This window comes from Streptomyces sp. TP-A0874 (assembly GCF_001748085.1).
Lineage (GTDB): Bacteria > Actinomycetota > Actinomycetes > Streptomycetales > Streptomycetaceae > Streptomyces.
Genome location: NZ_BBZK01000009.1, coordinates 115,343 through 172,294 on the forward strand (window position 1 = coordinate 115,343; position 56,952 = coordinate 172,294).

General features: G+C 72.0%; 46 protein-coding genes, 2 tRNA genes and 1 pseudogene. 18 read left to right on the forward strand and 31 right to left on the reverse strand.

Annotated elements, in window-relative coordinates:
* The first annotated feature begins 31 nt into the window (after positions 1-31).
* Positions 32-289, forward strand: a complete 258-nt coding sequence (locus tag BGP73_RS16455) for a WhiB family transcriptional regulator (protein ID WP_003983230.1) — start codon at positions 32-34, stop codon at positions 287-289.
* A gap of 412 nt (positions 290-701) precedes the next feature.
* Here the strand turns inward: BGP73_RS16455 and BGP73_RS16460 are convergent, their stop codons facing one another.
* From BGP73_RS16460 to BGP73_RS16485, 6 genes are all read right to left on the reverse strand, one after another.
* Positions 702-2,216, reverse strand: a complete 1,515-nt coding sequence (locus BGP73_RS16460) for a PAS domain-containing sensor histidine kinase (RefSeq protein ID WP_069815580.1) — start codon at positions 2,214-2,216, stop codon at positions 702-704.
* 330 nt (positions 2,217-2,546) lie between these two features.
* Positions 2,547-3,626, reverse strand: a complete 1,080-nt coding sequence (locus BGP73_RS16465; protein ID WP_069815582.1) for an SIS domain-containing protein — start codon at positions 3,624-3,626, stop codon at positions 2,547-2,549.
* A 41-nt stretch (positions 3,627-3,667) separates the two neighbouring features.
* Entirely contained in the window at positions 3,668-5,230 is a 1,563-nt protein-coding gene (locus BGP73_RS16470) for a glycoside hydrolase family 3 protein (RefSeq protein WP_244501235.1), read from the reverse strand.
* A gap of 6 nt (positions 5,231-5,236) precedes the next feature.
* On the reverse strand, positions 5,237-6,067 hold the full coding sequence (locus BGP73_RS16475; protein ID WP_069815584.1) for a carbohydrate ABC transporter permease: 831 nt from the start codon (positions 6,065-6,067) through the stop codon (positions 5,237-5,239).
* The gene (locus BGP73_RS16480) at positions 6,064-7,098 is read right to left on the reverse strand and encodes a carbohydrate ABC transporter permease (RefSeq protein ID WP_079127589.1); all 1,035 of its coding nucleotides are present in this window, start codon (positions 7,096-7,098) and stop codon (positions 6,064-6,066) included. Before BGP73_RS16480 ends, BGP73_RS16475 begins: the two co-directional genes overlap by 4 nt.
* Before the next feature lie 189 nt (positions 7,099-7,287).
* Positions 7,288-8,553: an extracellular solute-binding protein gene (locus tag BGP73_RS16485; protein ID WP_069815586.1), complete on the reverse strand. Its 1,266-nt coding sequence runs from the start codon at positions 8,551-8,553 to the stop codon at positions 7,288-7,290.
* Between the two features lie 355 nt (positions 8,554-8,908).
* Here BGP73_RS16485 and BGP73_RS16490 point away from each other — a divergent pair, with 355 nt between their 5' ends.
* The 5 genes from BGP73_RS16490 (at position 8,909) to BGP73_RS16510 (ending at position 16,544) form a co-directional block, all read left to right on the forward strand.
* On the forward strand, positions 8,909-9,682 hold the full coding sequence (locus tag BGP73_RS16490) for a GntR family transcriptional regulator (protein WP_069815588.1): 774 nt from the start codon (positions 8,909-8,911) through the stop codon (positions 9,680-9,682).
* Positions 9,683-10,021: 339 nt separating this feature from the next.
* Positions 10,022-12,262, forward strand: a complete 2,241-nt coding sequence (locus BGP73_RS16495; protein WP_069815591.1) for a carbon starvation CstA family protein — start codon at positions 10,022-10,024, stop codon at positions 12,260-12,262.
* Positions 12,259-12,462 carry a CstA-like transporter-associated (seleno)protein gene (locus BGP73_RS16500; RefSeq protein ID WP_069815593.1) on the forward strand — a complete coding sequence of 68 codons (204 nt, stop codon included), beginning with the start codon at positions 12,259-12,261 and terminating at the stop codon, positions 12,460-12,462. Before BGP73_RS16495 ends, BGP73_RS16500 begins: the two co-directional genes overlap by 4 nt.
* A 615-nt stretch (positions 12,463-13,077) precedes the next feature.
* Positions 13,078-15,519, forward strand: coding sequence for a ribonucleoside-diphosphate reductase subunit alpha (locus BGP73_RS16505; protein WP_069815594.1), 2,442 nt, complete (start codon positions 13,078-13,080; stop codon positions 15,517-15,519).
* The gene (locus tag BGP73_RS16510; RefSeq protein ID WP_069815596.1) at positions 15,519-16,544 is read left to right on the forward strand and encodes a ribonucleotide-diphosphate reductase subunit beta; all 1,026 of its coding nucleotides are present in this window, start codon (positions 15,519-15,521) and stop codon (positions 16,542-16,544) included. The genes BGP73_RS16505 and BGP73_RS16510 overlap by 1 nt, the downstream gene beginning before the upstream one ends.
* 152 nt (positions 16,545-16,696) lie before the next feature.
* Here BGP73_RS16510 and BGP73_RS16515 read toward each other — a convergent pair whose 3' ends face one another.
* The 7 genes from BGP73_RS16515 to BGP73_RS16540 all read right to left on the reverse strand — a co-directional run bounded on the left by BGP73_RS16515 (position 16,697) and on the right by BGP73_RS16540 (position 22,035).
* On the reverse strand, positions 16,697-17,434 hold the full coding sequence (locus BGP73_RS16515; protein WP_244501236.1) for a D-Ala-D-Ala carboxypeptidase family metallohydrolase: 738 nt from the start codon (positions 17,432-17,434) through the stop codon (positions 16,697-16,699).
* Between the two features lie 193 nt (positions 17,435-17,627).
* On the reverse strand, positions 17,628-18,269 hold the full coding sequence (def, locus tag BGP73_RS16520; RefSeq protein ID WP_069815599.1) for a peptide deformylase: 642 nt from the start codon (positions 18,267-18,269) through the stop codon (positions 17,628-17,630).
* A 71-nt stretch (positions 18,270-18,340) separates the two neighbouring features.
* Positions 18,341-19,321: a tetratricopeptide repeat protein gene (locus tag BGP73_RS16525; protein WP_069815602.1), complete on the reverse strand. Its 981-nt coding sequence runs from the start codon at positions 19,319-19,321 to the stop codon at positions 18,341-18,343.
* Positions 19,322-19,361: 40 nt separating this feature from the next.
* Entirely contained in the window at positions 19,362-19,514 is a 153-nt protein-coding gene (locus tag BGP73_RS23155; RefSeq protein ID WP_170837854.1) for a hypothetical protein, read from the reverse strand.
* 216 nt (positions 19,515-19,730) lie between these two features.
* Positions 19,731-20,180 carry a mycothiol system anti-sigma-R factor gene (rsrA, locus tag BGP73_RS16530; protein ID WP_069815604.1) on the reverse strand — a complete coding sequence of 150 codons (450 nt, stop codon included), beginning with the start codon at positions 20,178-20,180 and terminating at the stop codon, positions 19,731-19,733.
* Complete coding sequence (locus BGP73_RS16535) at positions 20,177-20,866, reverse strand: sigma-70 family RNA polymerase sigma factor (RefSeq protein ID WP_069815605.1); 690 nt, start codon at positions 20,864-20,866, stop codon at positions 20,177-20,179. The genes rsrA and BGP73_RS16535 overlap by 4 nt, the downstream gene beginning before the upstream one ends.
* Positions 20,867-21,213: 347 nt before the next feature.
* Positions 21,214-22,035, reverse strand: coding sequence for an SOS response-associated peptidase (locus BGP73_RS16540; RefSeq protein ID WP_069815606.1), 822 nt, complete (start codon positions 22,033-22,035; stop codon positions 21,214-21,216).
* A gap of 72 nt (positions 22,036-22,107) precedes the next feature.
* Here BGP73_RS16540 and BGP73_RS16545 point away from each other — a divergent pair, with 72 nt between their 5' ends.
* The 4 genes from BGP73_RS16545 to BGP73_RS16560 all read left to right on the forward strand — a co-directional run bounded on the left by BGP73_RS16545 (position 22,108) and on the right by BGP73_RS16560 (position 25,933).
* Positions 22,108-22,824 carry a M50 family metallopeptidase gene (locus tag BGP73_RS16545; RefSeq protein ID WP_069815607.1) on the forward strand — a complete coding sequence of 239 codons (717 nt, stop codon included), beginning with the start codon at positions 22,108-22,110 and terminating at the stop codon, positions 22,822-22,824.
* Positions 22,825-22,956: 132 nt separating this feature from the next.
* Positions 22,957-24,330, forward strand: coding sequence for a 3-phosphoshikimate 1-carboxyvinyltransferase (gene aroA, locus BGP73_RS16550; RefSeq protein WP_069815608.1), 1,374 nt, complete (start codon positions 22,957-22,959; stop codon positions 24,328-24,330).
* An 11-nt stretch (positions 24,331-24,341) separates the two neighbouring features.
* Positions 24,342-25,352 (forward strand): ribosome small subunit-dependent GTPase A, encoded by a 1,011-nt coding sequence (rsgA, locus tag BGP73_RS16555; protein ID WP_069815899.1) that lies wholly within the window; start codon positions 24,342-24,344, stop codon positions 25,350-25,352.
* Positions 25,353-25,609: 257 nt separating this feature from the next.
* On the forward strand, positions 25,610-25,933 hold the full coding sequence (locus BGP73_RS16560) for a DMT family transporter (protein ID WP_069815609.1): 324 nt from the start codon (positions 25,610-25,612) through the stop codon (positions 25,931-25,933).
* Positions 25,934-25,990: 57 nt separating this feature from the next.
* On the opposite strand, the gene BGP73_RS16565 is transcribed toward BGP73_RS16560, so the two are convergent.
* Positions 25,991-26,647 carry a TetR/AcrR family transcriptional regulator gene (locus BGP73_RS16565; protein ID WP_069815610.1) on the reverse strand — a complete coding sequence of 219 codons (657 nt, stop codon included), beginning with the start codon at positions 26,645-26,647 and terminating at the stop codon, positions 25,991-25,993.
* Between the two features lie 151 nt (positions 26,648-26,798).
* On the opposite strand from BGP73_RS16565, the gene hisN reads away from it, so the two are divergent.
* A complete protein-coding gene (gene hisN, locus BGP73_RS16570) occupies positions 26,799-27,599 on the forward strand; it encodes a histidinol-phosphatase (protein WP_069815612.1) in 801 nt (266 codons plus the stop codon).
* A gap of 284 nt (positions 27,600-27,883) precedes the next feature.
* Positions 27,884-28,327 carry a Fur family transcriptional regulator gene (locus tag BGP73_RS16575; protein ID WP_069815614.1) on the forward strand — a complete coding sequence of 148 codons (444 nt, stop codon included), beginning with the start codon at positions 27,884-27,886 and terminating at the stop codon, positions 28,325-28,327.
* Positions 28,328-28,487: 160 nt separating this feature from the next.
* Here the strand turns inward: BGP73_RS16575 and BGP73_RS16580 are convergent.
* From BGP73_RS16580 to BGP73_RS16595, 4 genes are all read right to left on the reverse strand, one after another.
* Positions 28,488-28,561: transfer RNA gene (locus BGP73_RS16580), tRNA-Met, on the reverse strand.
* A 76-nt stretch (positions 28,562-28,637) separates the two neighbouring features.
* The gene (locus BGP73_RS16585) at positions 28,638-30,500 is read right to left on the reverse strand and encodes a tetratricopeptide repeat protein (protein ID WP_079127591.1); all 1,863 of its coding nucleotides are present in this window, start codon (positions 30,498-30,500) and stop codon (positions 28,638-28,640) included.
* A 169-nt stretch (positions 30,501-30,669) separates the two neighbouring features.
* Positions 30,670-30,743: transfer RNA gene (locus BGP73_RS16590), tRNA-Met, on the reverse strand.
* Between the two features lie 58 nt (positions 30,744-30,801).
* On the reverse strand, positions 30,802-33,702 hold the full coding sequence (locus tag BGP73_RS16595; protein ID WP_069815616.1) for a UPF0182 family membrane protein: 2,901 nt from the start codon (positions 33,700-33,702) through the stop codon (positions 30,802-30,804).
* Between the two features lie 127 nt (positions 33,703-33,829).
* Here BGP73_RS16595 and BGP73_RS16600 point away from each other — a divergent pair, with 127 nt between their 5' ends.
* Entirely contained in the window at positions 33,830-34,417 is a 588-nt protein-coding gene (locus BGP73_RS16600) for a PPA1309 family protein (protein WP_170837855.1), read from the forward strand.
* 46 nt (positions 34,418-34,463) lie between these two features.
* Here BGP73_RS16600 and BGP73_RS16605 read toward each other — a convergent pair whose 3' ends face one another.
* The 4 genes from BGP73_RS16605 to BGP73_RS16615 all read right to left on the reverse strand — a co-directional run bounded on the left by BGP73_RS16605 (position 34,464) and on the right by BGP73_RS16615 (position 37,615).
* Positions 34,464-35,555 carry a YlbL family protein gene (locus BGP73_RS16605; RefSeq protein ID WP_069815620.1) on the reverse strand — a complete coding sequence of 364 codons (1,092 nt, stop codon included), beginning with the start codon at positions 35,553-35,555 and terminating at the stop codon, positions 34,464-34,466.
* Between the two features lie 99 nt (positions 35,556-35,654).
* Positions 35,655-35,825, reverse strand: coding sequence for a hypothetical protein (locus BGP73_RS23160; protein ID WP_170837856.1), 171 nt, complete (start codon positions 35,823-35,825; stop codon positions 35,655-35,657).
* Positions 35,826-35,991: 166 nt separating this feature from the next.
* Positions 35,992-36,450: a molybdenum cofactor biosynthesis protein MoaE gene (locus BGP73_RS16610; RefSeq protein WP_374701154.1), complete on the reverse strand. Its 459-nt coding sequence runs from the start codon at positions 36,448-36,450 to the stop codon at positions 35,992-35,994.
* A 55-nt stretch (positions 36,451-36,505) separates the two neighbouring features.
* A complete protein-coding gene (locus tag BGP73_RS16615; RefSeq protein ID WP_069815624.1) occupies positions 36,506-37,615 on the reverse strand; it encodes an SDR family oxidoreductase in 1,110 nt (369 codons plus the stop codon).
* Between the two features lie 368 nt (positions 37,616-37,983).
* Between BGP73_RS16615 and BGP73_RS16620 the strand changes: the two genes are divergently transcribed.
* From BGP73_RS16620 to BGP73_RS16630, 3 genes are all read left to right on the forward strand, one after another.
* Positions 37,984-39,438: a zinc-dependent metalloprotease gene (locus BGP73_RS16620; protein WP_069815625.1), complete on the forward strand. Its 1,455-nt coding sequence runs from the start codon at positions 37,984-37,986 to the stop codon at positions 39,436-39,438.
* Positions 39,435-39,974 (forward strand): NUDIX hydrolase, encoded by a 540-nt coding sequence (locus tag BGP73_RS16625; RefSeq protein ID WP_069815627.1) that lies wholly within the window; start codon positions 39,435-39,437, stop codon positions 39,972-39,974. The genes BGP73_RS16620 and BGP73_RS16625 overlap by 4 nt, the downstream gene beginning before the upstream one ends.
* A 151-nt stretch (positions 39,975-40,125) precedes the next feature.
* Complete coding sequence (locus BGP73_RS16630) at positions 40,126-41,295, forward strand: ThiF family adenylyltransferase (protein ID WP_069815629.1); 1,170 nt, start codon at positions 40,126-40,128, stop codon at positions 41,293-41,295.
* 106 nt (positions 41,296-41,401) lie between these two features.
* Here BGP73_RS16630 and BGP73_RS16635 read toward each other — a convergent pair whose 3' ends face one another.
* From BGP73_RS16635 to BGP73_RS16650, 4 genes are all read right to left on the reverse strand, one after another.
* Positions 41,402-41,764: a hypothetical protein gene (locus BGP73_RS16635; RefSeq protein WP_069815631.1), complete on the reverse strand. Its 363-nt coding sequence runs from the start codon at positions 41,762-41,764 to the stop codon at positions 41,402-41,404.
* Positions 41,761-42,135: a WhiB family transcriptional regulator gene (locus tag BGP73_RS16640; RefSeq protein ID WP_069815633.1), complete on the reverse strand. Its 375-nt coding sequence runs from the start codon at positions 42,133-42,135 to the stop codon at positions 41,761-41,763. Before BGP73_RS16640 ends, BGP73_RS16635 begins: the two co-directional genes overlap by 4 nt.
* 157 nt (positions 42,136-42,292) lie before the next feature.
* Positions 42,293-42,610, reverse strand: a complete 318-nt coding sequence (locus BGP73_RS16645; RefSeq protein WP_069815635.1) for a hypothetical protein — start codon at positions 42,608-42,610, stop codon at positions 42,293-42,295.
* 191 nt (positions 42,611-42,801) lie between these two features.
* Entirely contained in the window at positions 42,802-45,024 is a 2,223-nt protein-coding gene (locus tag BGP73_RS16650) for an ATP-dependent DNA helicase UvrD2 (RefSeq protein WP_069815637.1), read from the reverse strand.
* A gap of 240 nt (positions 45,025-45,264) precedes the next feature.
* On the opposite strand from BGP73_RS16650, the gene BGP73_RS16655 reads away from it, so the two are divergent.
* The gene (locus BGP73_RS16655) at positions 45,265-45,522 is read left to right on the forward strand and encodes a mycoredoxin (protein WP_069815639.1); all 258 of its coding nucleotides are present in this window, start codon (positions 45,265-45,267) and stop codon (positions 45,520-45,522) included.
* Between the two features lie 60 nt (positions 45,523-45,582).
* Here BGP73_RS16655 and BGP73_RS16660 read toward each other — a convergent pair whose 3' ends face one another.
* The 4 genes from BGP73_RS16660 to BGP73_RS16675 all read right to left on the reverse strand — a co-directional run bounded on the left by BGP73_RS16660 (position 45,583) and on the right by BGP73_RS16675 (position 52,151).
* Complete coding sequence (locus BGP73_RS16660) at positions 45,583-46,230, reverse strand: pentapeptide repeat-containing protein (RefSeq protein WP_069815641.1); 648 nt, start codon at positions 46,228-46,230, stop codon at positions 45,583-45,585.
* A 65-nt stretch (positions 46,231-46,295) separates the two neighbouring features.
* Complete coding sequence (nudC, locus tag BGP73_RS16665; RefSeq protein WP_069815643.1) at positions 46,296-47,237, reverse strand: NAD(+) diphosphatase; 942 nt, start codon at positions 47,235-47,237, stop codon at positions 46,296-46,298.
* A gap of 117 nt (positions 47,238-47,354) precedes the next feature.
* On the reverse strand, positions 47,355-48,761 hold the full coding sequence (locus BGP73_RS16670) for a M20/M25/M40 family metallo-hydrolase (RefSeq protein WP_069815645.1): 1,407 nt from the start codon (positions 48,759-48,761) through the stop codon (positions 47,355-47,357).
* Positions 48,762-48,791: 30 nt separating this feature from the next.
* Positions 48,792-52,151 carry an ATP-dependent DNA helicase gene (locus BGP73_RS16675; protein WP_069815647.1) on the reverse strand — a complete coding sequence of 1,120 codons (3,360 nt, stop codon included), beginning with the start codon at positions 52,149-52,151 and terminating at the stop codon, positions 48,792-48,794.
* Between the two features lie 337 nt (positions 52,152-52,488).
* On the opposite strand from BGP73_RS16675, the pseudogene BGP73_RS16680 reads away from it, so the two are divergent.
* Positions 52,489-53,112: pseudogene (locus tag BGP73_RS16680) on the forward strand (hypothetical protein); the annotation flags it as partial.
* Between the two features lie 95 nt (positions 53,113-53,207).
* Here BGP73_RS16680 and BGP73_RS16685 read toward each other — a convergent pair.
* The gene (locus BGP73_RS16685) at positions 53,208-56,771 is read right to left on the reverse strand and encodes an ATP-dependent helicase (protein ID WP_069815651.1); all 3,564 of its coding nucleotides are present in this window, start codon (positions 56,769-56,771) and stop codon (positions 53,208-53,210) included.
* Positions 56,772-56,952: the final 181 nt, after the last annotated feature.

Genomic DNA, 56,952 nt, shown 5'->3' on the forward strand with positions numbered 1-56,952 from the left:
CCTGCTGTTATTACAAGGAGATGGAGCAGCCATGGACTGGCGTCACCGCGCCGTTTGCCGCGAGGAAGACCCCGAGCTCTTCTTCCCCATCGGCAACACCGGTCCTGCGCTCCTGCAGATCGAGGAAGCCAAAGCCGTCTGCCGTCGCTGCCCCGTCATGGAGCAGTGCCTGCAGTGGGCGCTGGAGTCCGGCCAGGACTCCGGTGTCTGGGGTGGCCTCAGCGAGGACGAGCGCCGCGCGATGAAGCGCCGCGCCGCCCGCAACCGGGCGCGTAACGCAAGCGCCTGACGACGCCCCTCGGCGATCAGGGCGATGGTGTGTACCTGACGGGCAGGATCTGACCGCGAGTACCACCCCAACCCGGCTTCGAACCGCAGCGCGCAGTACCCCCGATGCGCACGAAGCCTTGAGCCCCGACCGTAGCGATACGGTCGGGGCTCAGTGCTGTCGACGCGTGATGGCCTGGCCGACCGGACGCCACGCACAGACCCAGGAAACCGCGGTCGACAGTCGGGCCTTCGAAGGACCGACTCCAGAACCCGGGTCCGGAACGAATCAGGGCTCGCAGCCCGGGAATCGCGACTCAGGAATCCGGGTTCGGAAAACACCGTCCCGAAACCGCCGGCCAGAAACCGCCGTTCGAAAACCACGCCGCAGAAAACCGCCCGGTCGCGGAAATTCCACGTGCCGACCGTCGGCTTCAGAGCGGCCCGGTTCGGTCCCCGTGGCGTTCGGCCCCCTCGGCCCGCACCGGGATGTCGAGCACCACCCGGGTGCCGCGCTCCGCCGCCGGCGCCATCTCGAAGCCGCCGCCCAGTTCGCCTTCGACCAGGGTGCGCACGATCTGCAGCCCCAGGTTGCCGGCGCTGCGCGGATCGAAGTCCTGGGGCAGGCCGCACCCGTCGTCCTCGATCTTCACCCGCAACCGAGGCCGCCCCCACGGTCCTTCCCTGGTCGCCGACACCTCCACGGTGCCCTGTTCGTTGGGGCCGAAGCCGTGTTCCAGCGCGTTCTGCAACACCTCGGTGAGGACCATCGCGAGCGGGGTGGCGACCTCTGCCTCCAGCACGCCGAACCGGCCGGTGCGGCGGCCGGTGACCCGCCCCGGCGAGATCTCCGCCACCATCGCCAGCACCCGGTCGGCGATCTCGTCGAACTCCACCCGCTCGTCGAGGTTCTGGGAGAGCGTCTCGTGCACGATCGCGATGGATCCCACCCGGCGAACGGCCTCCTCCAGCGCCTCCCGGGCGCTGCCGCCCGCCTCCGCGCCGCCCATCCGGCGGGCCTGCAGCCGCAGCAGCGCGGCGACGGTCTGCAGGTTGTTCTTCACCCGGTGGTGGATCTCCCGGATGGTCGCGTCCTTGGTGATCAGCTCGCGCTCCCGGCGACGGAGTTCGGTCACGTCGCGGAGCAGCACCAGCGCACCGATGTGGTTGCCCTTGGGCTTGAGCGGGATGGCCCGCAACTGGATGACGCCCACCTCGCCCTCGACCTCGAACTCCCGCGGAGCCCAGCCGCTGGCCAGTCTGACCAGCGCCTCGTCCACCGGCCCCCGGCGCGGCGGCACGAGTTCCGCGGTGGTCTGACCGAGGTGGCGGCCGACCAGGTCGGCGGCGAGCCCCAGGCGGTGGTACGCGGAGAGTGCGTTGGGGCTGGCGTACTGGACGATCCCTTCGGCGTCGAGCCGGATCAGCCCGTCCCCGACCCGGGGGGAGGCGTCCATGTCGACCTGCTGCTCGGGGAAGGGAAACGTCCCGTCGGCGATCATGCGGGCCAGGTCGGAGGCGCTCTGCAGATAGGTGAGCTCCAGCCGGCTCGGGGTCCGGACGGTCAGCAAATTGGTGTTGCGGGCGATCACCCCCAGCACCCGCCCCTGACGGCGGACCGGGATGGACTCGACCCGCACCGGTACCTCCTCCCGCCACTCGGGGTCCCCCTCGCGGACGATCCGCCCCTCGTCCAGGGCGGCGTCCAGCATGGGGCGCCGGCCACGCGGGACGAGATGACCGACCATGTCGTTCTGGTAGGAGGTCGTGCCGGTGTTGGGGCGCATCTGGGCCACCGAGACATAGCGTGTCCCGTCCCGGGTCGGCACCCACAGCACCAGGTCGGCGAAGGAGAGGTCGGCGAGGAGCTGCCACTCCGAGACCAGCAGGTGGAACCACTCGACGTCGGATTCCCCGAGGTCGGTGTGCTGGCGGACGAGTTCGTTCATGGAGGGCACGTACGCGAGCCTACCGGCGGCGCCCCGAAGGGCCCGCGGGCCGCGGCGCCGGGACGGGACCCTCAACCCGTCCGGCACCGCAGCCCGGAGCTGACGTCGGCCGATCTCGCCGAACCGGGGTGTGCGGGCCCCGCGGCCGATCGGACCGACCGGAGGCACCGGGCACGGTCAGGGCAGGCCGTGCTGGGGGTGCCTCTCCGCCCTCCCTGTGCGGTGGAGAGCGGATGTCCTGTTCGATTGTGGACTAGACCAGTACGGACTGTCCATGTGTTCGCGGCGGGAACTGTTTGCACGAACCGGCAGAGCCCGCCGGAAGACCGCTCAGCGGGTCTCGGTGACCTTGGCCAGGGAACGGGGGGCGTCGGGGTCCTGGCCGCGGGCGAGCGTGACCTCGTAGGCGAGCAGTTGCAGCGGCAGGATCTCCAGGATCGGCTGGATCTCCTCGGGCACGCCCTTGGTCGGCAGTGCGAACCCGGCCGAGGCGGACTCCGGCCCCACCTGCTCCTCGGCTCCCACCACGACGAGGTCCGCACCGCTGCCGCGCAGCCGCTCCAGAACCGGCTGGAGCGCCGCTCCGCCCCTGCCGTCGTTCACGATGGCGATGACCGGGGAGCGGCTGTCGAGCATGGCCAGCGGACCGTGCAGCAGGTCCGCCCCGGAGTAGGCGAGCGCCGGGATGTAGCTGGTCTCCATCAGCTTCAACCCGGCCTCCCGGGCCGTCGGGTAGCTGTAACCGCGGGAGGTGAGGACCATCCGCTCGGCGAACCGGTAGCGCTGGGCGAGCGCCTTGACCTCCTCGCCCCGGTCCAGGACCTGGACGGCGAGGTCCGGCAGCACGGTGGCGGCCGCGCCGTCCCCGCCCGCCAGGCCCTCGGCGAGCAGGTAGAGGGCGAGCAGTTCGGCGGTGTAGGTCTTGGTGGCCGGGAGGGCCTTCTCCGGCCCGGCGAGGACGTCGATGTGGAACTCGCAGGCCCGCGCCAGGGGAGAGTCGGCGTTGTTGGTCACCGCCAGGGTGACGGCGCCGGCCGCGCGGGCGGCTTCGGCGGAGGCCACCAGGTCCGGGGAGCCGCCGGACTGACTCACCGTGATCACCAGGGCCCCGGCGAGGTCCTGCCGCGCCTCGTAGACGGTGGTGACCGACATCGACGTCAGTCCGCAGGGCCTGCCCCACCGGGTCTCCAGCAGGTACTTGGCGTACAGCGCGGCGTTGTCGGAGGTGCCGCGCGCGGTGAGCAGCACGAAGCGGGGGTCGAGCGCGGCGATCCGCTCGGCGGTCTCCCGGATCCTGGGCGCGCCCTCCGCCAACAGCCGGCGCAGCACGGCGGGCTGCTCCGCGACCTCCCGGGCCATGATTCGGCCCGGCTGCTCGCTGTGCTGCTGGGTCGGGGTGGTGGCCGACATCTCTGGGTGCCTCCAGTCGCTGTGTGTGCGGTCCACGGCCGTCAGTGGCCGGCGTCCCTGCCGAGGATGACCTCCGCGGCGGCCCGTCCGCAGACGCGGGCGGCCCCGTGGGTGGCGATGTGCAGCGCCCCGGTCGGCCGGGCGCCCGGCACTCCCATCTCGACCACGACCGTCTCCGGCCGGGCGGCGACCAGTGCACCCAGTGCCTCGGCCATCCAGGGGTGGCGGTGGACATCGCGTACCACTGCGACGATCCTACGGTCAGCCGCGGCCTCCAGCACATTCGCCACCAGCGCGGGCACCCCGTGTGCCTGGGCCGCGTCGGGGTCGAAACGTCCGCTCCGGGTGCCCGGCAGGAGCCGTTCCAGTTCCGCGGCGATGCCCCAGGGGGTCTCGTCGCCGACGGCGATGTTCGGCCGCGGGCTGAACACCGCCACATAGGGCGCCTCGGCCAGCGGCCGGTACGGTGCCCCGCCGCCGGGAACCACTCGGAGCGCCCGGCGGGCGGCGGCCAGTCCCACTTCCGGAGCGTGGTCGGAGGTGCCCGAGGGGGTCGGTAGGCCCCGGGCGGTCAGCGTCCACCGGGCGAGCGCCCGCACCCGGTCGGCCGCGTCCGCGAGCCGTTCGCGCGGCAGTTCGCCCGAGTCGACCGCAGCCACCAGCGCGTCCCGCAGCCGGTCCACGGTGCCCTCGTCGGCGAGTCCGCCGCCGACGCAGATGGCGTCCGCTCCGGCGGCGATCGCCAGCACGCTGCCGCGTTCCAGTCCGTAGCTGCCGGAGACGGCCCGCATCTCCATGCCGTCAGTGACGATCAGCCCCTCGAAGCCGAGGCCGCCGCTGCTGACCGGTGCCCGTAGCAGGCCGGTGAGCGCGGCCCGGCTCAGGGTCGCCGGGTGGCGCGGGTCGAGCGCCGGCAGCAGGATGTGGGCGCTCATCACGGCCTTGGTACCCGCCGCGACCGCGGCGCGGAAGGGGGTCAGCTCCCGGCCGTGCAGGGTCTCCAGGTCTGCGTCGATCCGGGGCAGGTCGTGGTGGGAGTCGACGGCCGTGTCGCCGTGGCCCGGGAAGTGCTTGGTGCAGGCGGCCACCCCGGCGTCCTGCAGCCCTTCCACGTAGGCGGCGGTGTGCCGGGCGACGAGCTCCGGTGCGGAGCCGAACGAACGCACCCCGATGACCGGGTTGTTCGGGTCGGAGTTGACGTCGGCGGACGGCGCCCAGTTGAGGTTGACTCCGCAGTCGGCGAGCCGCCGACCCAACTCGCGGGCGACCGCGCCGGTCAGCTCCGGGTCGTCGACGGCGCCCAGGGCGAGGTTGCCGGGGAAGGAGGAGCCGGTGCGGGATTCGAGGCGGGTGACGTCGCCTCCCTCCTCGTCGATCGCCACCAGCAGGTCCGGGCGCTCCTCGCGCAGTCGCGCGGTGAGCGCCGCGAGCTGCTCGGGGGAGGCGATGTTGCGGCCGAAGAGCCCCACCGCGGTGAGCCCCTCGCCGATACGGCGCAGCAGCCAGTCGGGGGCGGTGGTGCCGGTGAATCCGGGTTGGAGTACGGCGAGGGCGTCGCGGGTGAGCGTCTCGCGGTCCTCGGTCACGGGCGGTTGGGTGGTCACGTCTCACTATCCCTTCACTGCGCCGGAGGTGAGACCGCCGACCGCCTTGCGTTGCAGGAACAAGAAGAGCACCAGGATCGGGAGGGCGAAGAGGGAGGCCGCCGCCATGGTGGCGCCCCAATCGTCCCCGAAGGCCGTCTGGAACTGGGAGAGCCACAGCGGGAGCGTCTTCGCCTCCGGGTCCTTGTTGAGGATCAGTACCAGGGGGAACTCGTTCCAGGCGGTGATGAAGCCGAAGAGGGAGGTGGCCATCAGCCCGGGGGCGAGCAGGGGGAGGATCACCTTGAGGAAGGCGCGCGGCCTGGTGCAGCCGTCCACCATCGCCGACTCCTCGAGTTCCTCGGGCACGGCCGCGATGAAGCCGCGCAGCATCAGGATGGTGAAGGGCAGCGCCATCACCATGTAGAACGCCGTGAGCGGCAGCAGCCCGTTCAGCAGGTCGGCGTCGCGCACGATCAGGTAGATCGCGATGACCATGACCTCCCAGGGGGCCATCTGGGCGATCATCACGGCGAGGATGAAGCCGCGGCGCCCCTTGAACCGCATCCGGGCGATGGCGAACGAGGCACACAGCGCGATCGCCAGGGAGAGCAGCACGGCGCTCACCGTGACGGTGAGCGAGTTGCGGACCAAGGTCCAGAAGTGCTCGGCGGCGACGGCTTTCCGGAAGTGCCCGAGGGTGGCGTCGGTGGGGAACCAGACCGGGGTCTCGGCGATGATGTCGGAGTTCGGTTTGAAGGCGGTGCTGAACATCCAGTAGACGGGGAAGAGGAAGCCGGCGCAGAGGACGACCGCCAGCACGTTGGGCCAGATCCGGCCGAAGGGTGTACGCCTCACGGAGCTTCCTCCTCCTGGCGCAGGACGATGCGGAAGTAGTACGACATCAGGGCGAGCAGGATCAGGATGGTGAGGACGGAGATCGCCGCCCCGGCCCCGAAGTGCTGGTTGCCCAGGCCCTCGACGAAGGCGTAGACGGGCAGGGTCTCGGTGAGCCGGTCCGGCCCGCCCTCGTTGATCGCGAAGACCTGGGCGAAGGACTTGAAGACCCAGATGACCTCGAGGAACGTGGTGGCGAAGAGGAACGGTCGGATGAACGGCAGCGTCACCGAGACGAACAGCCCGAACGGTCCGGCGCCGTCGAGCTCCGCCGCCTCGTAGAGCTCGCGGGGGATGGTGGTGGTGGCCGCGTAGAGGTTGAAGGCCACGAAGGGCACGGACTGCCAGACGATCAGCAGGGTGACCACCGAGAAGGTGGAGAGCTGCTCCCCGGTCCAGTTGTAGTCGGCCATCGCGTGCCAGCCGAGCCGGTCCAGGACGTGGTTGACCACCCCGAAGCGGCTGTCGAAGAGCCACTGGTAGACCGTGGTTGCCGCGATCACCGGCATCGCCCAGGCGAGCACCAGGCCGACCGAGAGCAGCAGCCGCATCCGCCCGCCGAGGCGGGCCAGCAGCAGCCCGGTGAGCGTTCCCAGGGCCATGATCAGGACGACGTTGACCAGGGTGAAGAGGATCGTGCGGCCGGTGACCTTCCAGAACTCCGGGTTGCCCAGGCTCTCCCGGTAGTTGTCCAGACCGTTCCACTCGGTGAGGTGCAGGATCAGCTGCCGGGCGTTCATGTTCTGGAAGGACAGCAGCAGGTTCTCCAGCAGCGGCCAGCCCAGGAGCAGCAGGGTGACGGCGACCGCGGGGAGGATCAGCAGGTACGGGGCGCGCCGGGGGCCGGGGGTCCGCCCCCCGGCAGGCCGCGGTGGGCCCTGTTCCGGTCGGCCCGAACCGCTCGGCTGCGGTGGGTCGCCCGGGGACGGCGCCGTCACCTTCCCCGCCCCGACCGAGTGGTCGACCGCCACTCCTTCGGATCGCCCAGACATGATCGCCGTCTCCTCCTGGCCCGGGAACGGTGTCCCCGGGCCGCCGTGGTGCGGCTGGCGCGCCGCTGGAAGCCTGGTGCCCGGCGCTCCGCGCCGACCCTGCCTGGCTGTGGGCCGGGGCGGCGCGGAGCACCTCCGTCCGGGGAACCGTCCGCCGGATTCCGGCGAGCGGCCTCCGGCCGGCTCGAACTACTGCTGCGCCAGCCGCTTGTTCAGCTCGGCTTCGACTTTCGCCGCCGCCTCCCGGTGCGGTACGCCCTTCAGTACGGCGGTCATGTAGCTCTTGATCGGGTTCGGCGGGTTCTCCACCGCCGCCCAACCGGGGATCAGCGGGGTGGTCCCGCCGAAGGAGGCAGCCGGGGCGGCGGCCTCGGCTGCCGGGTTGCCGGCCAGCTGGTCGCGGAGCGAGTCCTTGTTGGGGATCACTCCGGCCTCCTTGGCCAGCGCTCCCTCGTGCTTGTCGGAGAGCGCGATCCGGAGGAACTCCTTGGCCAGTTCCTGCTTCTCGCTGAGCGCGGCCACCGCGAGGTTGGAGCCGCCGAGGAAGACGCCCTCGGGCCGTTCGGCCTTCTCACCGGGGATGGTGAAGTAGCCGATGTCCTTCTCCAGGGACTTGTTCGCCTCGACGGCGGTGGCCGCCTCCCAGCCCATGCCGATGAAGGCTCCGGTCTTCCCCTTGGCGAAGACCTCGGCCTGCTGCGGGGTCGCCTCGTCCTTGTCCTTGGGCGCGTCGCTGAAGGAGTGGTACTCGCGGTAGATCTCCATGGCCTTGCCGACCTTGGGGTCGGCGAGGTTGGAGACCCACCTGCCGTCCTCCTTCTTCACCAGGTCGGCACCCTGGCCGATCAGCAGTCCGTCGAAGAAGTACCAGTTCTGTCCCGGCAGGTAGATGGGCTCGGCGTCGGTCTTCGCCTCGATCGCCGCCAGGTCGTCGAAGAACTCCTGGCGGGTCTTGGGCGGGGCGTCGATGCCGGCTTCGGCCCAGATCCGCTTGTTGTAGATGACGACCCGGTTGGCCACGTACCAGGGGGTGGCGTACTGCTTGTCGTCGACGACCGAGGAGGCGTTGATCGCCTCGGTCCAGTCGGCGCCGATCTCCTTCCGGAGTTCGGTCAGGTCGGCCAGGCCGCCGGTCTGGGCGTAAGCCGGTGTCTGGGTGTTGCCGACCTCGACGACGTCCGGCGGGTCCGACTCCGACAGGGCGGTGGTCAGCCGCTGCTGGATGCCGTTCCACTGCTGGGTCTCGAACTTGAGCTTCGCCCCGGTCTTCTGCTCGAACTCGGAGGTGACCGCCTTCGTCCATCCCTTGGGCGCTGATCCGTCCATGGTCCAGACGGTCAGCGTCTGCCCCTCGTAGCCGTCCCCCGCCTTCTTACCCTCGTCGCCCGACCCGCAGGCCGCGACGGTGAACAGCATGGCCGCGACACCTGTCGCCGCTATGAGCCGACGCTTCACAGCACCCTCCTCGGCAGACCGCGTATGAGCCCCCACAGCTCGCACCCGGCTAATGGTTTAGACCAGTCGAGAGCTTGGCCTAGACCTTTCCAGGAGTCAAGACTTCTTGCCGGAGTCGAGCGGTGTATAAGAGCTCTGCGGAAGACGGGGGTGTCAGCTCGCCTTGCGCACCTGCGAAGATGGAATCGCGACCGGCGGAGGGGCCGTGCCGCGATCGGGGCACCGAGGGCCCCGATTCGGAGATCGGTTTCCGAACGACATGCGCCGAGTGCCGTGTGGCGGACGTGATCCCCTGGGAGCTCCAAGTACGGAGGAGCCGGTGACGGCAGCAGAACAGGAGCCGGGAAGGCCGAGGATGGCGAACGAACAGGAGGCCGTGGCGGAGGAGTCGACCGGATCGCCCGGCGGCAGGCGGGTCGCGAGGGTGCCGAAGTACTACCGGCTCAAACGGCACCTCCTGGAGATGACCGAGAGACTGCCCCCCGGCTCCGCGGTCCCGCCCGAGCGCGCCCTCGCCACCGAGTTCGACACATCCCGCACGACGGTCCGTCAGGCCCTCCAGGAACTCGTCGTCGAAGGCCGGCTGGAGCGCATCCAGGGCAAGGGCACCTTCGTCGCCAAGCCCAAGGTCGCCCAGGCGCTGCAGTTGACCTCCTACACCGAGGACATGCGCGCCCAGGGGCTCGAACCGACCTCCCAACTGCTCGACATCGGCTACGTCGTGGCCGACGACCGCCTGGCCGGCTCACTCGGCGTCGAGGCCGGTGGGCGGGTGCTCCGGATCGAGCGGCTGCGGCTGGCCAGCGGTGAACCGATGGCGATCGAGACCACCCATCTGTCGGCGAAGCGCTTCCCGGCGCTCCGGCGTTCCCTGGTGAAGTACAGCTCGCTCTACACCGCGCTGGCGGAGGTCTACGGCGTACGCCCCGCGGAGGCCGAGGAGACGATCGAGACCTCGCTCGCCACCCCGCGGGAGGCCGGACTGCTCGGGACCGACGTGGGGCTGCCGATGCTGATGCTCTCCCGGCACTCGGTGGACGCGGAGGGGGCCCCGGTGGAGTGGGTGCGCTCGGTCTACCGGGGAGACCGGTACAAGTTCATCGCCCGACTCCGCCGTCCGTCCGATTAGTCTCGAGTGCCGGCCCGGCCGTGGCCCTGACTGGAATTCAGAACAACGGCTGAGCTGGGACTTTGGCAAATGTTTCCGTTCCGGTATGCGGACGGGTGATGACGTTTGGCAGGACCCTGCCATACATTTCCAGACACCACACGACGACTCGGCGCGCGGTAGCGAGCGGATCGGCGAACGGCGTCGTGCGGCTTCGGGTCCAAGGCGGAGGAGGGAGGCGACGCGGAGCGTCGTCGACCGTCGACAACGCCGGATACGAGCCGCACGACGCCGGGAGCCCGCTCGCCATCGCGCCACCGGGCCGTAAGGCGTTCGGAGAGGAAACGGAGAGCCCTCGCCATGGCAGAGCCCGCCCCGCCGCGCACCCCCGGGCGCAGCGTCACTCCCAGAACCATGATTACTTGGACGGTCGTCGCCCTGATCGGCGCGGCCGGTTGGACCATGCTCGCCCTCTCCCGCGGAGAGGAGGTCTCGGCGGCCTGGATGGTGGCAGCCGCCCTCGGCTCGTACGCGATCGGCTACCGCTTCTACTCCCGGTTCATCGCGAACCGGGTGCTGAAGGTGGACAAGAACCGGGCCACCCCGGCCGAACGGCTGGACGACGGGGTCGACTTCCACCCCACCGACCGACGGGTGCTGCTCGGCCACCACTTCGCGGCCATCGCGGGAGCGGGACCGCTCGTCGGCCCGGTCCTCGCCGCGCAGATGGGCTACCTGCCCGGCACCATCTGGATCATCGTCGGCGTGATCCTGGCCGGCGCCGTCCAGGACATGGTGACGCTCTTCTTCTCCATGCGGCGGGACGGCAAGTCCCTGGGGCAGATGGCCCGCGACGAGATCGGCCCGGTCGGTGGCGCCGCAGCGCTGATCGCCGTCTTCGCCATCATGATCATCCTGCTGGCGGTGCTGGCGCTGGTCGTGGTCAACGCGCTGGCCGGCTCGCCGTGGGGCACCTTCTCCATCGCGATGACGATCCCGATCGCCTTCCTGATGGGCTTCTACCTGCGAGTACTCCGCCCCGGCCGGGTTACCGAGGTCTCCCTGATCGGTGTCGCGCTGCTGCTCCTGGCGATCGTCTCCGGCAGCTGGGTGGCCGACTCCTCGCTGGCGGACACCTTCACCCTCTCCCCCGGCACCCTCGTCATCTGGCTGGTCGTCTACGGTTTCGTCGCCTCGGTGCTGCCGGTGTGGATGCTGCTGGCTCCGCGTGACTACCTGTCCACCTTCATGAAGATCGGCACCATCACCCTGCTGGCGATCGGCGTCGTCGTCGCCCTGCCGAACATGAAGATGGACGCGGTCACCGAGTTCGCCTCCCGGGGCGACGGGCCGGTCTTCGCCGGATCGATGTTCCCGTTCGTCTTCATCACCGTCGCCTGCGGCGCGCTCTCGGGCTTCCACGCCCTGGTCTCCTCCGGCACCACCCCGAAGATGATCCAGAAGGAGAGCCAGGTCCGGATGATCGGCTACGGCTCCATGCTGATGGAGTCCTTCGTCGCCGTGATGGCCATGGTCGCCGCCTGCGTCATCGACCCCGGACTCTACTTCGCGATGAACGCCCCGGCCGGCGTCATCGGTGACACCGTGCAGTCGGCCTCGCAGGCGGTCGGGGGCCTCGGTTTCAACATCTCGCCCGACGAACTGGCCGCGGCCGCCAAGGCGGTCGAGGAGGAGACGCTGCTCTCCCGCACCGGTGGCGCTCCGACGCTCGCCGTGGGTATGTCGGAGATCTTCTCGCAGGTCTTCGGCGGCCACGGGATGAAGGCCTTCTGGTACCACTTCGCCATCATGTTCGAGGCGTTGTTCATCCTGACCACGGTGGACGCCGGCACCCGGGTCGGCCGTTTCATGCTCCAGGACACCCTGGGCAACGTCTTCAAGCCCTTCCGGAACGTCAGCTGGAAGCCGGGGCTCTGGTTCACCAGCGCGGTCGTCGTCGGCGCCTGGGGCTACTTCCTCTGGGTCGGCGTCCACGACCCGCTGGGCGGCATCAACCAGCTGTTCCCGCTGTTCGGCATCGCCAACCAACTGCTGGCCGCCGTCGCCCTGGCGGTGTGCACCACGCTGCTGGTCAAGTCCGGTCGGCTGAAATGGGCCTGGGTGACCGGCATCCCGCTGCTCTGGGACGTGGCGGTCACTCTGACCGCCAGCTGGCAGAAGATCTTCTCCGACGACCCCAAGATCGGCTTCTTCAGCCAGCGCGCTGTCTACCAGGACGGCATCGATGCCGGGGAGGTGCTGGCCCCCGCGAAGAACATGGACGACATGCACACCGTCGTCACCAACTCCACCGTGGACGGTGTGCTTTCCGCGCTCTTCGCCATCCTGATCATCCTGGTGCTGCTGGACGCCGCCCGGATCTGCGTGAAGGCCGTCCGCGATCCGCGGAGCGTGCGGCTGGAGGAGGCGCCGTACACCGAGTCGAAGATCGTCGCACCCGCCGAACTCTGGGCCACCCGCGAGGAGAAGGCCGAACTGGTGGCGGCCGGGGTCGGCAGCGAGGGCGGGGTCCCACGGCAGCGGAGCGAAACGGACAGCGGCGCTCCGCGCTCCGGGGCAGGCTCGGGCGGTGACTCGTGAGGGCCCCGGCCCTCCGACATCTCGCGGCCCGCGCCCGCTGGTTCTGGCGCGAGGCCACCGGCGAGGCGGCCTACGAGCGCTATGCCGCCCGGGCCCGGGCACACGATCCGGGGGCGGAGGTGCTCAGCCGCCGAGACTTCGAGCGGCGGCGCGTCGACGCCCGGGAAGCGGATCCACGCGAGGGATTCCGCTGCTGCTGAACCGATGAGCGGTCACCGCTGACCGCCGGGCCACGCCGATCGAGGAGATCGGTGAAGGAGGGCCGCCACCCCACCGGACCGACCCCCGGGGTGGCGGCCTTCGGCCTGTCTCCCGCAAGGCGGCTCCAGGCCCGACGGGGGACCGCCGTGGGGCCGGCGACCCGCCGCGGCGGCCGCCGGCGATTCCAGACGGAAACTCCGCGCCCCTCGGCGGTCTTCCACCCCGCTGCTGGCAAGGCCGCCACCGAACCGGCCGGATGTCCCCCTGCAAAGACCACCGGCCATATCGCAGCACAACATATGGGGTCGCTGGCGTAGCGAACCACAAGATGTATGCTCGTGCTCGCTGCCCACGCAGGGGAATCCGGTGTGAGTCCGGAACTGTCCCGCAATGGTGTGACAGGCATACTTTCGCATGCCTGTCGAGTCCAACTACCTGCCGGCAGCCGACGCCCGGGAAACCGCCGGGCGCCGATTTCGTCCAGGCTCCGAGGATGAGCCGACGGACGCTGCCGGTGGTGTGGCCCCCGTCCTCTCCGGACGCCCTCGTACCGCCTCCGCGGCCCGTCGCGCCCCCACCCTCGCGAGCGACAACGAGCGAGGGAGAGCACCACCTTGACCATCGCGCCCGCCGACCCCGTTTCAGCCGCGCAGAAGGCCACCGCTCCGGTCACCGCCGCCGCCGGCACGACGGACTCCGGCACCGACGCCGCCGGCACCGCGCTGCTGCGCACCCTGACCGAGCTCACCGCCGACCTGCCGTCGACCGACCCGGGCCGGGTCGCCGCCGCGGCCTTGCGGGGGCGCCATCCCGGTTCGGACGAGGCGGAGTTGCGGGCCCTGGCCACCGAGGCGGCGGCCGGGCTGATCTCGGACGATCCGGAGTACTCCCGGCTGGCCGCCCGGCTGCTGACCCGCGCCATCGCGGAGGAGGCGGCGACGCAGGGCGCCGGAGCCTTCTCGGAGTCGGTGGCGACCGGGCACCGCGAAGGTCTGATCGCCGACGGGACGGCCGCCTTCGTCGCCCGGCACGCGGACGCGCTCGACGCCCTGGTCGACGCCGCGCTCGCCGCGGGCAACGACGACCGCTTCGGCTACTTCGGGCTGCGCACCCTGCACAGCCGCTACCTGCTCCGCCACCCCACCACGCGGCAGGTCATCGAGACCCCGCAGCACTTCATGCTCCGGGTCGCCTGCGGACTGGCTGCGGACGACTCCCCGCAGGCGGTCGAGGAGGTGGCCGACCTCTACCGGCTGATGAGCCGCCTCAACTACCTGCCCAGCTCCCCCACCCTGTTCAACTCAGGCACCCGGCACCCGCAGATGTCCTCCTGCTACCTGCTGGACTCACCGCTGGACGAGCTGGACTCGATCTACGGCCGCTACCACCAGGTGGCGCGGCTCTCCAAGCACGCGGGCGGCATCGGCCTGCCCTACAGCAGGGTCCGCGCCCGTGGCTCACTCATCCGCGGCACCAACGGTCACTCCAACGGCATCGTCCCGTTCCTGCGCACCCTCGACGCCTCGGTGGCTGCCGTCAACCAGGGCGGCCGGCGGAAGGGCGCGGCCTGCGCCTACCTGGAGACCTGGCACGCGGATATCGAGGAATTCCTCGAACTCCGGGACAACACCGGCGAGGACGCCCGCCGGACGCACAACCTCAACATCGCCAACTGGATCCCGGACGAGTTCATGCGGCGGGTCGAAGTGGACGCCCTGTGGTCGCTGTTCTCCCCCTCCGAGGTGCCGGAACTGGTCGATCTGTGGGGGCCTGAGTTCGACGCCGCCTACCGCGCTGCCGAGGAGCGGGGCCTGGCCGCCAAGCAGTTGCCCGCCCGGCAGCTGTACGCCCGGATGATGCGCACCCTCGCCCAGACCGGCAACGGCTGGATGACGTTCAAGGACGCCGCCAACCGGACCGCCAACCAGACCGCCGAGCCGGGCCGGATCGTCCACTCCTCCAACCTCTGCACCGAGATCCTGGAGGTGAGCGACGACGGGGAGACCGCGGTCTGCAACCTGGGCTCCGTCAACCTCGCGGCGCACCTCGGGGAGGACGGCGAGCTGGAGTGGGAGCGGCTGGACGCGACCGTCCGCACCGCGGTCACCTTCCTCGACCGGGTGGTCGACATCAACTTCTACCCGACCGACGAGGCGGCCGCCTCCAACGAGCGTTGGCGGCCGGTCGGGCTGGGGGTGATGGGCCTCCAGGACGTCTTCTTCCGGTTGAAGCTCCCCTTCGACTCCCCGGCGGCGATCCGGCTCTCCACCAGGATCGCCGAGCGGATCATGCTCGCCGCCTACGAGGCCTCCTGCGACCTCGCCGAACGGCACGGACCGCACCCGGCCTGGTCGGAGACGCGCACCGCGCGCGGGGTCCTCCACCCGGACCACTTCCCGGACGCGGCCGCGGAGCCGGAGTGGGCGGAGCGCTGGACGGCGCTGCGCGCCCGGATCGCGGAGACCGGGATGCGCAACTCCCTGCTGCTGGCAATCGCTCCGACCGCCACCATCGCCTCCATCGCGGGGGTGTACGAGTGCATCGAGCCGCAGGTGTCGAACCTCTTCAAGCGGGAGACGCTCTCCGGGGAGTTCCTGCAGGTCAACGCCTACCTGGTGGAGGACCTCAAGGAGCTCGGCCGGTGGAACCCGCAGACCCGGGAGGCGCTGCGCGAGTCCAACGGATCGGTCCAGGAGGTCCCGGGCCTGCCGGCGGAGGTCCGGGAGCTCTACCGGACGGCCTGGGAGATCCCGCAGCGTGCCCTGATCGACATGGCCGCCGCCCGCACCCCCTACCTGGACCAGAGCCAGTCGCTGAACCTCTTCATGGCTTCGCCGACCATCGGCAAGCTCAGCTCGATGTACGCCTACGCCTGGAAGAAGGGCCTGAAGACGACCTACTACCTGCGTTCCCGACCGGCCACCCGGATCGCCCGGGCCGCCGGCTCCGTGGACGGCGCGGCCAGCGCCGCCGCCCTCCCCGCCCAGCAGACCGCGGACGCCGAAGCCGCCGCCTGCTCCCTGGAAAACCCCGAGTCCTGCGAGGCCTGCCAGTAATGACCGACACCACCGACAGCACCGTGAAGAACCTGCTCGACCCGGGCTTCGAGCTGACTCTCCGTCCGATGCGCTACCCGCACTTCTACGAGCGCTACCGGGACGCCATCAAGAACCACTGGAGCGTTGAGGAGGTCGACCTGCACTCGGACGTCAGCGACCTCGCCAAGCTCTCGCCCGAAGAACAGCACCTGATCGGCCGCCTCGTCGCGTTCTTCGCGACCGGTGACTCGATCGTGGCGAACAACCTGGTGCTCACCCTCTACAAGCACATCAACTCCCCGGAAGCCCGGCTGTACCTGTCGCGGCAGCTGTTCGAGGAGGCGGTGCACGTCCAGTTCTACCTGACGCTGCTGGACACCTACCTCCCCGACCACGACGACCGGGCCGCGGCCTTCGCCGCCGTCGAGAACATCCCCTCCATCCGGGAGAAGGCGCAGTTCTGCTTCCGGTGGATGGACTCGGTGGAGGACATCGACCGGCTGGAGACCAGGGAGCAGCGCCGCCGATTCCTGCTCAACCTGATCTGCTTCGCGGGCTGCATCGAGGGGCTGTTCTTCTACGGCGCCTTCGCCTACGTCTACTGGTTCCGCTCCCGCGGCCTGCTGCACGGGCTGGCCACCGGCACCAACTGGGTCTTCCGCGACGAGTCCATGCACATGGAGTTCGCCTTCTCCGTGGTGGACACCGTCCGGGAGGAGGAGCCCGACCTCTTCGACGACGAGATGGCCAAGCAGGTCACCGCGATGCTGGAGGAGGCGGTCGAGGCCGAGCTGCAGTTCGCCCGGGACCTCTGCGGTGACGGGCTGCCGGGCATGAACACCGCCTCCATGCGCCAGTACCTGGAGTGCGTCGCGGATCAGCGGCTGCGCCGCCTGGGCCTGCCCGCCCGCTACGGCTCGCAGAACCCGTTCTCCTTCATGGAGCTCCAGAACGTCCAGGAGTTGACGAACTTCTTCGAACGACGCTCCTCCTCCTACCAGATGGCGGTCGAGGGCTCGGTCTCCTTCGACGACGACTTCTGATCGGGGCGGGCTCCGGACGGAGAAGGCCCGCACCGCGCGGTCGCGCGGTGCGGGCCTCTCCTGTGCGATGCGGTGGTTCACGCCCCGGGTGCGGAGCTCCGGCTCATCTCCCCGGGCCCCCGTAGTCCTACCGGACCGGCATCGCGTGGGACTCAGACGCCGCAGGTGGGCGCCGACCAGTACCGGCTCGGACGGTGGTCGACGTGCGTGTGGTCGTTGTGACCCGGGTAGCCCGGGCCGAGGATCCCGTTGAAGCCGTGGTTCCGGGCCGCCTTGGCCAGGGTGCACAGCGAGTGCGGCGAGACGCCCAGGTCAGCTGCGTCGCCGTACATGTGACGGCTGTTGGACGCGCCCCCGACCGCACTGTTGCAGGACTTGGAGCGGAAGCCGCTGGTGACCCGGATCGGCTTGTCGCCGAGGGCGTGCCGGAGCGCCTCCAGCTTCCACATCGTGCGCAGCGCGTTGGACTTGGCGGTCGCCGCGCTGACGGCCCCACCCGACCAGTTCGAGTTACAGCGGTTCAGCTCGCTGTAGGTGAAGTGGATGGGGGTGCAGTCGTTGTCCTGCAGGGCGTAGATCTTGCTGAAGGTCTGCGGCCCGGCGACGCCGTCGGCGGAGAGGCCGTAGGCCGCCTGGAACCGCTTGACGGCGGCGGCGGTGGCCGGCCCGTAGGAGCCGTCGATGGCGAGCACCTGACCGGTGCCGGGGTAGCCGGCGACACGGATCTGGAGCTGCGTCACGTCGGCGCCGGTGGCGCCCTGCTTGAGCGTCCGCGACCAGGTGTAGCAGCCGTCCGCGTGCGCCGTGCCCGCGGTGGCCGCCACACCGGCGGTCATGCCAGCCATGACCATGACAAAGGAAATTACGAATCTCAGGGTACGTCTGAGCACAGGTCCTCCCAGGCGATGAGTGGTCTGTGCATGAGACTGACGGGTAGGTCAACACGCGTCAACCGGTGCCGCCTGGCAACAACCGGCAACGTCGGGTAACCGCGGAACCACGAGCGGCCCGGCGGACCACCGCCGGGCCGGACTGGGGCTGGATGGACAGCGGACCCGCCGCGAAGGGCCGGACCCCGCGCCGTCAGTCGTTGGGAACGGTCTCGTAGCGGGGGGTGCCCTCGGCCATCTGCCGCAGCGCGTCCTTCCGGTCGCGCTTGGCGAGCCGATCGATGTAGAGATAGCCCTCGAGGTGGTCGGTCTCGTGTTGCAGGCAGCGTGCGAAGTAGCCGGTGCCGCGCACCACGATCGGCTTGCCCTCCAGGTCCTGTCCCCGGCAGACCGCGTAGTCCGGGCGGGCCAGCGAGGCGTAGGCGGTGGGCACCGAGAGGCACCCCTCGTTGGAGTCGTCCAGTCGGCGCTGCTCGGCCGGGAGTTCGTCGATGACCGGGTTGCAGATGACGCCCACGTGCCGGACGCCGTCGTCGTCCGGGCAGTCGTAGACGAAGACCCGCAGGTCGACACCGATCTGGTTGGCGGCGAGTCCGACACCCTCCGCCGCCCGCTGGCTGGCGAACATGTCGTCCACCAGCGCGGCGAGTTCCGGACCGAACTCCGTCACGTCCCGGCAGCGCTTGTGCAGCACCGGGTTGCCGACCACGGTGATCGGGCGGGCGGTGCCGCGTTCCCGGTGTGCCAGCTCGCGCTCCGCGGCATCCACCGTGTCGTCGGTGAACTCCAACGGCTCCTCGTCCGCCGCCTGCTGTCCGCTGCCCTGCTGAGCCATGTCCGCCGTAAGCCTTCCTGGGAAACCGCCGCGGTCGATCCGAGCCGCGCCCTACAGGGTACGGGACCCGGTCAGCAGACCTCTTCGAGATCGCGCCACTCACGGGTGTCCGGGCTGTCCGCCACCCAGCCGTCCAGCAGTCCCCGGACCAGCCCCGGAGGCGCCGCGAGCCCGCACTCCCGCTCCGGCGCCCACCGCTCGCCGTCGGTGCGGTGCCCCAGCGGCCCCGGCTGGCCGGGCTCGCTGTGGTCATGCGGGTCCAGGTGGCCGCCCTCGCCCTCGTCGCTGGGCATCCTGCTCTCCGAACAGGTGCGGCAGAGCAGCCGTACCGACGAGGACCAGTCCTCGGCGGCGAAGCCGGCGTCCGCCGCGAGCCGCTCCAACGCGTCCCGGTCAGCCTCGGTCGCCGCCTCCAGGAGCACCACCCAGGTCGGCACGGCGGAGGGCGCCCAGAGTTCGATCTCGTCGAAGACCGGGTACACCGGACCGGCCGCGGTCACCCGCTCGCCGTGCGGCACCCCGTCGTGGAGCACCACCTCGCCCCAGCGCCGTCCGGAGGACGGCAGCGGGATGCTCTGCACCTCGATCCGCGCGGGGTCGACCCGGCGCCCCCACACGACCTCGGCCTCCCCCTCGGGGGAGAGCCGCACGGCCGCGCCGCCCAGCTCCATTCCGGTCGGCTCGGCGGCCGGCCCGCCGTCCTCCGGCACCCGCAGCCCGTACGCCTGCCAGGCGCGGCGCGCCAGCGGCCAGTCCTGGAGGGCGGTGGCCGCGATACCGACGTTCCACCAGTCGGGGGCGCCGGTCCCCCGGTCCAGCAGCGCCACGGCGCGCAGCCCGGCCGAGCGGGCCTGCTCCCAGTCGTGGCGGAACTTGTGCAGCAGGGCCAGGTTGAACCAGGACTCGGAGAGCCAGGGCTCCAGATCGGCGGCGCGGGTGAGCAGTGCGCCCGCGTCCTCGTAGCGGCCGTCCCCGATCAGCGTGAACGCCCGATCGGTCGCCTGCCGCCACGAAGCGGAGGGCCGGTGCCGTGCCCTGCCGAAGATCCTCACGATTTCGCCTGCCGATTCGCTCGTATCCGTTGTCCGCGCATCAGCCGACCGCCGTGTCGGCGCCGACGCCGCAGCCGGTCCGAACGGCGTCATCCTGCTTGAGGACAACCTGCCACACATCGGCCGCTGTCTCAGCCCGGATATCGACGCCCATGCCCACTTCGGCCGCCCCTCGAACCCCCTTCTCCCGCATCCAACCATGTCGATCGTGGGCGCCGGCCGGCGCCCGTGGCCCCGGCCGTGCGCGTGCGGCGCCGCACCCGGCCCGGGGACGGCGACCCCAGCCTTCGACGGGCGGGTTCCCGGACCGGCCGGGGGAACACGTCGGAAACGGAGCGAGGGGGAGCTGACGGGCGGCGTCCGGTGTTCACCGGCGGCGCGCCCCGAGCCCTGCGCCGCCCAGCGGCTCTCAGGCGGGGTCGGCTCCGGGCGGGCTCGCGGAGGTACCGGACACCTCGGTGTCCGCAGGCCCCGGGGCGGGGACGCCGGAGGCCAGGGCCTCTCCCGCCCCGGCGGCGGACCCCCCACCGCCCTCGGCCGCCGACCCTCGGGACTGCTCCTCGGCGACGGCCTGCTCCAGCACGCTCTTCTCCGGGACGGACTCACCGGCACGGATCAGCTCAATCCGGCCCATGACCTTCGACCGCAGGTCACCGGGGACGTCGTCATGTCCGCAGCAGCGCTTCACCAACTTCTTGACGGCCTGCTCCAGTCCGTACTTCTCCAGGCACGGGGAGCACTCGTCGATGTGCACCTCGAACTTCGACCGGTCGCTCTCGGGCATCTCGCGGTCGAGGAACTCATAGAGGTGGTCGAGCACCTCCGAGCAGTCCGTCTCGTGCGGTTCTCCGCAGCTCATGAGCGCGAGCCTTTCGAATCGTGCGACTCGCCCGAGGCAGCGCCGACCCCCGCCGGAACCAGCCCGCGCTCCCGGGCGTAGTCCTCCAGCAGGCCGCGGAGTTGACGGCGACCGCGGTGCAGCCGGGACATCACCGTGCCGATGGGCGTTCCCATGATGTCGGCGATCTCCTTGTAGGCAAACCCCTCGACGTCCGCGAGATAGACCGCGATGCGGAACTCCTCGGGGATCGCCTGGAGGGCGGCCTTGACATCCGAGTCCGGCAGGTGGTCCAGCGCCTGCGACTCGGCGGAGCGCAGCCCGGTGGACATGTGCGACTCGGCGCGGGCCAACTGCCAGTCCTCGATCTCCTCGGCTCCGCTGCGCTGCGGCTCGCGCTGCTTCTTGCGGTAGGAGTTGATGAAGGTGTTGGTCAGGATGCGGTACAGCCAGGCCTTGAGGTTCGTGCCTTCCCGGAACTGGTGGAAGGAGCCGTAGGCCTTCGCGTAGGTCTCCTGCACGAGGTCCTCGGCGTCCGCCGGGTTCCGCGTCATCCGCAGCGCGGCGGAGTACATCTGGTCGAGGAAGGTGAGAGCGTCACGTTCGAAGCGCGCGTTCCGCTCCGCCGCCGTCTCCTCCCGGCCGCCACGGCCCTCCGCCGACTCGCCCCGCTCCGGCCCTGCGTCGGTCCCAGTGACCTGACCCACCTCCTCCAACGCCCCGGCGCGGCCGCCAGCCGACCCGCCCGAATCGGAGGATAGACGACGATCCACTCCACCCGCCGTCACCGCGGGGGCACCCTGCGCCAGCGTCACCCGGGACCACCTGGCATCCGAGCTCGGACGGGGCGGGCACTGGATCGAACCCATGCGATGAACTCCCTCTCCTCGTGATGTCACCGGGTATGCCGCTCGCGGTCCCGCCGGCGCCTTGGCGGCAGCGGTCGCCCGACGTACCGAACGGTGCTATCTCCAGGCGTAACCGAAACGATCCGCCGGTTATTCCGGGCCGGCCGCCCGCGGCGCCGGCCCACCGGGCCGGATCGGGAGTCCGGTCAGAAGAGCGTGGACTCCTCCGGGGCCTCGAGCTCCTCCAGCAGCTCCGGCCCGTTGTTCGCGACGCTGCTGACTCTGGTGGAGACCGGGTAGGCCCGCAGGGCTCCCGCGGGAGGCGGTGCCAGCAGCGAACGCAGCTCCCCCTGCTCGGTCCGGGGGTCCAGCCAGGGGTCCCAGCGGTCCTCCGGCAGCACCAGCGGCATCCGGGGGTGGATGTCCGCCAGCGCCCGGGGGCCGTCCTCCGACCTGGTTCCGGCGCCTGCCAACGGGGCGGTCTCCGCCTCCGTGGTGACCACCGTGCACGTCGCCCACCAGGCCTGCGGATGGTCGGCGGGCAGAGCGGGGTCGCGCCAGAACTCGAACAGGCCGGCCATCGCCATCACCGAGCCGTCCACCGGGGTCACGAAGTAAGGCTGCTTGCGCGGGCGCTTCCGCTTGCCGGCCTCCTCCAGCCGCCGCTCATCGACGCCGGTGACCCACTCGTAGTAGCCGTCGGCCGGTATCAGGCAGCGCCGGGCGGCGAAGGCCTGCCGGTAGGAAGGCCTCTCGTGCACGGTCTCCGCCCGGGCGTTGATCATCTTCACCCCGACATCCGGCGACTTCGCCCAGGAGGGCACCAGCCCCCAGCGCAGCGGCCTCAGCTGGCGTACCGGTGCGCCGGAGCCCGAGCGGCGGTCGACCCGCTCCAGTACGGCGTGGACCGTCTTGGTCGGCGCGACGTTCCAGTCCCGGGCGAGCGTCTCGGCCGAGTCCCAGCGCGCCACCCCGAACCGTTCGACGAGTTCCTCCGGCCCACGGCCGGCTGCAAATCTCCCGCACATGCCTGCCAGACTGCCACGACGCCCGTGGACCCCGTCCAGTCACCCGTTCGACCCGAGGGAGCCGACCGCCCCATGGAGAACATCAGCAGCATCGGCGATCTCTGGGACCGGGTCACCGGCATCCAGCCCGCCCCCGACACCTGGCTGGTGGTGGCCACCGGGGTGATCGCCCTCGCCGCGGTCCTCCCGCACCGGGTGTGGCGGCTGAGCCGGAACGCGGTGACCATCGCCCACGAGGCCGGCCACGGGCTGGTCGCGCTGCTCAGCGGTCGCCGCCTGGAGGGCATACGGCTCCACTCCGACACCTCGGGGCTGACCGTCTCCCGGGGCAAGCCCACCGGGCTGGGCATGATCCTCACCGCCGCGGCCGGATACACCGCGCCCTCCCTGATCGGGCTCGGCGGGGCCGAACTGCTGGTCTCCGGTCACATCACTGCGCTGCTGTGGGGGGCCACCGCCCTGCTCGCCGCCCTGCTGGTGATGGTCCGCAACGCCTACGGGGTGCTGACCGTCGTCCTCGCCGGTGGCGCGTTCTTCCTCGTCTCCTGGTTCACCGACGCCGAGGTGCAGGCCGGGTTCGCCTACGTCGTCGTCTGGTTCCTGCTGATCGGCGGTGTGCGGCCGGTCTTCGAACTGCAGCGGAAGCGCCGGCGGGAGGGGGCCGCGGACTCCGACGCCGACCAGCTCTCCCGGCTGACCAACGCCCCGGCCGCGGTGTGGCTCCTCTTCTTCCACGCGGTCTCGATCAGCGCGCTGATCGGCGGCGGGCGGTGGCTGCTCGGCCGGTGACCCGCCCCCGGGCCCCGGTGAGGCGGAGCGGCCAGGCTGATCACTCCCAGTTCTCTCCGTCCCACACGCTTTGCCGCTCTCACCGTTTTTGATCAGACTTGACCCGTACTACGAACGACTAAAGTGAGCCTCATGACCGGTACCTCCCTGCACCCCGACCCCTGGCCCGCTCCGCTCGCGCCCGGCCCCGTCGACGCGACCGTCACCGTGCCCGGATCGAAGTCGGTCACCAACCGGGGCCTGGTGCTGGCCGCCCTCGCCGCCGAACCCGGCTGGCTCCGCCGCCCCCTGCGCTCCCGCGACACCCTGCTGATGGTCGAGGCGCTCCGCGCGATGGGCGTCGGCATCGAGGAGGCCCCCTCCCGCAGCGACTTCGGCGCCGGCGGTCCCAGCGGAGGCGGGGAGGCGTGGCGGGTCATCCCGGCCGGCCTGCGCGGGCCGGCGAGCGTGGACGTCGGCAACGCCGGCACCGTGATGCGCTTCCTGCCGCCGGTCGCCGCGCTGGCCGACGGCCCCATCCGCTTCGACGGGGACCCCCGCTCCCACGAGCGCCCGCTGCACGGGGTGATCGACGCGCTGACCGCCCTCGGCGCCCGCATCGACGACGACGGCCGCGGCGCGCTGCCGCTGACCGTGCACGGCGGCGGCGCGCTGGACGGCGGACCGGTCGAAGTCGACGCCTCCTCGTCCTCGCAGTTCGTCAGCGCCCTGCTGCTCTCCGCGCCGCGCTTCAACCAGGGCGTCGAGGTGCGCCACACCGGGGAGACCCTGCCGTCCCTGCCGCACATCCGGATGACCGTCGACATGCTCCGGGCGGCCGGAGCCGCAGTGGACTCCCCCGACTCCGGCGGCGAGCCGAACGTCTGGCGGGTCGCGCCCAGCGCGCTGCTCGGCCGGGACCTGATCGTCGAGCCGGACCTGTCGAACGCCCAGCCGTTCCTCGCCGCCGCGCTGGTCACCGGCGGCCGGGTCACCATCCCCGACTGGCCGGCCCACACCACCCAGCCCGGTGACGCGCTGCGCGAGATCTTCACCGAGATGGGCGGCTCCTGCGAGCTCACCGAGAGCGGACTGACCTTCACCGGGAGCGGTTCCGTGCACGGCATCGACGTGGACCTGAGTGACGTCGGGGAGTTGACGCCCGGCATCGCCGCCGTCGCCGCGCTCGCCGACTCGGAGTCGGTGCTGCGCGGGGTCGGCCACCTGCGGCTGCACGAGACCGACCGGCTGGCCGCACTCACCAAGGAGTTGGGCGCCCTGGGCTGCGACATCTCCGAGACCTCGGACGGGCTGCGCATCCGGCCGCGTCCGCTGCACGGCGGCGTCTTCCACACCTATGACGACCACCGGCTGGCGACCGCGGCCGCGGTGGTCGGCCTCGCGGTGGAAGGGGTGCAGGTGGAGAACGTCGCCACCACGGCGAAGACCCTGCCGGACTTCCCGGAGCTGTGGACCGGGATGCTGGGTTCGGAGACCGCCCCGGCCGGGCCAGCCGTGCAGGGCTGAGGGCCGGCCCGATGCGCCGCTACGGCAAGAACCCCGACGAGGACGACGTACGCGTCCGGCCCAACCGCAAGGGCAACCGCCCCCGCACCAACATCCGGCCCAAGCACGAGGACGCCGCCGAGGGCATGGTCCTCACCATCGACCGGGGCAGGCTGACCTGCCTGGTCGAGGATCGGACGGTGATCGCGATGAAGGCCCGCGAACTGGGCCGCAAGAGCGTCGCCGTCGGGGACCGGGTGGCCGTCGTCGGGGATCTGTCGGGGGACGAGGGCACCCTGGCCCGGATCGTGCGGATCGGGGAACGCCGTTCGGTGCTCCGCCGCACGGCCGACGATACCGACCCCTTCGAGCGGGTGATCGTGGCCAACGCCGACCAGCTGGCGATCGTCACCGCCCTGGCCGACCCGGAACCGCGCCCCCGGCTCATCGACCGCTGCCTGGTCGCCGCCTACGATGCCGGCCTGGAGCCGCTGCTGGTGCTGACCAAGTCCGACCTGGCGCCGGCCGACGAGTTGCTGGAGACCTACGGGCCGCTCGGTCTGGCGCACATCGTGACCAGCCGCGAGGAACTGGCGGCCGGGGCCGCGGCGGAGATCGTCAGGGAGCGGCTGGCCGGCCGGACCACCGTCTTCGTCGGGCACTCCGGCGTGGGCAAGACCACCCTGGTCAACTCGGTGGTGCCGGGCGAGCGGCAGCGGGCCACCGGCCGGGTCAACGCCGTCACCGGCCGGGGCCGGCACACCACGACCTCGGCGCTGGCGCTGCCGCTCCCGGACGGCGACGGCTGGGTGATCGACACCCCGGGGTTGCGCTCCTTCGGGCTGCACCACGTCGACCCCTCGCGGGTCATCCTCGCCTTCCCCGACCTGGAGCCCGGCACCGCGGACTGCCCCCGGGCGTGCGGGCACGACGAGCCCGACTGCGCCCTGGACCGCTGGGTCGCCGAGGGGCACGCGGACCCCGAGCGGCTGCTCTCGCTCCGCCGGCTGCTGCGGAGCCGGGAGCGCCGCGCCGGGGACTGAGATCCCTCGCGCGGGCCCGGAGGTCGAGCCTCGGCGGCCCAGGAGCAACCTCCCCGGAGGGCCGGGCCCGGCTCCTGGAACGCCCCGATCCGGTTCGAGCATCGAACACGCTCCCAGGTTCGGCTGCCGTCCGGCCGCACTCGGCTACCGTGCGTCCGTACACGGCGTGGCTCTGCCGGAGAGCCGCGGCACGCACCCGGCTTGGCACCGGCGGCCGACCGGCGGGCCGGGGCAGGCACCGTTCGGGAGGCAGAGGGATGGCGTGGCTCCTGGTGGTGGTCGCCGGACTGCTGGAGACCGGTTTCGCGGTCTGCCTGAAGCTGTCCCACGGCTTCACCCGCCTGTGGCCGACCATCGCGTTCTGCTGCTTCGCGCTGGGCAGCTTCGGTCTCCTGACACTCTCCCTGAAGAAGCTGGACGTCGGTCCGGCGTACGCGGTGTGGACCGGAATCGGGGCGGCCGGTACCGCGATCTACGGCATGGTCTTCCTCAACGACCTGGTCTCGGTGCTCAAGGTCATGTCGATCACGCTGGTCATTCTGGGCGTGATCGGGCTGCAACTCGCCGGCTCCAGCCACTGAACCGCACCTGGACCGCAGCGGTCGTCCGCCGCCGGACCTTCGGCGTCCGGCCCCGGGTCACCGCCGGTCGGCGCCGTCGGCCCGCGCACCCGGTGCCCCCCTCGGCCCGGCGCGGTCGGCCCGGCAGCCGCGGAGCAGCAGCGCCCGCTCCTCGGCACCGCCGGGGACCAGCACGCAGGAGAGCGCGAGCCGTAGCACCGCTTCACCGTCGCGCCGCAGTTCCTCGGTGAGCGGGCCGTGCCGGCCCCCGGCCAGCACCGCCACCGCCCTTTCGCGGACCTCGCCGAGGAGTTCGGCCGGGGACGGCGGCGGGACGTCCGCGCGCCGCCCGGTTGACGAGCGCCCCCGCCGGAGGGTGTCGTCGGGCCACGCCGGCCGTGGCAGCCACTCGCTCCAGCAGCCGGTGAGCATGGCCCGCAGCAGCGGACTGCCCCTCGCCGTCCGTACCGTCCATCCGGCCAGCGCCACCAGGCGCTCGGCCGGGTCCGGTCCTCCGGGAGCGGTCAGCACCCGCTCCACGCCAGCGAGGAAGACGTCGGCCTCCCGCCGCAGGAGCGCCCGGGCCAGCCCCTCCTTGTCCCCGAACTCGTGGTACAGGGTCTGCCGGGACACCTTCGCCGCCACCGCCACCTCCACCATGCGCACCCGGGACCAGGGCCGCACGGCGATCGCCCGCGAAGCGGCGTCGAGCAGGGATTCGCGCGCTGTGGGCATACCGCCTCCAGGCCTCACGGCTCACCTAGCGTCGTACGGAGAAGAATTGACCCGCCGACAGCGGCCGTCAAGGCGACTGACGGCCCGTCGGCGTCCCCCGTGTGGACACGGCCGTGTAGCCCGGCGTGAGCTGGGTCGATACTGTTCGCTCATGCCCGACTATCACGACGATCTACGCCTCGCCCATGTGCTGGCGGACACCGCCGACGCCACGACCATGGACCGGTTCAAGGCGCTGGATCTGAAGGTCGACACCAAACCGGACATGACCCCCGTGAGCGAGGCGGACAAGGCCGCCGAGGAGCTCATCCGCAGCTCACTGCGGAGAGCCCGGCCGCGCGACGCGGTGCTCGGCGAGGAGTACGGCAGCGAGGGCAGCGGCCCGCGGCGCTGGGTGATCGACCCCATCGACGGCACGAAGAACTACGTGCGCGGGGTGCCGGTCTGGGCGACGCTGATCTCCCTCATGGTGCAGGGCGAGGACGGTTTCGAGCCGGTGGTGGGCCTCGTGTCGGCCCCGGCGCTCGGCCGGCGCTGGTGGGCGGCCCAGGGCAGCGGCGCCTACAGCGGCCGCAGCCTCACCTCGGCCTCCCGGCTTCGGGTCTCCGAGGTCGCCTCGGTGCGGGACGCCTCCTTCGCCTACTCCTCACTGAGCGGCTGGGAGGAGCGCGGACGGCTGGCGGGCTTCCTGGAGCTGAGTCGCGCCTGCTGGCGGACCCGCGGCTACGGCGACTTCTGGCCGTACATGATGGTCGCCGAGGGCTCGGTGGACATGTGCGCGGAGCCGGAGCTCTCGCTCTGGGACATGGCCGCGAACGCCGTCATCGTGCAGGAGGCCGGTGGGCGGTTCACCGGCCTGGACGGAGTACCGGGGCCGGGCGGCAAGGACGCCGCGGCCTCCAACGGGCTGCTCCACCGTGATCTCCTGGACCATCTGGGCCCAACGGCCTGACCTGAGGGTCCCGTGGTACGGACGGGAGGGGGCGGGCCCCTGGACAGGCCCGCCCCCTCCGCCGTAACGGCAAACGCCCGATTCGTCGACCGCGCAGGGCCTGGACCGCGGCCGCCGGCCGCTTGCCGTAGCTCGCACACCGGGCGGGGCTGGATCCGCCCACCCGCTGTCCGGTCCCCTGACCGGGGACCATGACAACCTTACATTGGACACAGTCCAAGTAAAGACAGAAGCCAGTACTGCACACGCTCGATGGTTAGATGCCCACTGCTACCCTGAGCAGCATGAGCGACCTGCTGGAACGACTTCGATCACGTGGCTGGCGCCTGACCGCCCAGCGACGGGTCGTGGCCGAGGTTCTCAGCGGAGACCACGTCCACCTGACGGCGGACGAGGTGCACGCGCGCGCCGCCGAGCGGCTGCCGGAGATCTCTCGGGCCACGGTGTACAACACCCTGGGAGAGCTGGTCTCGCTGGGCGAGGTGCTGGAGGTGAGCACCGATCGCCGGGCCATGCGGTACGACCCGAACGCCCACCGCCCCCACCACCACCTGGTCTGCGGGGGCTGCGGGCTGGTACGGGACGTGCACCCGGAGGGCGATCCCCTCGCCGACCTCCCGGCCACCGAGCGCTTCGGCTTCGCCGTCTCGGCGGTGGACGTGACCTACCACGGGCTCTGCCCCTCGTGCAGCGCCGACCGGCACCCTGCGCCCTCGTCCGGGGCCTGAACCGCGCGGAGCCCTGAGCCACCGGGGCGCCCCGGCTCCCACCTCGCGAGCAGACCTGAGCCGACCCTGAGCATGATCCGGCCCTGAGCATGATCCGGCGCGGCCAGGGCGGGCCGGGGCAAACAGAAGGCCCGGATCCTGAGATCCGGGCCTTCTCTCGTAGCGGGGACAGGATTTGAACCTGCGACCTCTGGGTTATGAGCCCAGCGAGCTACCGAGCTGCTCCACCCCGCGCCGTTGTGCTTCTACTGTAGTCACACGCCGACGACCAGCGCAAATCAGCTGACCGGAGGGGGAGCGGGACCCTGCCTCAGGCCGACAGCTCCTGCCGGACCGCGTCGAGCAGCCGCGCCGCCCGCTCGGAGACCTCCGCCGGCCCCAACTCCACGGCGCGCGAGCACCACTCCTGCGCCGCGGCCAGATCGCCGCGGCGCGCCGCGAGCAGCGCCAGCCGGAGGGCGGCCCGCCCGTGCCCGGTCTCCGCCGCCCGCCGCCACCAGAGCACCGCCTCCGGCTCCTTGCCCTCACGGGCCAGCAGCACCCCGAGGTTGAAGGCTCCGTTACCGCTGCCCGCCTCGGCCGCCATCCGGTACCAGCGACCGGCCTGGACCGACTCGCCCCGGGCCGCCGCCAACATGCCGCAGCGCACCTGGGCACGCAGGTGACCCCGGCCGGCGGCCCACTCGTACCACTCCTCGGCCTCGGCCGACGCCGGGTTCTCCACCGCGCCGACCGGTTCCTCCGCGCCTCCCCGCGTCTGCCGCCCCCGCCGCTGGAGCAGCAGGGCCAGCCGGAAGGCCGCCTCCGCGCTGCCGCCCCCCGCAGCGCAGCGCAGATGCCCCTCCGCGTCCCGCTCCTCGCCGTCCCGCAGGAGGGCGATGGCGACCTGGAGCGCCGCCTCGGGGTGGCCCTCGGCCGCGGCCCGGGCGTACCAGCGGTGGGCCGCCGCCTCCTCCCCCCGCCCGGCGTGGAGGATGCCGAGGTTGAAGGCGGCGTCCACGCTGCCGGCCTCAGCGGCCTTGGAGAACCAGGGCTCCGCCCCCGCCGCGTCCTCTCGCTGGAGCAGCAGGACCGCCAGGGCGTTCGCCGCCTCCCGGTGCCCCGCGTAGGCGGCATGGCGATACCACTGCTCGGCCTGGGTGGTGCGGCCCTGTCCGGCGCAGAGCAGGCCGAGGTTGAACGCGCCGTTCACGTCGCCCGCGTCCAGGGCGGCCCGGTACCAGCGCTCGGCGGCCTGCGGCTCCCCCCGGTCCGCATGGAGCGCACCCAGGGCGTTGGCCGCGTTGCCGTCGCCGTGCTGCGCGGCCCGCCGCCACCAGATCGCCGCACTCTCGCTGTCCCCGGCGTCACGCAGCAGGAACCCGAGCGCACAGGCCGCGCGCGGTTCGCCGTCCTTCGCCGCGGTGAGGTACCAGCGGCCCGCCTCCTGGAGTTCGCCGCGCTCCTCCAGCAACTTCCCCAGGTGGAGAGCGGCCCGCTGGTGGCCTCGGGCCGCGGCCTGCCGGTACCAGTGCTCGGCCCTCCGGGGTGTGCTGCCCAGAGTGCTGTCGGCCGCCTCGCCCTCCCCGACTTCCCGCCGCTCCTCCAGGATCCGGGCGAAACGGTAGGCGGCCTCCCGGTGCCCCTGCTCGGCGGCGGCCCGGAACCAGCGGCCGGCGCCCACGTCGCTGCGGTGCTCCAGCAGGTCGCCGAGGGCGTAGGCGCCCAGGGCATGGCCGGACTCGGCGGCCTGGCGCAGCCAGTACTCGGCCGCCGTTTCGTCCCCCCGTCCCCGGTAGTGCCGGCCCAGCGCGTGGGCCGCGGCGGCGGAGCCCGCGACGGCCGCGATCCGCCACCACTCGACGGCCTCTTCGGTCCGCCCGCGCTGGTGCAGAAGTACGCCGAGGTTGTTGACCGCGGCGCGGTCTCCCGCCGCGCTGGCGGCCCGCAGTTGGGGCTCCGCTCCGTCCAGGTCCCCCCGGCGCAGCAGGAGGGCGCCGAGCACGCTCAGCGCCTCGGGGTCGCCGGTCTCCGCGGCACGGCGGTGCCGGGACTCCTCCTCCAGGTCGGCGATGGTGCTGCTGTCGGCACAGCGGGGGCCGACGATCGGCGTGAGATAACCCTCCGCCCGATCGAAATGTCCGGCAAACCGGCCTGTTTCCAGCAGTTCTACCTTCTCCCCCATAAGGGCCATCGTCGCACCACCCGCAGCTCCGCGTACACCTGGTATACCGCAGCCAGTGAAGTCACTTCGACGCTTTGTCGACTTCCCGACACGCGCATAGCCCAAACTCCGGGAGCAAAGTCACCCCACACAAACGAAAGACCCGGAGTCATGTTGACTCCGGGTCTTTCGTTTTCAGTAGCGGGGACAGGATTTGAACCTGCGACCTCTGGGTTATGAGCCCAGCGAGCTACCGAGCTGCTCCACCCCGCGCCGTCTTGATCAAAGAGTATCACGGCGCGGGGTGGAGCTCGGCCGGCCGATACCGGCTCTAGCCCTTGTCGCCGCCCTTCTGGGCGTCAGCCGCCCGCTCCAGCGCGGCCTTGAGGTCCTTCTGCGCCTTCGCGTACGCCGCCCAGTCCGGCGGCTGCTGCGCCAGGGCCTTCTCTCCCTCTTCGAAGGCCTTCGCCGCGTCGGACAGCGCCTTCTGCGCGTCCGAGCCCTTGGCCGGAGGCTTTCCGGTATCGCTGTCGTTGTCGCCCGGGTCACTCTCCGACGGCTTCTCCGGCTCCTCCGAGGGCGCGCCCTCGGTGCCGAAGACGTCGTCGAGCGCCTCACTGAGGGTGTCCTTGAAGGCGGTCTTGTCGCCGTAGGAGACCAGGACCTTCCTCAGAAGCGGGTAGTTGGTACCCGCTCCGCGGACGTAGACCGGCTCGACGTAGAGCAGTCCGCCGTCGAGGGGCACCGTGAGCAGGTTGCCGTACTCGACCTCCGAGTCGCCCCGCCGCAGGATGTTGATCTCATTGGCGATGTCGGTCTCGGAGTTGAACTTGCTCTGCACCTGCTGCGGACCCGACACCGTGGTGTTGGACGGCAGTTTCAGTATCCTGATCTGCCCGTATCCGTTGCTGGTGGCGTCCGCGTCCACCGCCATGAAGGCGCCGAGGTTGTCCCGGCGGTTCGGGGTGAACGTGGTCGTCAGCGAGAAGGTCTGGGACTTCTGGTCCGGCATCTTCATGCTGAGGTAGTACGGCGGCACCGAGTTCCCCGACTTGTTCGTCGGGTCGTTCGGCACCTGCCAGACCTCACTGCCGCTGTAGAACTGCGCCGGCTTGGTCACGTGGTACCGGGTGAGCAGTTCCCGCTGCACCTTGAAGAGGTCCTGCGGGTAGCGCAGGTGCTCCATCAGGTCCGAGCCGATCTCGCTCTTCGCCTTGACGGTGCCCGGGAACGCCTTCTTCCAGGTCTTCAGCACCGGGTCCTCGGTGTCCCACTCGTACAGGTCCACGGAGCCGTCGTAGGCGTCCACGGTGGCCTTGACCGAGTTGCGGATGTAGTTGACCTGGTTCTGCTGGGCCACCACCTCGCGTCCGCCGTCGGTCAGCGAGTCCGCCGTGGTGTCACCGAGGGTGGTCCGGGAGGAGTACGGGTAGCCGTTGGAGGTGGTGTAGGCGTCGACGATCCACTTGATGCGCCCCTCCACCACGGCGGGGTAGGCGTCGCCGTCGATCGTCAGCCACGGTGCGACGGCCTCGACCCGCTCCTTGGGAGTGCGGTTGTAGAGGATGCGCGAACCGTCGCCGATGGCGCCGGAGTAGAGGATCTGCGGCTCGCTGAACGCCACCGCGTAGGCCGCCCGGTTCAGCGGGTTGGCGAGGTCGACCCCGCTCTTGCCGGTGTAGCGGTACAGCTTCTCACCGCTGTCGTCGGAGTAGTCCAGCTCCTGCTGGGGGCCGCCGACGATGGAGTACTGGGTGGTCTTCTCACCGTAGTAGACCCGCTGCTCGTACTTGCCCAGCTGGCCGGCGCTCGGCAGGTCAGACTCGGAGAAGTCCGGGGAGCCCCCGGACTTGATGGTGGTGCCCTTGGCCGCCACCGCACCGTAGCCGTGCGTGTACTTGAAGTGGTCGTTGATCCAGTTGCGCTCGGGGATGCCGCTGATGTTCAGCTCGCGCAGGCCTATGACGGTGTCCTGCTCCTTGCCCTTGTCGTCCTTGTAGCGGTCGACGTCGAGCGTGTCCGGGAACTGGTAGTAACCCCGCACCTGCTGGAGCTGCTGGAAGGTCGGTGAGACGACGTTCGGGTCGAGCAGCCGGAGGCTCGCCGTGGACTCGGCCCCGGCGCGCAGCTTCTCGTTGTCCTTCGGGTCGACGTCGACCTTGCCCTCGTAGTCCGACACCTTGGAGTCCGCGATGTCGTAGGCGTCGCGGGTGGCGTCGATGTTCTTCTGGATGTAGGGCGTCTCCTTGGCCTGCTCGTTCGGCTGGACCTGGAACTTCTGGACGATCGCCGGGTACAGCCCGCCGATCAGGATGGCCGACAGCACCATCAGTCCGAAGCCGGTCACCGGCAGCTGCCAGGTGCGCCGCCAGAGGGTCGCGAAGAACAGCACCGCGCAGATGGCGGCGATGCAGAAGAGGATGGTCTTGGCCGGGAGGTAGGCGTTGGCGTCGACGTAGCGGAGACCGGTCCAGTTGCCGGTGGCCTTGAAGTCGCTCGATTTCACGGCCAGGCCGTACCGGTCGAGCCAGTAGGCGATCGCCTTGAGCGAGACGAACAGGCCGAGCAGCACCGAGAGGTGGCCGGTGGCCGCCGCGGTCGCCTTCGCCCCCGGGCTCGTCACCCGCAGCCCGCCGTAGAGGTAGTGCACCAGCGCGGCGGCGATCAGCGAGAGCACGATCGCCGCGAAGCCGAAGCTCAGCATGAAGCGGTACCACGGCAGGTCGAAGGCGTAGAACGAGACGTCCTTGCCGAACTGCGGGTCCGTGGTGCCGAACGGGACGCCGTTGACCCACAGCAGCCAGGTGCGCCACTGGCTGGCCGCGGAGGCTCCGGCGATGAGTCCGATCAGGGCGGCGATCCCGAGCAGCAACCACTTCTTGTACGGGGCGATCCCGATCCGGTAGCGGTCGAGGTTCTGCTGTTCCAGGGACATCGCGCTCAGCGGTGGACGCAGCCGGTGGGCCAACCAGATGTTGACCCCGACCGCCACCGCCATCAGCAGGCCGCAGGAGAAGAACAGCCCGATCTTGGTGAAGAGGGTGGTGGTGAAGACCGAGGAGAAGTTGACCGAGCGATACCAGAGCCAGTCCGTCCAGAAGCCGGAGAACATGACGAAGGCCATGGCCAGCCCGGCCAGAACGGCCACCGTTATCAGCAAGGTTCTGGACCGCCGGGATGGTCGGCCGACTCTGGTCCGCGGGCCGGTCGGGCCCCCGCCGCGGTCCGGCATCTGGAAAGCCAAGGTGCGCACCTCGAAGATTCGCTGTCGTATGAGCGGGCCCCGCGATACTAGGGCCCACCCATGCAACTTACTCAAGCTTTACCCAGTTCCCGTTTCCGGTTACGAACAGGGCAAGATGTTGGCCATGTCCTCCTCCAGCGGCCCGACGCCGCCCGAATCCACCCACTCCATCCCCATTGCGGCCCATCCTCTGACCCGGGCCGTGCTCGAGATCGACGAGTACGTCGCCGGGCTCGGTTGGGACCGGCCCGCCCGGCTGTTCGCCCTGGTGGACACCGCTCAGCTGCGCACCCAGGAGCCGGCGCTCGCGGAGCAGCTCGGCGTCGCGGACGGTGCGGCGGACTCCTCACTGACCCCTGTCGAGCAGGAGGAACTCCCGGCGGGGACCCCGCTCGACGAGTTCCTCGCCACCATCGCCTGGCCGGAGGCGGTGGCCGGCTGTGCGATGACGGTGGAGCGCCTGATGCTGCCGCCCTCGGCGGAGGCCTCCGTCCCCGAGGGGTTGGACGAGGGGGAGCTGAACCGCTGGGTCACCGAGCACCCGGACCGCCAGGAGGTCCGGATGACGGTCGGCGTACTGCGCGACGGAACCCGGGAGTCGGCTCTGCGGCTGCGGGAGAAGGACTCGGCGAGCGAGGTGCTCACCGGGGCCGGTCTGGTGCCGGGGCTCGCCGAGGCGCTCTCGGCCACCTTCGAGGATTAGGAACCGCCGCGGCCGGGGCGCCGTCCGCCCCGCGGAGGGCGGACGGTCAGCCGGCCGTGCACTTCGGCAGGGCCCCGGTCCTCCCCTTGGCGATGTCCTCCACCGCCTTCACGGCTCCGGACATCGTCTCGACCTTCACGAGGGTGAGGCCGTCCGGCACGTTCCGGGCGGCCGTGGCGCAGTTGTCGGCGGGTGTCAGGAAGTACTCGGCGCCCTTGGCCCGGGCGCCGATGGTCTTCAGCCCGATCCCGCCGATCGGGCCCACCTTGCCCGCGTCGTCTATGGTCCCCGTGCCGGCGACGAACCTGCCCCCGGTCAGGGACCCCGGGGTGAGTTTGTCCACGATGCCCAGGGCGAACATCAGGCCCGCGCTCGGTCCGCCGACGTCGGCGAGCTTGATCTCGACCTTGAACGGGAACGTGTGGTCCACACCGGCCTGGATCCCCACGATCGCCCGGTCGTCCCGTGGCGCTTTCTCGGTGGTGATGGTGACCGTCTTACCGGCCTTCGGCTCGGGCTTGTTCGCCTTCTCCGCCGCCGCGGCCTCCTTCGCCGGGATGATCTCGAAACGCACCTTCTCCCCCGGCTTGTGCTCGGTGACCAGCTTGGCGACGTCGCCGGGCTTCCGCACCGCCGCCCCGTCCACCGACTTCACCACGTCGCCGGCGTGCAGTTTGCCCTCGGCCGGACTGTCCTTGAGGACGGAGATGACCGCGACCCGGGTGCCGACCGGAATGTCCAGCTGCTTGAAGGCCGCGGCCTTGGCGCTCTCCTGGGACTGACTGAACTCCTCGGCGTTCTCCTGGTTGGCCTGCTCCGCGGTCTGGCCGTGCGGGTAGAGGGTGTCGTGCGGGACGACCACGTCGTCCGGGGAGAGCCAGCCGTAGACCGCCTCGACCAGGTTCATCCGGTAGTCGGCACCGGTGACCCTGACCGTGGTCATGTTGAGGTGCCCCTTGGTGGGGTACGTCTTGTGCTCGACGACATTCAGCACCGGTTCCCCGTCGTGATCACCGAGTGTGTTGACGGTGGGCCCCGGGGACATCCTCGAATACGGCACCGGGAGCAGCACTGCAGCGCACAGCAGCGCGATCAGCATCAGGGTCGAGGCGAGCATCGTCGCCGTGCGGCGTGGCATGGAACGACAGTACGGGACGGGCACACCGCTCCACCCGCGGGGCCGGTCCGTCCGAGCAAGGGCGTCGGACCGCTCCCGCACACCGGTTCCAGGTGTGGGTCAGGCCGCTCCGCTCCGGGTGTCGGACCGCTCCATCGCCTCGCGGAAGCGTGCGTATCCGGCGAGTTCGGCGACATCACCGGCCTTGCGGTTCCGCGAGGCCCAACGCGCCCAGACGGCGGCCACCGCAGCCGCAGCCACCGGAATCAGCAACCAAGCAAGCGCCGCCATACCGGCCTCCCGACCCGAGACAGAACCGTGACCCGACTCACTGATGAGCAGATTAACTCTCCGCTGCTCCAACGTTCGCCGCAGGGTGCGGGTTACGCAACCGCGGGCAACTTCACGCTTACCATGCCCTGCCCCGGATTTCCTCCCCGCTTCGGCGGCGGCCCGCTCAGGCCCCGACCCACTCCTCGGTGCCGTCGGCGAACAACTGGTGCTTCCAGATGGGCACCTGGAGCTTGAGCTCGTCGATGAGACGGCGGCAGGCGGCGAAGGCCTCCGCCCGGTGCGGGCAGGAGACGGCCACCACCACCGCCAGGTCCCCCACCGAAAGGTCACCCACCCGGTGGACAGCGGCCATCGCCCGGACGGGGAAGTCCGCGGCCACCTTCTCCGCCACCCGGAGCAGTTCGGCCTCGGCCGTGGGATGCGCCGAGTAACCGAGCCCGGTCACCTCCGCGCCTCCGTCGTGGTCGCGCACGGTGCCGACGAACAGCGCGGTGCCGCCCGCGGCGTCGTCCCCGACCGCGGCGAACACCTCGTCGAGGGAGAGGGGGGTCTCGCGCAGCCCCAGGAGCCGGATCGGATCCGGATGCCGCTGCTCACCGGGGTGGTCGTATGTGCGTGCCATACACATCATCGTGCCGCACCCGGCGGGAAACCGATAACGCCGGCACCGGCGGGGCTCACATCCGCCTGCGCGCCTTGCGGGCCCGGCGGACCAGGGCGGCGGTACCGACGAGCGCCACGGTGGCTCCCGCGGCGCCCAGGGTGGTGGCGTCCTTCCGCCCCAGCCGCCGCCCGGCGACGGTGTGCCGGCCGGCCACTTCCTCCAGCAGCGCCGCCAGCACCTCCTCGTTGGTCCATCCAGGCCGCCAGCCGACGTCGTACAGCCTGCTGGCGCTGACCACCCACGGGTGCATGGTGTAGGCGAGGTCGCCGGCCGGCGAGGGGGTGAGGCCCAGCCGGTGCAGCCGGGCCGCGGCCCCGAGGGCCACCGCGGAGGGCATCTCCATGCGTCTGATGCCGCTCAGCTGCTCCACCTCCTCCTGCTCCAGCCAACCGTCGCAGCCGACCGCGAGTTCGCCGTCCACCTTCTCCAGAGCGGCGAACTCCAGGGCGCTGGCGAGGTCCTCGACATGGCAGAACTGCCAGGCCGGACGGGATCCGGCGACGACCAGCAGCCGGGGGGACTCGAAGTAGCGGGTCAGAGCGGTGTCGGTGCCGCCGACGAGGACGGCCGGCCGCACCACGGTGACGTTCAGCCCCGGGTGCGCCCGCGGGGCCCGGCGGCCGAGCCGCTCGATCTCCAGCAGGTCGCCGACCCCGGTGGCCTCGGCGGTCGCCCGCAGCTCCGCGTCCTCGGCGAGCGGCAGGTCGTTGTCGGGCAGCGCCCCGTAGACCATCGTCGAGGTGCACAGCACCACCCGGCGCACCCCGGCCGCCGCGGCGGCGGTGAGAACGGTCTGCGTGCCGCGCACGTTGAAGGCCGTCCGCTCCTGCGCGTCGGTCTCCAGGTCGAGGTCGAGCGCGAGGTGCACCACCACGTCCACCTCACGCAACCGCTCCGCGATGGCCGGGTCGCGGACGTCGACGATCTGCCAGTGGGCTCCGGTCTCCGCCCCGGGCCGGTCGTCGATGGCGACGACGCGTTCGGCCTCCTCCGAGGCGGCGAGCCGCTCGGTCAGCAGGGCGCCGACGCCCGAGGCAGCGCCCGTGACCGCGACGACCGGACGTCTTCCGGCCGTGCTCGTGGCGTTTCGCGCTGCGCGAACGTTCGGGTCTGAGGAACTCACCGGCGTCTCCAGCGGTTGTCTGCAGTACGTACGGGCATCCGCGCGTACGCACCAGGTAGCGTCCATCCTGCCGCAGGCGTCGGACAGCGAGCACCGAGCCTAAGGGGTGTCCCGCGCCCGGTTCCCGTCCCTCGGGGCGGGCCGGGCCGCCTCCGCGGTGACGGCCGAGGTCCGGCCGGGCGGGCCTCCGGGCACGGTGGTGGTCTCCCGCGAGCCGTCCGCCTCCTCGCGGCGGCGCGCCGCCGCGCCGGGTGGCCGACCCCCGGCTTGCGGGACGGCCGCCCCGGGCAGGCACGGGACTACGCTGGTGGTGATGTCGGGCAGCCGCCGTCGGCCCCGGGTCGGCGGCCCAACGAGCCGAGGAAACCGTGAGTGACAACCCATTCGGATTCGGCCTTCCGCCGGAGGAGCCGGAGGACGGCGAGAACGGCGGCAACGGCGGCAAGGATCGCGACCAGCGAGGCGGCGAGGGCCCAGCGAACCCCTTCGGCTTCGGGGGCGGTGACAACCCCCTCGCCGCGATGTTCGGCTCCATGAACCCCAACGACCTCGGGGCCGCCTTCCAGCAGCTCGGGCAGATGCTCTCCTACGAGGGCGGACCGGTGAACTGGGAGATGGCCAAGGACATCGCCCGGCAGACCGTCGCCCAGGGCACCCCCGACGGCACCAAGGACGCCAGCGTCGCGCCCGGTGAGCGGGGAGCGGTCGAGGAGGCCGTCCGGCTCGCGGAGCTCTGGCTCGACGATGTCACCTCGCTGCCCTCGGGCTCGGGCACCGCCCTGGCCTGGAGCCGGGCGGAGTGGGTGGAGGCGACCCTTCCGGTGTGGCGGAACCTCGTCGACCCGGTGGCCGAACGAGTCGCCGCCGGCATGGGCGAGGTGCTCCCCGAGGAGATGCGGGCCATGGCCGGACCGCTGCTCGGCATGATGCGCTCCATGGGTGGTGCGATGTTCGGCGGCCAGATCGGTCAGGCCGTCGGCACCCTCGCCGGGGAGGTGGTCGGCTCCACCGACATCGGCCTGCCGCTCGGCCCCAAGGGCAAGGCGGCCCTGCTGCCGGTGAACATCGCGGCGTTCGGCAAGGACCTGAGCGTTCCCTTGGACCAGGTCCGGCTCTACCTCGCGCTGCGGGAGGCGGCGCACCAGCGTCTCTTCGCCCATGTGCCCTGGTTGCGCTCGCACCTGTTCGGCGCGGTCGAGGGGTACGCCCGGGGCATCAAGGTGGACACCTCGAAGCTGGAGGACGTCGTCGGGCAGCTCGACCCGAGCCACCCCGAGCAGCTGCAGGACGCCTTGCAGCAGGGCATGTTCCAGCCCGAGGACACCCCGGAGCAGAAGGCCGCCCTGGCCCGGCTGGAGACGGCTCTGGCGCTGGTCGAAGGCTGGGTCGACGCCGTGGTGCACGCCGCCGCGGCGCCGCACCTGCCGTCCGCCGACGCGCTCCGCGAGACCCTGCGCCGGCGCAGGGCCACCGGCGGCCCCGCCGAGCAGACCTTCGCCACGCTGATCGGACTGGAGCTGCGGCCCCGGCGGCTGCGGGACGCCTCGCGACTGTGGGCCTCGCTCACCGACGCGCGGGGGCTGGACGGCCGGGACGCCCTGTGGGCGCACCCCGACATGCTGCCGACCGCCAGCGACCTGGACGACCCGGACGGCTTCGTCCACCACGAGCAGCCGGACTTCTCCGAACTCGACCGGATGCTCGGAGAGGCGGCGGAGGGCGGTTCCCGCGGACCGGGCCCGGATGGGGACGACGACGGGACCGGCCGGGGACCCGGGGGAGAGGGCCGGGGGCCCGGCGGCGGGGAGGGAAGCGACGGGTGACCCTCCACGAGAACGCCGCGCACTGCCTCAGGGGCTGGTCGGCACCCGCCGACCAGCCCGAGCAGGAAAGCCTCAGGGAGGCCTATCTGGAGCATCTCGCCGGCCACCCGGACGGGGTGTGGAAGTCCTGCCGGAACGGACACATCACCGCGAGCGCGCTGGTGGTCGACCCCTTGGACGGACGGGTGCTGCTGACCCTCCACGGGAAGATCCGCCAGTGGCTCCAGATGGGCGGGCACTGCGAGCCGGAGGACACCACTCTGGCTGCCGCCGCGCTGCGGGAGGCGACCGAGGAGTCCGGGATCGAGGGTCTGCGGCTGCTGCCGGGCGGCCCGACCCGCTTGGACCGGCACCGCACCCCGTGCGCCATCCACCTGGACGTGCAGTACACGGCGCTGGCGCCGCCCGGTGCCACGGCGGTCATCAGCGACGAGTCGCTGGACCTGCGCTGGTTCCGCTACGAGCAGGTGGCCGAGGTGGCCGATCGCTCCGTGGTGTCCCTGGTGGACCGGGCGCGGGAGTTGCTCGCCGGGTAGCCGTCAGCGCCCCCGTAGCCAGACCGACCCCCGTAGCCGACCGCCGGTCGGTTTGAACGACTATCCAGGCCGCCTGTGGACAACTCTCGGCAGCGGACCATCGATTCGGAGGAAGCTGAGGCCCACACCCAAGCCAGGACGGGGGCCTGTCATGCATCCGATGCTCAAACCGGCGCTACGGCGCGGCTGGCGGAACCGGCACACCGTGCAGTTCGGTGTCGCACCCGCACACGCGGTGGTGCTGGGGCCGGTGGACACCGCGACCGGCACCTTCCTCAACCTGCTCGACGGGACCCGCGGCCTGCCGCTGCTGCGGGCTGAGGCCGAGGGCCTGGGGCTCTCCACCGAGCAGGTGCGGGAGTTGCTGGAGCGGCTGGAGGCCGCCGGGCTGCTCGACGACCCGACGGCGCCCGCCTCCCAGGGTCCGACCCCGAACCCCCGGCCGCCCGGCCGGGAACCGTCCGGTGGGCCGGAACCATCCGGCGAGCGGGAGCGACTGCGGCCTGATCTGGCCTCCCTGTCCCTGGTCCATCCCGAGCCCGGCGGCGGCCTTCAGCGGATGGCCTCCAGGGCGGAGGCGCGGGTGGCGGTCCATGGTGCCGGCCGGGTCGGGGTGAGCGTCGCGGCGCTGCTCTCCGCGGCCGGGGTGGGGGAGGTGGACGTGACCGACGGGGGCCGCGTCGAACCGTCTGACGTCGTCCCGGCCGGCTTTCCCGCGGCTGCCGTCGGCCAGCGGCGGGACACCGCGGCCGGCAGGGCCGTGCGGGCCGCCGCCCCGGGCCGGCGCGGGGCGCGCCGGGAGCGGGCCACGGGCGAGCGGGCGGAACCGGGGCGGTCGCTGGTGGTGCTGGCTCCCCGGGAGGGGCTGGCCGCCTACGCGCCGGACCCGGTAGCCGTCGAGCCGCTGCTGGCCTCGGGGACCCCGCACCTCTACGCCGGTGTGATCGAGGGGACCGGTGTGGTGGGGCCGCTGGTGCTACCCGGGGGTTCGGCGTGCGGGGGCTGTCTGGAGGAGGAGCGGGCCGAGCGTGAACCCGGCTGGCCCCTGATGCTCGCGCAGTGGCGCTCCGGTCGCCGTTCGGTCGTCCAGGCCTGCGATGCCGCGCTGGCGACGGTGGTGGCCGGGGTGGCCGCGTCGCACGCGCTCTCCTTCCTCGACCAGCAACTGCCGCCGTCGGTGGGAGCGCGATTGACCTTCGCCCTACCGGGTCTGGAGTGGGAACCGGAGCGGATCGCCCCGCACCCCCGCTGTCGCTGCGGGGCCGCCGCTCCGGCCCCCACCCCTTCTCCCCCGGCCCCGGCCGGAGCGGGGCGGCTCTGAGCGAGCCGCCCCCTCGACCGGTCGAGCCGCGCCGCGGTCCTCCGCGGGGCCACGATCCGGGCGGACCGCGACGCAGCGGAGGGTGGTGGCGCGGACGCTGGTGGCGTTACTGCATCAAGGCCACGGCCAGCGCGCGGCGGGCGCGTAGCGAGGCACGTTCCGCGCGCCTCCGCATACGCCGGGCCGCGGCCAGGCGCGTGGCCTGACGTTGGGAATCGGCCTCGTGCAATCTGTCGTGCATATGAGCACGGGCCAGGGCTTCTGGGAAGAGTTGCATCTCTCGGTTCCTGTTCGGTCGCGTCATGGCCGCGCTGTGGTCGGTGAACTCGGTTGCGCGGATGGCCAGGGGGTCGTCGTGGGCGGGCTTCATCGTCGGGACCTGCTTCTTCGGGTCATGCGTCAGGGGACGGTCGATCGTGCCGGCGGCGGTGGGGAGCGCTCGGGCCGTCTGTCGGGCGAAGGTGCTCATGCCGCGACCGGGTTCTTGCGCGGACGGCCGCGGGGCCGCTTCCGCGGTACGACCACCCCTTGGACGAAGAGCTCCCCGCCCCAGACACCCCAGGGCTCGCGCCGGTCCTTGGCCCCCGCGAGGCAGGCCTCCCGCAGCGGGCAGCTCTGGCAGAGCGACTTCGCGTACTCCACATCGGCCGGCGACTCGGCGAAGAAGACCTCCGGGTCGTAGGAGCGGCAGGGAACGGCTTCCCCCAGTCGCTCGATCTCGTCGTCGAGAGCGGTGAGCCGGGTCGGTTGAGCCAGCGGGGTCAAGGGAGTCTCCAGGTTGTCAGGCGGGTGGATCGCGGAGTCGTGCGCGGCGGACGGAGCGTGCGCTGAGCGGTGCACGGTGGTCTCTTCCTCGTCTGTCGGCCCGGCCGGTGTGTGCCGGGATGTTGGTCGGTGCCGGGAGGCTTCCGATCTCGTCGCCGATCTGCGCAACGAAAAGGGCCGCGGATCCCGGTTCGGGTTCCGCGGCCCTGGAAGGTGCCGACCTGACGATTCGTCAGGCTGGATCTCTCCAGGGTTCAAGGCCACGGAAGGCCCACTTCGGGTGCTGCTTGACCGCTGCGGACGAAGCGGTGGCGGAAGAGCCGCCGATCGGCGTCCGCCGCAGTTCGACACCGCTGGCCGGAAGCGCATAGGCCGCTTCCGGGGCGGCCGCTACCGCCACCGGTGCCAGGAATCGCTCATTGCCCATGAGGACCCCGCGATCGAAAAGACCCGTTCCGGCAGCGTTGGCCCCATTGATGCCGCAAGGCATGGAGACGCCGGACAGGCAGGCGACGGCCTCACGACCGCTCAGTTCGGTGATGCTGATCATGGGAAGCGCCTCCTCTCGGCGTCTCGGGGCTGGTCGGAGCCAGCCTTGGTCTCTTCGGTACAGCAGAAAACAGGTAATGCGGCAGAAGAACAGGCTTGGAGAAGCAGCTCGCCTTCTGTGTTTGGAAGGCTATGGGGATCGCGCGGAGATACGCAAACCATTTTCTCGACGAGTTTCCGTCAGCTCCCGGATCAGGTGTCCGTGTCGGTCGCACCGCTCTCCGCAGCGGTCCCGCCGGCGCTCTCCCTCTCGTGTGCCACCGGCTCCTCCCCCGCGCAGAGCGCCAGCACCTCGTCCCCGAACCGGTCCAGTTTCCGCCGTCCCACACCGGCGATGAGGGCGAGTTGGGAGGCGTCCTCGGGCACGGCCTCGGCGATGGCCATCAGCGTCTTGTCGGTGAAGACGCAGTAAGCGGGCTGGCCCAGTTGGCGAGCCCGCTCCAGCCGCCAGTCACGGAGCCGCTCGTAGAGGGCCTCGTCCAGGTCCGAGGGGCAGCCCTCGCAGCGCATCAGCTTCATCTCCCCCGCGTCGGTCAGGCCGCGGCCGCACACCCGACACCGCAGCGGGCCCCGCTTGCGGCGCCGACCGCCCGCCCGGTCACCGTTCCCGCCGCTTCTGGCGCCGCCCCTGGCTGCCGGCCCCGAGCCGGCGCCCGGTACCAGGCCGCTCAGGAACCTGCTGGGCCTCCTGCCGGCCCGCCCGCCCGGCGTGCGCGACAGCGACCAGGACAGCGTCAGGTGGGCTCGGGCTCGGGTGACGCCGACATACAGCAGCCGACGCTCCTCCTCGACCTGCTCGGCGGTCTTGGCGTGGGTGATGGGCATCATGCCCTCACTGAGGCCGACCAGGAACACCGCGTCCCACTCCAGCCCCTTGGCGGCGTGCAGGGAGGCCAGCGTGACCCCCTCGATGGTCGGGGCGTGCTGTGCGTTGGCGCGTTCGTCGAGTTCCGCCACGAGGTCACCGAGCTTCGCCTCGGGCCGGGCACGGCCGAAGTCCTCCGCGAGCCGGACCAGGGCTGCCAGCGACTCCCAGCGGTCCCGGACGGCCCCGGACCCCGCCGGCGGCTCGGTCGTCCACCCCTTGGTGCCGAGCACCGCCCGCACCTGTGCGGCCAGCCCCACCGTCTCCTGGAGCAGCGGGTCGTTGTCGCCGGCGCGGGCGGCGCCGCGGAGCGCCACCCCGGCCTCCCGCACCTCGGCCCGTTCGAAGAACCGCTCGGCTCCCTGGAGCTGGTACGGCACCCCCTGGTCGGCGAGGGCCTGCTCGTACACCTCGGACTGTGCGTTGATCCGGTAGAGCACGGCGATCTCCCCGGCCGACACACCCGACTCCAGCAGCTCGCGGATGCCCCGCGCGACGCCTTCTGCCTCGGTCGGCTCGTCGGGGTACTCGACGAAGCCCGGCTCGGGGCCGGGGTCGCGTTGCGAGACCAGCTCCAGCCGCTGCTCGGCGCCCCTGCCGACGGCCTGGCTCAGCAGACCGTTGGCCAGGTGCACCACCTGCGGGGTGGAACGGTAGTCGCGGACGAGTCTCACGACGGTGGCGTCGGGGTGCCGGGCGGGGAAGTCCAGCAGGTGCTCGGGGGTGGCACCGGTGAAGGAGTAGATGGTCTGGCTGGCGTCACCGACCACGCAGACGCTCTCCCGACCGCCCAGCCAGAGCTCCAGCAGCCGCTGCTGGAGCGGGCTGACGTCCTGGTACTCGTCGACGACGAAGTGCTGGTACTGCTCACGCACCCGGTCCGCGATGTCCGGGCGGTCCTGAAGCACCCCGACCGTGAGCAGCAGGACGTCCTCGAAGTCGATCGCCCCCCGGTCACGCTTGAGCTGCTCGTACGCCCCGTAGATCCCCGCGGTCTCGGCCGGGTCCCGGGGGGCCTCCCGGCCGGAGTCGGCGATGGCCTTCGGGTACTCCTCGGGCACGGTCTGAGTGACCTTCGCCCACTCGATCTCGCCCGTCACATCCCTGAGTTCGCTGCGGTCCAAGCGGATCCGGGAGCGGGCGGCGGCCTCGGCGACCAGTTGGACCTTGCGCTCCAGCAGCCGGGGCAGCTCTCCCCCGACCGCCCTCGGCCAGAAGAACTGAAGCTGCCGGAGGGCCGCCGAGTGGAACGTCCTGGCCTGCACCCCGGCGGCGCCCAGCTGCCGCAGCCGGCCGCGCATCTCCCCCGCGGCGCGGTTGGTGAAGGTGAGCGCCAGCACACTCCCCGGCTGCATCACCCCGGCCCGGATGCCGTAGGCGATCCGGTGGGTGATGGCCCGGGTCTTGCCGGTGCCCGCCCCGGCCAGCACGCACACCGGGCCGTGCAGGGCCGTCGCGACCTCGCGTTGCTCGGGGTCGAGCCCCTCGAGCACCGCGTCAGCGCCCTGTGGGGCGTCGATCAGGACTGGGAACCGGGCTGCTGAAGTCACCCCGCCATGCTGCCAGGTCCGCCGAGGCGACCGGGACCGTCGTCCACAGCCGGTGGCGGGCGGTCATACGAAACGATGGCCGGGCGAGCGGAATTACCGGGGGCCCGGGGCCGTTGACATGATGCCGGTGGTGTCCCGACACCCGGAGCCCGGGCTTCCGTCCGGATCGCCCGTGGTGCCCTCGGGACGCCGCCGTCGCCATGGACCGCACGCCACCGTCCCTGAAGGAGCACGAGACCTATGCCGGGCACCGTCACGATGTACAGCACCACCTGGTGTGGCTACTGCCGCCGGTTGAAGAGCCAGATGGACCGCGAGGGCATCGCCTACACCGAGATCAACATCGAGCAGGACCCGGAGTCGGCGAAGTTCGTCGAGCAGGTGAACGACGGCAACCAGCTGGTCCCGACCGTCCTGGTGGTCCCGGCTTCGGGCGGCGAGAGCGTCGCCATGGGCAACCCGAGCCTCGCCCAGGTCAAGCAGGCGCTCGAGGCCTGACCTCCTCGCACACGAACCCCGGCGGCTTCCGGGGCGGAGCATGCGCGCGGGGAGGCCGCCTCAGCGGTCTCTCACCGCGATCCCGAGCGCCTGGGCGAGCACGGGGGCGAGATCGAGCAGTTGCGCACTGCTGATCGTCGCCCCCCGCAAGGCCTCGTGCCCCGCCTCGATGTCCAGTCCGGCGGCGTCCCGCAGGTCGACGCCGGCCATCCGCGCGTCACCGAACCGCACCCGCTCCAGGGTCGATCCGGGAAAGTCGACGCCGGTCAGTACCGCACCGCTGAGGTCCACGTCACGTAGCAGGCAGTCCACGAAGGCGACGTCCCGCAGGTGCGCGCCGCGGACGTTGACCGAGTCGAACTTGCAGTTGTGGAAGGTCACCCGGCGCAGCCGGGCGCCGAACACCTGGACCCCGGCGAGGGCAGCGGAGTCCACCTCGGCGTCCAGCCAGTCGGTCTCCACCAGGTCCGTGCCCACCCAACGCACCGCGTGCAGCCACACGTCGTTGAACCGCGCCCGCCGGAACCGGCCTCCGGTGAAGGTCACCGAGGAGAACGCGCACTCGAGGAAGGTGCTGCCGCCGCAGTCCGCGTCCTCGAACCGGCCTCCGTCGAAGTGCCTGCTGTCGTGGCCCTGCTCCCGCTCCAGCCGCCCGCGGAACGGGCTGAGGTGTTCGGCGTAGGGCAGGTCGGCGAGTTCTCGGGGCATCGACTCGACGGGCCTTCCTCGGGGGCGTCCGGTGGGCCGCCCACCGTACCCGGGCCTCCCCGGTGTCAGCGCGGCAGGCCGGCGGGCAGCGGTTCGCCGTACCAGAGTTCGATCAGCCGGGCGGCGATGGAGATCCCGCTCGGCGGGAGCACCTCTCCGGAGCTGAACGCTGCCCGCAGCTCCGCTCGGGAGAACCAGCGCGCCTCGTGGAGCTCGTCGCCGTCCACCTCGATGTCGGAGGATGTCGCGCGCGCCATGAACCCGAGCATCAGGCTACTCGGGAACGGCCAGGGCTGGCTGGCGACGTACTCGACCTCCCCGACCCGCACCCCGGCCTCCTCCGAGACCTCGCGGACCACCGCCTGTTCGATGGACTCCCCCGGCTCGACGAAGCCGGCCAGCGTCGAGAAGCGCCCCTCCGGCCAGTGCACCTGGCGACCGAGCAGCGCCCGGTCCCGCTCGTCCGTCACCAGCATGATCACCGCCGGGTCGGTGCGCGGGTAGTGCTCCGCGCCGCAGGCCGGACAGCGCCGGACGTGTCCGGCCGCCACGATGACCGTCCGCTCGCCGCAGCGCGAGCAGAAGCGGTGCAGCCGCTGCCAGTTCTCCAGTGCGACGGCGTGCGCCATCAGCCCCGCGTCGCGCGGTGACAGCAGCGCGCCGGCCTCCCGCAGCCCGGCGGCGCGGGCCGACTGGTCCAGCCGCCCCGGCAGCGAGTCCTTCTGCAGGGCGAAGTAGCTCACCCCCTGCTCGTCGGTGCCGAGGAAGTAGCGGTGGGTCTCGGTGGGCGGGGCCTCGAACGCCGGGGTCATCACCAGTTCGGTGCCGTCCCCGGTGTCGTCCACCAGCACCTGTCCACCGCTGACCACGAAGACCCGGGTCGACGGGTGGCTCCACGCGGCCGCGAGCCAGGCCTCGTCCAGTCGGTGCCGGGCCGCGCGGTCGATCCCCCCGGTCCGGGTCAGCGGTACGGGCGGCACGGGGATGTCGTCGGTCGGGGTGGTCACGGCTGCTTCCTGCTCACTCGCGGGGCGTGGACGTATCGGTCAACTACGGCGGCCCGGGCTCCGGTGATCTGCTGTTCACCCGGCGACCGGATCCACCGCCTGCGGTCGGCGGCGGTTTCAGGAGCCCGGTCGGAGGCTGTCGGCCAATCCGTCCCACAGGTAGGCGGCGGCCTCCGCTCCCTTGGCCAGCAGATCGACCTCCACCTTCTCGTTCGGGGAGTGCCAGCCGTCGGAGGGCACCGAGACGCCGAGGAACAGCACCGGGGCGTCCAGGGTCTCGTGGAGGTCCGCGGCCGGCCCCGACCCTCCCTCCCTGGTGAAGAGCACCCGCTGCTCGAAGGCGCGCTCCATGGCTCCCACGACGGCGCGGAGCGCCGGGTGGTCGAGGGGGGTGAGGCAGGGCTTGGTGGCGCCCCAGAAGGTGATCTCGTGCCGGATGCCGGCGGGGAGCCCGGCGGCGACCCAGTCCCGCACCGCCTGCTGCACCTTCTCGGCGTCCATCCCGGCGACCAGACGGAACGACAGCTTCAGTTGGGCGTGGGAAGGCACGATGGTCTTTCCGCCGGGGCCCTGGTAGCCCCCCGACAGACCGTTGACCTCGGCCGAGGGACGGGCCCAGATCCGTTCCAGGGTCGAGCGGCCGTGCTCTCCGAGCGTCGCCCGCGAGTGCGCCGACTCCAGCCAGGCGGCCTCGTCGAACGGCAGCTCGGCGAAGAGGGCCCGCTCCTGGTCGGTCAGCTCGATCACCCCGTCGTAGAAGCCGGGGATGGCGACCCGCCGCTGCTCGTCGTGGAGCGAGGCCGCCAGTCGGGCCGCCTCGGTGGCAGGGTTCGGCACCCCGCCGCCGAAGGAACCCGAGTGGATGTCCTGGGCCGGGCCGTAGAGGTCGACCTGGCAGTCGGTGAGCCCCCGCATCCCGGTGCAGACGGTCGGGGTGTCCTCGGACCACATCCCGGTGTCGGAGACGAGCACCACGTCGCAGGCCAGCCGCTCGGCCCGGTCCCGCACCAGCGCCGGGAAGTTCGGCGAGCCGGACTCCTCCTCTCCCTCGATGAGGAGCTTGAGGTGGACGGCGGGGGCGGTGCGGCCGCTCGCCGCGAGGTGGGCGCGCACCCCCAGGGTGTGGAAGAGCACCTGCCCCTTGTCGTCCGCGGCGCCGCGCCCGTAGAGCCGCCCCTCTCGGAGGGCCGGCTGGAAGGGCTCGGTGTGCCAACCGTCCGCGAGGTCCGCGGGCTGCACGTCGTGGTGACCGTAGACGAGCACGGTCGGGGCGTCCGGATCTGCGGCGGGCCAGTGCGCGAAGACCGCGGGCGCACCCGGCGTCTCCCACACCTCCACCTCGGGGAAGCCGGTCTCGGTCAGCTTCCCGGCCAGCCACTCGGCGCTCCGCCGGATCTCCGGGGCACGGCCCGGATCGGCCGAGACGGAGGGGATCGCGAGCCACTCGACGAGATCGTCGAGGAAGGCGGAGCGGTGTTCGGCGATGTAGCTGCGGATGGCGGGGTCCGGACTGGCGACGTTCATGCAGTCGAGCCTAACCGCCGCCCGGCCCCGCTACGACCGCCCGTCTCGGTCCCCGCCGAGCAGGACGCGCTCCAGCTCCGCGCGGTCCGGGAGTCCTTCGGGTCGGACCGCCTCGCCGGTGCGCACGTACAGGAAGGTCGCGGTGACGTCGGAGAGCGGCAGACCGTGCTGCTCGGCCCAGGCGAGACGGTAGACGGCGAGCTGGAGCGGGTCGGCGTTCTGGCTGCGGCCGGTCTTCCAGTCGACGATCTCGTAGCGGTCTCCGGTGCGGTAGACCGCGTCGATCCGCCCGCGGATCACCCTGCCGGCCAGCGCGGTCTGTACCGGCACCTCGACGCGGTACGGGGTTCGGTGGGCGTACGGGGTGCGGCTGAACGCCTCCTTGAGGGCCTGGAGGTCCTCCTCGTCCGCGATGTCCGGTTCGCTGCCCGCCGGCAGCTCGTCTGGGTCGAGCATGGGGAGCGCCAGCTCCTCGAAGCGGGATTCCACCCAGGCGTGGAAGCGGGTGCCCCGCCGGGCCGCGGGGCGCGGCGGGGCGGGCATGGGGCGGGCGAGTTCCCGGGCGAACGCGTCGGGATCCTCAGCCAACCGCACCAGCTGCGATGCGGTCAGCGCGGCCGGGACGAGCACCTCGCGCTCGGTCGACCTGGACCGGCGCAGTTCGTCGGTGAGCGCCGCGAGGTCGCGGTCCCAGGAGGCGATGGTCCGCAGTTCCTCGGGGGTGGGCGCCTGCTGCTCATCCTGGGAGACACCCGGCTGCGCGGGCGCTGTGGCGGCTCCGGACGGCTGCCCGCCGGGGCCGGCCTGCGGTTCGCTCCGTTCGGTGCCCGGGGAGGGCGCTTCCTCCCCCGCCCCGGTCTCCAGGTACCGCAGAACCGTCCGGGCCGCGTTCCGCCGCCGGGCGAGGGCCTGCGGGTCGAGTGGCAGCGGCCACGGCTGGGCGTCGAGCCGGTCCTGCGGTCCGGCCGCCAGCGCCGGATTCTCCTCGTCTGTCCCGGGGGCGTCTGCCCAGGCCTCCACCTCGCCCCAGCCGCTGTCCTCGCAGTGCTTCCTGAGCTCATCCAGGAACTCCGAGGGCCCGCGCGCCTTCTTCTGGGTCGGCCCCCACCAGTGCCCGGAACCGAGCAGCAGCGAGCGGGGCCGGGTGAAGGCCACGTAGCCGAGCCGGCGCTCCTCGGTGGCCTGGTGAGCCTTCATGCCCTCCTTGAACGCCTTCATCCCCTTGGCGTTCCACTCTGCGAGGTCCGGCAGGCCGGACGGCGCCCGGTCCGCGGACGGTTCGCCGGCGTCGCCGCGCAGCGCGTGCGGCAGCACCTTGGCGTTGGCGGTCCACAGGTCGCGCGGCTGTTCACTGGGAAACTGCTTGCGGACCAGGCCGGGCAGGGCGACGACATCCCACTCCAGGCCCTTGGCCTTGTGGGCGGTGAGCACCTTGACGGTGTTCCCGGTGCTCGGCAGGGCGTTGTCGAGCCCTTTCTCGTGGCGGGCGGCGGTCCGCAGGAAGCCGAGGAAGGCGAGCAGCGTCGCCTCGCCGTCGAGCGCGGCGAAGGAGGCGGCGACGTCGAGGAAGTTGCCCAGCGTCTCCCGGCGGCGAGCGGCCAGCGCCCCGGGCGAGGCGGACAGCTCCACCTCCAGACCGGTGGTGGCGAGCACCCGGTGCAACACGTCCATCAGCGGATCGGCCAGCGAGCGCCGTAGTTCCCGCAGCTCCGCCGCGAGCCGGGCGAACCGCACCCGGGCCGCCGCCGAGAACGGCAGGCCGTCCTTGGGTTCGTCGGCTCCGAGGAAGGTGTCGAGCGCGTCGGCGAGTGAGACGCTCTCGGCCGGGTCGACCCCTTCCACCGCGGCGGCCAGCCGCCGGTCCGGCTCCTCTTCCCCGATGTCCTCCGCGGTACGGACGAGGGTGCGGGCCCGGTGGCCGAGGAGCGCCAGGTCCCGCGCCCCGATCCGCCAGCGCGGGCCGGTCAGCAGCCGCACCAGCGCCGCGTTGGCCGTCGGGTCCTGGAGGACCTCGCAGACCGCGACGAGATCGGCCACCTCCGGCAGGTGGAGCAGCCCGGACAGGCCCACCACCTCGACCGGAACCTCCCGATCCGTCAGCACCGCCTGAATCTCGGCGAAGTCACCGGCCGTGCGGCAGAGCACCGCGATCTCACCCGGCGGTGTGCCGGTGCGTATCAGATGTGCCAGCGAATCGGCCAGCCAGGCCAACTCCTCGGCGTGGGTGGGGAACAGGGCGCACCGTACGGTGCCGTCCTGCTCGGCTCCGGGTGCGGGGCGCAGCGCCTCCACCCCCTGGTGCATCTCCCGCAGCCGGGTGGCGAGGTCGTTGGCGAGGTGGAGGAGGCGGCCACCGCTGCGGCGGTTCTCGCTCAGCGCGAAGCGCCGGGCCAACCGGCCGTCGGCCTGCGGGAAGTGCGCGGGGAAGTCGTCGAGGTTGGCCACCGAGGCGCCGCGCCAGCCGTAGATGGCCTGGCAGGGGTCGCCGACCGCGGTGACGGGGTGGCCGGTCGGGTGTCCGAAGAGCCCGGAGAGCAGGATCCGCTGGGCGACCGAGGTGTCCTGGTACTCGTCCAGCAGGACCACTCCGTACTGTTCCCGAAGGAGCGCGCCGACCTCCGGGCGGCTGCGGGCCAGGGTGGCGGAGAGGGCGATCTGGTCGCCGAAGTCGAGCAGGTCGCGGCGGCCCTTCTCCTCTCGGTAGGCGCCGACCAGCTCCAGGAGTTCGAGGCGGGCGCGGGAGACCTCGGGCACCTTCCGCAGGTCGCCGTTGGTGAGCCGTACCCCCTCCAGGGTCTGCAGCAGTTCGCTGTCGTAGCCGCGGAGCCGCTCGGGCGGCACCAGGTGTTCGGCCAGTTCCCCGTCGAGCGCCAGTAGGTCCTCGACGAGGGCGGGGAGGGATTTGGTGAGCGCCGGGTAGGGGCCGGGCGCGGTGCGCAGGACCTGGGCGGCGAGCTGGAAGCGGGTGGCGTCGGCGAGCAGTCGGGCGGTGGGTTCCAGCCCGATGCGCAGCCCGTGTTCCTTCAGCAGTTGTCCGGCGAAGGCGTGGTAGGTGGAGATCCGCGGTTCCCCGGCGGGTTCGGCCGCCTCCTCGGGCGCTCTTCCGGATCCGGCCACCCCGGCCTTGAGCAGGGCCTTGCGGACGCGTTCGGACAGCTCCCCGGCCGCCTTGTTGGTGAAGGTCAGCCCCAGCACCCGTTCCGGTGGCAGTTGCCCGGTGCCGACGAGCCACACGACGCGGGCGGCCATCACCGTGGTCTTGCCGGAGCCCGCGCCGGCCACGATCACCTGGGGGGCGAGGGGCGCGGTGACGCAGTCGAGCTGCTCGGGGGTGAAGGGGATGCCGAGGAGCTCCCTGAGCTGCTCGGGCCGGGTGATACGGGCTGCCACACGAGCGAGGCTAGCCGCGACCGGTGACACCGGAACGGGCGGGGCAACGCGATTCGGGATGTAACGCCCCCGGCTGAGGGGTGTCAGGCCCCCCGGCACCGGAGCCCCGCCCCTCAGGGAGGACCCGTTCCGGGCCGCCACTTCGGACTTGCCGGGACGACGCACCGGCGCCCCGGCTCCTGACCGGAGCGCCCCTCCGGCGGAACCGCTGACGGCGTTGTCCGGGGGCCCGGGGCACGGGGCACGGGCCCGGTCACCCCACGCTCGGCGGCAGCGCGACCGTTCTGCATGGGCATGCCGCTGTGGAAGAATGTAGAAATATAAACGAGGGGGCCATATGAATGAGCGACAGGTTCGCAGGATGCTGCGGGAGATGGCGAGCGGGGAGCCGGTCCTGGTCCGCAGCCCCATGGCTTCCACGAAGAAGCTCGCCCAACTCGCCTTCATCGCCCAGCAGTTCGGCTACGAGTACGCGGACGCCCGCCAGGGCGGTGGCCCCCAGGGCAACGGACTGCTCATGCTCATCGTGCCGGACCCCGGTCCGGAGGCCCAGGCCCGCGCCGCGAAGAACTGGGCCCGGTACCCGAACGCGCACGACGGGGAGTCGCTCCCGCCCCTGGTCCCCGAGGCGGTGGAGCTGCTCAAGGCCCGGATGAAGTTCGACCTCACCAGCCAGTTCACCGACGGCCAGCGGTATCTGGTCGGCGGGATGGTCTTCACCATGCTGGGCCTGAGCATCGGCCTCAAGTTCCGCGACAACGTGACCGCCATCGTCGTCATCGCCATCGTCTGGGCCGCGCTGATGGCCCTCCTGCCGCTCGGGAACTCCTACAACCAGCGCTACGCCGCCAAGTGCGCCGCCCGGCTGCGAGCCGCAGGCTTCCAGCCGGTGACCGACGAGAGCGGGCGGCTGCGCTACGTGCCGCGGGGCGGGCAGCTCCCCGGGCACGGCAACCCCTTCACCGGGAAGGTGTAGTGCCGCGTCCAGCCGGGCTCGACCGCTGAGGGGCGCGGTAGCCGGCCGTCGCGACATCCTGCCGTCACTCCGCTCTTCCGTCACTCCACGATGTGGTGCCCCTCCGGCTGGGCGGAGCAGGAGGCACGGAAGGCGCACTGCCGGCACTGTTGTCCACTGCTGGGATCGAAGCGCTCGTTGAGCACCCGGCCCGCGGCGCGGGCGAGCAGCTCACCGGCCCACTCGCCTTCACCCGCCGCCGTCTCCGCCCCCGGTTCGGGCGGGGGCGGCAGCGCCTGCTGGGCCTGCACCGCCGGCAACTGGTCACCGCCCTCGCTCCCGGCCCCCAGCCGGAGATGGACGAGCTCGGCCCCTCCTGGCTCGGGACGGCCCCCGAAGACCCCGTCCACCGCACCCTCGCCGACCGCCAGCTGGTAGACCGCGAGCTGCGGGTGGCGGGCCACCTCGCCACCTCCGGGCTTGGTCTTGCCGGTCTTGAAGTCGACGACGTAGGCCCGTCCGTCGGCGCCCCGCTCGACCCGGTCCATGCTGCCCCTGATCCGCACCGTGTAGCCGCCCGCCCCGAGCGTGACGTCGAACTCGTGCTCGGTGGCGACCGGGGTGCGGCCGCCGCGGTCCATCACGTGCCAGCGCAGGAAGCGTTCCAGGGCCGCGCGGGCGTTCTCCCGCTCCTGCCGGGACTTCCAGGGCGCGTCGAAGGCGAGGGCTTCCCAGACGGAGTCGAGACGTTCCATGAGGACGGCGAGATCGGCCGGGGCCCGGCCGGAGGCCACTTCGTCGGCGAGTACGTGCAGCACGTTGCCGAACCCCTGGGCGGCGGTGGCCGGCGGCTCCGCCCGCACCTCCCGGCTGAGGAACCACCGCAGGGCGCAGCCACCGCCGGCGAGCTGGTCAAGGGCGCTGCCGGAGAGCAGGACGGGGCGCTCCGGATCGCGTAGCGGGCCGGGGGCACGGGTCGGCTCCAGCAGGCCCCACCATCGGTCCGGGTGGGCGGCGGGCACCAGCGGCTGCCCGTCGCCGGGGCCTCCGCTGTCGTCGCGGAGCGCGGCGAGCCGGGCCAGGCGGCGGGCCGCGGCGTCCCGGAGCAGGGGGGACGCCTGCGGATCGACGGTGGTGGCCCGCAGCTCGGCGACGAGCGCCGCCACCGACAGCGGACGCCGCGGCCGGTGGGTGACGTCCACCGGCTCGACCCCGAGTTCGGCGAGGAAACGGGACGGCTGGTCGCCGTCGTCCGCGGGGGCCTTGACGGCGGTGACCACGAGCCGTTCGGCGGCACGGGTGGCGGCGACGTAGAAGAGCCGCCGTTCCTCGGCGAGCAGTGCGCCGGGGCTCAGCGGTTCGGCCAGTCCGTCGCGGCCGATCCGGTCGGCCTCCAGCAGCGAACCACGGCGGCGCAGGTCCGGCCAGAGTCCCTCTTGGACCCCGGCGACCACCACCAGTCGCCATTCCAGTCCCTTGGCCCGGTGCGCGGTCATCAGCCGCACCGCGTCCGGGCGCACCGCTCGGCGGGTGAGGGTGTCGGCGGCGATCTCCTGCGCCTCGACTTCCGCGAGGAAGTTCAGCGCGCCCCGCCCCCCGGTCCGCTCCTCGGCTCGCGCAGCGGCCTCGAACAGCGCGCACACGGCGTCGAGGTCACGGTCGGCGTTGCGCCCGGCGGCGCCGCCGCGCCGGGCGGCCCGCTCCAGTCGGCCGGGCCAGCCCGTGCCGTCCCAGAGCTCCCAGAGCGCCTGTTCGGCGGTGCCGCCACCGGCCAGGAGTTCGCGGGCCTTGCGGAGCAGCAGACCGAGCTGCCGGGCGCCGCGGGTGTACGCCGGGTCGTGCGCCACCAGCCGCTCCGGTTCGGCGAGCGCCTCGGCGATCAGGACGTCCGAGGGACGGGGCAGCGTGCGCCCGGCTTTCCGCTCCTCCTCGCGCAGCGCCCGCCCCAGTCGGCGGAGGTCGGCGCTGTCCATGCCGCCGAGCGGGGAGGCAAGCAGCGTGAGGGCGGTCTCCACGTCGAACAGCGGGGGCCCCGGGGCGGGCCCGTCGCCCGGTCGGTCGCCCGCACCGGCGGCCTGCTCGGCCGGGTCGGTCGGCGCGTCCGCCCCACCGGCGGCGCCGCCACCGGGCCCGCGCTCTTCCGCCGCCTCGCCGTCGGCCGCCACCGGGCTGCGGAGCGCCGACGGCAGCGCCGCCTCGGCCACCGCGCGGAGCGCCGTGAGCAGCGGTGCCACCGCCGGTTCGTGGCGCAGCGGCAGATCGTCGCCGTCGACCTCCAGTGGCACTCCCGCGGTGGTGAGGGCCCGGCGCACGGCCGGTATGGAGCGGCCCCCGGCGCGGACCAGCACCGCCATGTCGCTCCAGCGCACGCCGTCTTCGAGATGGGCGCGCCGCAGGATGTCGGCGATGTTGTCGAGCTCGGCGCCCAGCGTCGGGTAGGTGCGGACCTCGACCCCGCCGCCGTCCCGCACCGCGGTGAGCCCGCGGTGGGCGCGGACCGCCGCCGCCGGCAGCCGGGTCAGCGGCATGCGCTGGGCCACCAGCCTGGTCGCGGTGAGCAGGGCGGCTCCGGAGCGCCGGGAGGTGCGCAGGACCTCGACCGGGGCCGGTGAGCCGTCCAGCCGGGGGAACTCCTCGGGGAACCTGAGGATGCCGCCGACGTCCGCGCCGCGGAAGGCGTAGATCGACTGGTCGGGGTCGCCGAAGACGACCAGTGTCCTGCCCCCCGGAGAGCGTCCCCGCTCCGCTCCCCCGGAGGGGGCCGCGCGGGGTGCACGCCGTCGGACGGCCGCCGCCCGGGCCGCCCGGCCGTTCCCGGCCAGGGCCTGGAGCAGCCGTACCTGGGCGGCGTCGGTGTCCTGGTATTCGTCGACGAAGACCGCGTCGTAGCGGGCGGCTATGGCCGCCCCCGTCTCCGGTTCCTCGGCCAGCAGCACCGCCCGGTGCACCAGTTCGGCGTAGTCGAGGACCCCCTGGGCGTCCAGCACGTCCAGGTACTCGGCCAGGAAGGCGGCGGCCGCCGCCCAGTCCGGCCGCCCGGTGCGGCGGGCGAATGCGCCCAGCGCCTCCGGGCCGAGCCCCAGCTCCCGGCTGCGGGCCAGCACCGCGCGGACCTCGTCGGCGAAACCGCGGGTGGTCAGGGAGGCCCGCAGCTCGTCCGGCCAGCGGACCGCCTCCCGCCCGGCCCGCTCCAGCTCGGCCTGTCCGGCGAGCAGTTCACGGACCACGACGTCCTGCTCCGGGCCGGAGAGCAGCCGCAACGGGTCGTTGAACAGCTCGGTGTCCTGGTGGGACCGGACCAGCGCGTAGCAGAAGGAGTGGAAGGTGGTCGCCTGCGGGGTGCGCCGGCCGCGGAGCCGGGCGGCCATCCGGTCCCGCAACTCCCCGGCGGCCCTCCGGCTGAAGGTGAGCACCAGCAGCCGCTCCGGGTCGGCGCCCTGTTCCACCCGCGCCGCAACCGCCTCGACGAGTGTCGTCGTCTTCCCCGTGCCCGGCCCCGCCAGCACCAGCAGCGGTCCCTCGGTGTGCTCAACCACGGCGCGCTGCTGTGCGTCCAGCACAGGAGGGTCGACAGCCTCCGGTGGTGTGCGCACCAGGCGGTAGGGGCCCGGAGCGGGCGTGCGCGCCCGCCCGTGCGGGGAGAAGGGCGGAGAGGAGGAGCTCACGTGGTTCGCCGGTCCTGGAGGTTGTGCTGGTTGTCTGCCGGCCGCGCGCTTCGAGCGGCGACCGCGTGGTGAGTGCGTGCTGGGCGCACCCTGTCGTCGCGGGACGAAGGGGTCCGGTGCCGCCCTCCCCCGGCTGCCGGTCGAGGGTTCCGCACGCCGTGTCGCCGGGAGCCTCCGCACA

What these genes read in the sequence shown, in the direction of transcription:
- BGP73_RS16630 (WP_069815629.1), top strand. Translation starts at nt 40,126, where the DNA reads ATGCATCCGATGCTCAAACCGGCGCTACGGCGCGGCTGGCGGAACCGG.
- BGP73_RS16460 (WP_069815580.1), bottom strand. Translation starts at nt 2,216, where the DNA reads ATGAACGAACTCGTCCGCCAGCACACCGACCTCGGGGAATCCGACGTC.
- BGP73_RS16645 (WP_069815635.1), bottom strand. Translation starts at nt 42,610, where the DNA reads ATGATCAGCATCACCGAACTGAGCGGTCGTGAGGCCGTCGCCTGCCTG.
- BGP73_RS16565 (WP_069815610.1), bottom strand. Translation starts at nt 26,647, where the DNA reads ATGCCCACAGCGCGCGAATCCCTGCTCGACGCCGCTTCGCGGGCGATC.
- BGP73_RS16480 (WP_079127589.1), bottom strand. Translation starts at nt 7,098, where the DNA reads ATGTCTGGGCGATCCGAAGGAGTGGCGGTCGACCACTCGGTCGGGGCG.
- BGP73_RS23155 (WP_170837854.1), bottom strand. Translation starts at nt 19,514, where the DNA reads ATGCGGGAGAAGGGGGTTCGAGGGGCGGCCGAAGTGGGCATGGGCGTC.
- BGP73_RS16540 (WP_069815606.1), bottom strand. Translation starts at nt 22,035, where the DNA reads ATGTGCGGGAGATTTGCAGCCGGCCGTGGGCCGGAGGAACTCGTCGAA.
- BGP73_RS23160 (WP_170837856.1), bottom strand. Translation starts at nt 35,825, where the DNA reads ATGGCGGCGCTTGCTTGGTTGCTGATTCCGGTGGCTGCGGCTGCGGTG.
- BGP73_RS16455 (WP_003983230.1), top strand. Translation starts at nt 32, where the DNA reads ATGGACTGGCGTCACCGCGCCGTTTGCCGCGAGGAAGACCCCGAGCTC.
- BGP73_RS16510 (WP_069815596.1), top strand. Translation starts at nt 15,519, where the DNA reads ATGACCGACACCACCGACAGCACCGTGAAGAACCTGCTCGACCCGGGC.
- def (WP_069815599.1), bottom strand. Translation starts at nt 18,269, where the DNA reads ATGGCTCAGCAGGGCAGCGGACAGCAGGCGGCGGACGAGGAGCCGTTG.
- BGP73_RS16465 (WP_069815582.1), bottom strand. Translation starts at nt 3,626, where the DNA reads ATGTCGGCCACCACCCCGACCCAGCAGCACAGCGAGCAGCCGGGCCGA.
- rsgA (WP_069815899.1), top strand. Translation starts at nt 24,342, where the DNA reads ATGCGCCGCTACGGCAAGAACCCCGACGAGGACGACGTACGCGTCCGG.
- BGP73_RS16560 (WP_069815609.1), top strand. Translation starts at nt 25,610, where the DNA reads ATGGCGTGGCTCCTGGTGGTGGTCGCCGGACTGCTGGAGACCGGTTTC.
- BGP73_RS16635 (WP_069815631.1), bottom strand. Translation starts at nt 41,764, where the DNA reads ATGAGCACCTTCGCCCGACAGACGGCCCGAGCGCTCCCCACCGCCGCC.
- hisN (WP_069815612.1), top strand. Translation starts at nt 26,799, where the DNA reads ATGCCCGACTATCACGACGATCTACGCCTCGCCCATGTGCTGGCGGAC.
- BGP73_RS16545 (WP_069815607.1), top strand. Translation starts at nt 22,108, where the DNA reads ATGGAGAACATCAGCAGCATCGGCGATCTCTGGGACCGGGTCACCGGC.
- BGP73_RS16575 (WP_069815614.1), top strand. Translation starts at nt 27,884, where the DNA reads ATGAGCGACCTGCTGGAACGACTTCGATCACGTGGCTGGCGCCTGACC.
- aroA (WP_069815608.1), top strand. Translation starts at nt 22,957, where the DNA reads ATGACCGGTACCTCCCTGCACCCCGACCCCTGGCCCGCTCCGCTCGCG.
- BGP73_RS16495 (WP_069815591.1), top strand. Translation starts at nt 10,022, where the DNA reads ATGGCAGAGCCCGCCCCGCCGCGCACCCCCGGGCGCAGCGTCACTCCC.
- BGP73_RS16655 (WP_069815639.1), top strand. Translation starts at nt 45,265, where the DNA reads ATGCCGGGCACCGTCACGATGTACAGCACCACCTGGTGTGGCTACTGC.
- BGP73_RS16660 (WP_069815641.1), bottom strand. Translation starts at nt 46,230, where the DNA reads ATGCCCCGAGAACTCGCCGACCTGCCCTACGCCGAACACCTCAGCCCG.
- BGP73_RS16610 (WP_374701154.1), bottom strand. Translation starts at nt 36,450, where the DNA reads ATGGCACGCACATACGACCACCCCGGTGAGCAGCGGCATCCGGATCCG.
- BGP73_RS16670 (WP_069815645.1), bottom strand. Translation starts at nt 48,761, where the DNA reads ATGAACGTCGCCAGTCCGGACCCCGCCATCCGCAGCTACATCGCCGAA.
- rsrA (WP_069815604.1), bottom strand. Translation starts at nt 20,180, where the DNA reads ATGAGCTGCGGAGAACCGCACGAGACGGACTGCTCGGAGGTGCTCGAC.
- BGP73_RS16605 (WP_069815620.1), bottom strand. Translation starts at nt 35,555, where the DNA reads ATGCCACGCCGCACGGCGACGATGCTCGCCTCGACCCTGATGCTGATC.
- BGP73_RS16600 (WP_170837855.1), top strand. Translation starts at nt 33,830, where the DNA reads ATGTTGGCCATGTCCTCCTCCAGCGGCCCGACGCCGCCCGAATCCACC.
- BGP73_RS16490 (WP_069815588.1), top strand. Translation starts at nt 8,909, where the DNA reads ATGGCGAACGAACAGGAGGCCGTGGCGGAGGAGTCGACCGGATCGCCC.
- BGP73_RS16595 (WP_069815616.1), bottom strand. Translation starts at nt 33,702, where the DNA reads ATGCCGGACCGCGGCGGGGGCCCGACCGGCCCGCGGACCAGAGTCGGC.
- BGP73_RS16585 (WP_079127591.1), bottom strand. Translation starts at nt 30,500, where the DNA reads ATGGCCCTTATGGGGGAGAAGGTAGAACTGCTGGAAACAGGCCGGTTT.